This is a genomic window from Corallococcus sp. BB11-1 (genome assembly GCF_026626625.1).
Lineage (GTDB): Bacteria > Myxococcota > Myxococcia > Myxococcales > Myxococcaceae > Corallococcus > Corallococcus soli.
Window position 1 is genome coordinate 55228 of record NZ_JAPNJY010000036.1, and the last position, 57671, is coordinate 112898.

General features: G+C 71.9%; 25 protein-coding genes. 9 read left to right on the top strand and 16 right to left on the bottom strand.

The genetic code is table 11. From position 1 onward, the window contains the following. Positions 1 to 57 precede the first annotated feature (57 nt). Genes OV207_RS31940 through OV207_RS31955 form a run of 4 tightly spaced genes read right to left on the bottom strand, consistent with a single transcriptional unit; the run spans position 58 to position 3427 of the window. On the bottom strand, positions 58 to 204 hold the full coding sequence (locus OV207_RS31940) for a hypothetical protein (RefSeq protein WP_267558785.1): 147 nt from the start codon (positions 202 to 204) through the stop codon (positions 58 to 60). Positions 205 to 254: 50 nt separating this feature from the next. Then, positions 255 to 1616 carry a JmjC domain-containing protein gene (locus OV207_RS31945; protein WP_267558786.1) on the bottom strand — a complete coding sequence of 454 codons (1362 nt, stop codon included), beginning with the start codon at positions 1614 to 1616 and terminating at the stop codon, positions 255 to 257. Positions 1617 to 1619: 3 nt separating this feature from the next. Next, entirely contained in the window at positions 1620 to 2864 is a 1245-nt protein-coding gene (locus tag OV207_RS31950; protein WP_267558787.1) for a hypothetical protein, read from the bottom strand. An 11-nt stretch (positions 2865 to 2875) separates the two neighbouring features. Then, positions 2876 to 3427 carry a DUF6624 domain-containing protein gene (locus OV207_RS31955; RefSeq protein WP_267558788.1) on the bottom strand — a complete coding sequence of 184 codons (552 nt, stop codon included), beginning with the start codon at positions 3425 to 3427 and terminating at the stop codon, positions 2876 to 2878. Between the two features lie 134 nt (positions 3428 to 3561). Between OV207_RS31955 and OV207_RS31960 the strand changes: the two genes are divergently transcribed. Next, positions 3562 to 4200 carry a carbonic anhydrase gene (locus OV207_RS31960; RefSeq protein ID WP_267558789.1) on the top strand — a complete coding sequence of 213 codons (639 nt, stop codon included), beginning with the start codon at positions 3562 to 3564 and terminating at the stop codon, positions 4198 to 4200. Positions 4201 to 4282: 82 nt separating this feature from the next. Continuing rightward, the gene (locus tag OV207_RS31965) at positions 4283 to 5422 is read left to right on the top strand and encodes a serine hydrolase domain-containing protein (protein ID WP_267558790.1); all 1140 of its coding nucleotides are present in this window, start codon (positions 4283 to 4285) and stop codon (positions 5420 to 5422) included. A gap of 55 nt (positions 5423 to 5477) precedes the next feature. Here OV207_RS31965 and OV207_RS31970 read toward each other — a convergent pair whose 3' ends face one another. The 3 genes from OV207_RS31970 to OV207_RS31980 all read right to left on the bottom strand — a co-directional run bounded on the left by OV207_RS31970 (position 5478) and on the right by OV207_RS31980 (position 8366). Further along, positions 5478 to 6419 (bottom strand): TolB family protein, encoded by a 942-nt coding sequence (locus tag OV207_RS31970; protein ID WP_267558791.1) that lies wholly within the window; start codon positions 6417 to 6419, stop codon positions 5478 to 5480. Between the two features lie 112 nt (positions 6420 to 6531). Next, positions 6532 to 7317 (bottom strand): LytR/AlgR family response regulator transcription factor, encoded by a 786-nt coding sequence (locus tag OV207_RS31975; RefSeq protein ID WP_267558792.1) that lies wholly within the window; start codon positions 7315 to 7317, stop codon positions 6532 to 6534. After that, entirely contained in the window at positions 7314 to 8366 is a 1053-nt protein-coding gene (locus OV207_RS31980; protein ID WP_267558793.1) for a sensor histidine kinase, read from the bottom strand. Before OV207_RS31980 ends, OV207_RS31975 begins: the two co-directional genes overlap by 4 nt. 83 nt (positions 8367 to 8449) lie before the next feature. On the opposite strand from OV207_RS31980, the gene OV207_RS31985 reads away from it, so the two are divergent. Next, a complete protein-coding gene (locus tag OV207_RS31985) occupies positions 8450 to 9274 on the top strand; it encodes a GNAT family N-acetyltransferase (protein ID WP_267558794.1) in 825 nt (274 codons plus the stop codon). A gap of 2 nt (positions 9275 to 9276) precedes the next feature. Here OV207_RS31985 and OV207_RS31990 read toward each other — a convergent pair whose 3' ends face one another. Next, complete coding sequence (locus OV207_RS31990; protein ID WP_267558795.1) at positions 9277 to 41460, bottom strand: non-ribosomal peptide synthase/polyketide synthase; 32184 nt, start codon at positions 41458 to 41460, stop codon at positions 9277 to 9279. Between the two features lie 249 nt (positions 41461 to 41709). Here OV207_RS31990 and OV207_RS31995 point away from each other — a divergent pair, with 249 nt between their 5' ends. Further along, positions 41710 to 42189, top strand: a complete 480-nt coding sequence (locus tag OV207_RS31995) for a GNAT family N-acetyltransferase (protein ID WP_267558847.1) — start codon at positions 41710 to 41712, stop codon at positions 42187 to 42189. A 199-nt stretch (positions 42190 to 42388) separates the two neighbouring features. Next, entirely contained in the window at positions 42389 to 43378 is a 990-nt protein-coding gene (locus OV207_RS32000) for an alpha/beta fold hydrolase (RefSeq protein WP_267558796.1), read from the top strand. A gap of 323 nt (positions 43379 to 43701) precedes the next feature. On the opposite strand, the gene OV207_RS32005 is transcribed toward OV207_RS32000, so the two are convergent. Further along, positions 43702 to 44793, bottom strand: a complete 1092-nt coding sequence (locus OV207_RS32005) for an oxidoreductase (protein ID WP_267558797.1) — start codon at positions 44791 to 44793, stop codon at positions 43702 to 43704. Positions 44794 to 44952: 159 nt separating this feature from the next. Between OV207_RS32005 and OV207_RS32010 the strand changes: the two genes are divergently transcribed. Together OV207_RS32010 and OV207_RS32015 are read left to right on the top strand one after the other, a co-directional pair. After that, complete coding sequence (locus tag OV207_RS32010) at positions 44953 to 45558, top strand: hypothetical protein (RefSeq protein WP_267558798.1); 606 nt, start codon at positions 44953 to 44955, stop codon at positions 45556 to 45558. Between the two features lie 79 nt (positions 45559 to 45637). After that, positions 45638 to 46660 carry an isopenicillin N synthase family dioxygenase gene (locus tag OV207_RS32015; protein ID WP_267558799.1) on the top strand — a complete coding sequence of 341 codons (1023 nt, stop codon included), beginning with the start codon at positions 45638 to 45640 and terminating at the stop codon, positions 46658 to 46660. Between the two features lie 46 nt (positions 46661 to 46706). Here the strand turns inward: OV207_RS32015 and OV207_RS32020 are convergent, their stop codons facing one another. The 6 genes from OV207_RS32020 to OV207_RS32045 form a co-directional block, all read right to left on the bottom strand. Further along, positions 46707 to 47279 carry a DUF4879 domain-containing protein gene (locus OV207_RS32020; protein ID WP_267558800.1) on the bottom strand — a complete coding sequence of 191 codons (573 nt, stop codon included), beginning with the start codon at positions 47277 to 47279 and terminating at the stop codon, positions 46707 to 46709. A gap of 233 nt (positions 47280 to 47512) precedes the next feature. Further along, complete coding sequence (locus tag OV207_RS32025) at positions 47513 to 48766, bottom strand: hydroxymethylglutaryl-CoA synthase family protein (RefSeq protein ID WP_267558801.1); 1254 nt, start codon at positions 48764 to 48766, stop codon at positions 47513 to 47515. 40 nt (positions 48767 to 48806) lie between these two features. Then, positions 48807 to 49844 carry an alcohol dehydrogenase catalytic domain-containing protein gene (locus OV207_RS32030; RefSeq protein ID WP_193348487.1) on the bottom strand — a complete coding sequence of 346 codons (1038 nt, stop codon included), beginning with the start codon at positions 49842 to 49844 and terminating at the stop codon, positions 48807 to 48809. Positions 49845 to 49887: 43 nt separating this feature from the next. After that, entirely contained in the window at positions 49888 to 50637 is a 750-nt protein-coding gene (locus OV207_RS32035) for a CoA-transferase subunit beta (RefSeq protein ID WP_267558802.1), read from the bottom strand. Then, entirely contained in the window at positions 50634 to 51434 is an 801-nt protein-coding gene (locus OV207_RS32040) for a CoA transferase subunit A (protein WP_267558803.1), read from the bottom strand. Before OV207_RS32040 ends, OV207_RS32035 begins: the two co-directional genes overlap by 4 nt. Then, positions 51431 to 52120, bottom strand: coding sequence for a TetR/AcrR family transcriptional regulator (locus OV207_RS32045; protein ID WP_267558804.1), 690 nt, complete (start codon positions 52118 to 52120; stop codon positions 51431 to 51433). The genes OV207_RS32040 and OV207_RS32045 overlap by 4 nt, the downstream gene beginning before the upstream one ends. Positions 52121 to 52318: 198 nt before the next feature. On the opposite strand from OV207_RS32045, the gene OV207_RS32050 reads away from it, so the two are divergent. Together OV207_RS32050 and OV207_RS32055 are read left to right on the top strand one after the other, a co-directional pair. Beyond that, positions 52319 to 54451 (top strand): two-component system sensor histidine kinase NtrB, encoded by a 2133-nt coding sequence (locus tag OV207_RS32050; protein WP_267558805.1) that lies wholly within the window; start codon positions 52319 to 52321, stop codon positions 54449 to 54451. After that, positions 54429 to 55796, top strand: coding sequence for a sigma-54-dependent transcriptional regulator (locus OV207_RS32055; RefSeq protein ID WP_193348492.1), 1368 nt, complete (start codon positions 54429 to 54431; stop codon positions 55794 to 55796). The genes OV207_RS32050 and OV207_RS32055 overlap by 23 nt, the downstream gene beginning before the upstream one ends. 10 nt (positions 55797 to 55806) lie before the next feature. Here OV207_RS32055 and OV207_RS32060 read toward each other — a convergent pair whose 3' ends face one another. Next, positions 55807 to 57606, bottom strand: coding sequence for an SLC13 family permease (locus OV207_RS32060; RefSeq protein WP_267558806.1), 1800 nt, complete (start codon positions 57604 to 57606; stop codon positions 55807 to 55809). Between the last annotated feature and the right edge of the window lie 65 nt (positions 57607 to 57671).

Here is a 57671-nt window from a genome sequence, read left to right on the forward strand (position 1 = left end):
AGAAACGGGCGTGGATCGAGCAACCCGACCCACGCCCGCATCAGGAACGACGCCGTCTCAGATCGTGCAGTAGATGCGGATGCACGTACCGCGCGCCTTCGTGGAGGTGGGCACCGTGGCCTTCTCCATCTCACGCATCATCTGCACCAGCTTCTGCTTGGCCTGCTTGGACGACCGGGGGGCCTTCGCCTTCTTCTTGAGCATGACACTCCTCCGTCGATTGGGCTGACTGCGCGTACAGCGTGGGACGTGTTTCAAGATGCGTCAAGCGCTGGATGCGGCCTGGCATCCTGTCCCCGCGTCAGCGCGCGGCAGGCGTGAAGCTTTTCCAGCACGCTGCGCATCCCTTCACGCGTTGCGGCAATCACATCCACGTCCGGCGTCGTTCTACCGCCTGAACGAAATGGCCGGAGCAGGTCCCTGATGCTCGATTCCCGGCCAGATGCCAGCTCCTTGAACAGCTTCGCGACTGCCTGCCCGCCCCCCTTGCCTCGAAGCGCCTGTCCGTTGGCCGCGCAGATCCAGCGGGTCGTGTCCTCCTGTTCGAAGACGATGGGGAAGCGCGCGTCCGCGTGCACGCGGTCCCCGTCCCGCAGCCGCTTCGTGGGCGCCGGGTCCGGCACGGGCTGGAAGCCGCCGGAGGTGAGGCGCTTGAGCCACGTCTCCTGGATGTGCCGACGCGCGTCGCGGGGCCGGCTCACGCTGCGGAAGGCCTCGACCGATTCGGTGAGCGCGCGGGGCAGCACCGTGGGCAGGCGGCCCCCGGCCCTGAGCGCATCTCGCATCAACGGGGAGGCGTCCACCCTGGCGAGGCGCGTCTGTGTCCACTCGTGGTCGGCGAGGGACGTCTCGTCGATCATCCCTCGCAGCAGGTCGTCCACGGCGTAGACGGTGCGGTGCTCCGTGAGCGGGATTCCCACGTTGACGCTCGTGGCCACGCCCGCGCCCGCGCTCTCTCCGACGTGGTAGTAGGTCGAGGGCCAGTAGAGGATGTCCCCGGGCTCGACCTCCGCGACGAAGGAGTCCTTCAGGTAGGGCTGGTAGTCGAGCACCGTGGAGACGTCCTCCTTCCAGGGCCGCTTGCGCCAGAACCGCATCCGCTTGCGCCCCCTGAGCGCGAAGAGGAACGTGGTGAAGCGGTCCAGGTGGACGCCCACGGGGCTGTGTTCGTACGTTCCATGGAACAGCGTCGTGATGCCTCCCGTGATGGGCAGGCCGACGCGCTTCCACAGCTCCGCGAAGAAGGCTCGCTCACGGCTCCACAGCCCGTATCCAGAGCTGTGCAGGCTGGAGATGATCAGCGCATACCGCTTCGCGCCCACCTCGGCCGCGATGCGCGCGTCGTAGGCCTCCAGCGTGCCGTCCGACGCGCGGGGGAGCCAGGGCTTGAGGACGAGCTGCCGCGACCGGTCCACGGTGAAGGTGACATCCGGCCGCGAGTCCACGGCGTAGCTCCGCTCCAGGTATCGCCGGGTCGCGCCCGCGGAGGCGTCGAAGACATCCGTGAGCGTGAAGGGCGAGGCGCCGGTGCCCTTGAAGAGCACCGGCCGCTGGTTCCAGTAGCGCGCGACGAAGGTGTCCCAATCAAAGCGGCGGGTGGTTTCAAGCGCGGACATGGTTCAGCCCTCCTCCCCGGTCACGACCTGGAGCGCCCGCAGCCGCTGGAGCTTCTCCAGCACCGCGTCCAGCTCCTCCCGTTGCGCCCCTCGCCGTGCAAGCCGCCGAAGCTCCCCCACGGCGTGGGCTTCATCCGATGCCAGGGCCTTGAGGACCTCTTGCGCCACGGCGGTGCCCATCCCGGGGAAGACGTGGCCGTTGACCGCCCAGATCCACGGGCCCGGTCGCTCTCCCATCCGGACGATGTCCGCGGAGGGGACGCCCCGCACGAGGTCGGTGTCCCGCAGGGGCACGGCCTTGTCGGGCGGTGGAGCCGGTTCCAGACCGCATGCGCTCACCCGCCTTGCCCAGATGATGCGCAGCGCCTGGTGCACGTCGGGTGAGCGCAGCAGGGCTTCCAGGTCATCGGCGGTCCGCTCCAGGGGCGGGGCCGTGGTGCGCTTGCCCTTGCGCGGTCGGCGCCAGGGGTAGGGGAGGTAGGGCACGGCTTCATCGTGCGCGGAGCGTGCTTCCAGGAGCGCCACGAGCACCTCCTTGACCGCGTCCGTCGGCCGGCTCCCCTGGACGGGGACCCACAGCCGCAGGGCCATGCAGTCACCCCGCGCCTCATCCAACTGCCAGAGACGTGAGGGGGTGTAGAGCCACTCTCCCGCGCCGGCCTCCAGGGTCGTGGCGTCGGCGTGGTGGCGGTCGAAGTCGACGGTCTCTCCAGGAGCGTCACCCCAGAGCTTCTCCCAGAGGCGCACGCGCAGTCGTCCGTGGAGCACCAGCGTGAACAGGGCGTGATTCGGGCGCTTCGCGACGCCCCGGGGGGTCTGGGGAAAGTTCCCCAGCAGCAGCTCGCTGACGATGGGGAGGACCGGAAGGCCGACGCGCTCCAGCAACCCCCGGACGAAGCGGCGGACGGGATCCCAGAGGGTGAAGTCGAACATGAACGGTTGTTCGACGAAGAGCTGGAACGGTCTGCCACCCAGGCCCGCGGAGGCCCGGCGGACGTAGTCGCTGACGCCCGCGTCGTCTTCTCCGGGGAGCAGCGGTCCCGGCGCGCCGAGCTGCGCGGTCTCCACGAAGAGCCGCACGTCCGGCAGGGCCCGGAAGCGCGTCCCGAAGCGGAAGGGCGCGCAGACCGCCACGAGGCTCCGGAAGACCTGCTCCGGGAAGACGACGGGGACGTCCAGGGACAGGTGCGCCGGCGTCTTCTCCCAGTGGCGACGCACGAACGATTCCCAATCGGGTTCGCGGCTCATCACGGCTCCGGTCATGACGGCAGGTAGCGCCGCTGGAGGCGCCGAGCGTAGGTGCGCAGGGACGGCATCTCCATCTGTTTTCGCCGTGCGTCCACCGCGTCTGCCTTTTCGATGGGGTAGGGGACGAGCTCGCCCTTCACCTTGCGGAACTTCGTTCCATAGAGCTGCTTCTTTCCAGCGCGCATGCGCACCACGTCGGTGAGGTAGGCGACCTGCTGGAGGGGGACCTCACCCTGGGCCGCTGCGTCCTGGAGCCGGCGCAGGCATTGGCGATGGAAGGTGAGGGAGCACTCGGCGTGGAGGACGAGCCGGCACGCCGCGGCCGCCGCGGCGCGGCCCACCAGGGTGTGTCCGGGCCAGCCGTGTTCCTGGATGACGTCGCGCAGCCAGGCGATGCCCGCGGTGGTGAGGGCGGTGAGTTTTCGTTCCAGCGCGCGATCCTTGAACTCCGTCGTGGTCCACTCCGAGCGCAGAGCATGGTCGAGGCGGTCGAGCCGCAGCAGGTGGCCCCGCAGCTCGCGGTCCAGCGCGGTCTGCTTCACCGTTCGTTTGCGTGTCGCCATGGCTCGGAGGCTTTCTCCCTGGGTGGGGGGACAGCATCGCGCACTGGACGGTTGTGGTGAATCCTGACGGCACGGAAGGGGAGCGGCGCAGGGAACCCTCGACGCTCGTTCCGACCCGTGCCAGCGTCCGCCTCGTGACGCCCTACGACAAGATCTTCGAGAACAACAAGCGCTGGGCCGACGAGCAGCTGCGCTCGGACCCGGATTTCTTCACCAGGCTCTCGCAGTCGCAGCAGCCGGACTTCCTGTACATCGGATGCTCCGACAGCCGCGTCCCGGCGAACCAGATCATGGGACTGGCGCCCGGTGACGTGTTCGTGCACCGCAACGTCGCCAACTTGGTCAACAACGTCGACCTCAACGTGATGTCCGTCATCAACTACGCCGTCCGGCAGCTCGACGTGAAGCACATCATCGTCTGCGGGCACTACGGCTGTGGCGGTGTGCGGGCGGCGATGCAGCCCAAGGACCTGGGCATCCTCAACCCCTGGCTGCGCAACATCCGGGACGTGTACCGCTTCCACAAGCAGGAACTGGACGGCATCGCGGAGGAGTCACAGCGCTATGAGCGGCTGGTGGAGCTCAACGTCCTGGAGCAGAGCATCAACATCATCAAGACGGCCGCCGTGCAGAAGTCCTACCTGGCGCGGGGCTTCCCGTCCGTGCATGCCTGGGTGTTCGACATGCGCAACGGCATCATCAACGACCTGAAGCTGGACTTCGTGCAGACGCTGCACAACATCCAGGAGGTCTACGACCTGACGAAGGATTGAGCTCTGGCGATGCGGCTGGGTTCGCTTCCAGCCCTTCGCCGGCCTCCTCCTTCTGCATAATCACGGCATGAGGCCTGGACCCATGACCGCCCCCCTGCTCGCCGCCGCCGTCCTCTTCTCCGGCCTCGTCGGATGTGCCAGCACCCGAGCGCTTCCGTCGGGTGACGCAAGCACGGTGGATGCCCTCTTTCGCGACTACGACGGCCCGGGCCTCCCGGGCGCCAGCGTCGTCGTGATTCATGACGGGCAGGTCGTGCTCCGTCGGGCGTACGGTCTGGCCGAACTGGAGCAGCGAACGCCCGCCACGCCGGAGAGCAACTACCGGCTGGCTTCGCTCTCCAAGCAGTTCACGGCCACGGCCATCCTGCTGCTGGTCCAGGACGGCAGGCTCCGGCTCGATGACCGCGTGGTGGACGTGCTCCCCGGGTTCCCTCCCTCCCTGCGGGAGGTCCGCGTCCACCACCTGCTCCAGCACACGTCGGGCATCTGGGATTACGAAGACTTCGTCCCGCCCACGCAGACGGTGCAGGTGAAGGACCGGGACGTGCTGACGTTGCTCTCCCGCACGGACCGGACCTGGTTCGCACCGGGAACGGCGGTGCGCTACAGCAACTCCGGCTACGCGGTGCTCGCCCTCATCGTGGAGCAGGTGGGGGGCATGCCCTTCGCCCGCTTCCTGCACGAGCGCGTCTTCGTCCCCAGCGGCATGCGCTCCACCGTGGCGCACGAGGAAGGTGTCTCCTCCGTGCCCCGCCGCGCGTATGGCTACGCCGCCGGCCCGACCGGCTTCATCCCCCGGGACCAGAGCCCCACCAGCGCGGTCCTGGGTGATGGCGGCATCTATGCGTCCGTGGTGGACCTGGTGGCGTGGGACCAGGCGCTGGAGTCGCAGGCGCTGCTGCTCCCGGAGGCCCGGAGGCAGGCCTGGACTCCGCCGACGCTCCCGGACGGCACGCGCTCGCGCTACGGCTTCGGCTGGTTCGTCGACGAGGACGGCGGACGCCAGCGGCTGTCACACCACGGTGAGACGTGTGGCTTCACCAACGCCATCGTGAAATATCCGGAGCAGCGCCTCACGGTCATCGTCCTGACGAACCGCGCGGGCGGTGCTCCGTGGACGCTCGCCCAGCGCGTCGCGGACCTGTGGCTCGGCGGGCCCGCGAAGGAAGGGCCTGCCTCGGCCCGTGCGTGGCCGTTCGAGACCCTGCCCAACGCGCACTGACCGCGGGGGGCCTGGACGCCCTGTCCATGGACGCCAGGGCCCCGCGCGGGGTTCTTCAGCGCCAGAGGCAGAGCGTGTCGAGGTGGTAGAAGTCCGACGGCGTGAAGGGATCCCACGTCTGCCGCACGAAGTAGAGGTGGCGCAGGTCGTTGCTCAGCGTGGGGTGGAACTCATCCTTCGCCGTGTTCACCGCCGGCCCCAGGTTGAGGGCCTGGGTCCAGGTGCCCGCGACGTTGAAGCTCACGTAGAGGTCGCCCAGTCCGTAGCCTCCGGGGCGATTCAGCGACGCGAAGACCAGCACCCGCCCATCCGGGGACACCCACGGGTTGTACTCCCAGGTGTCGGGGCTGTTCAGCGCGGGGCCCAGGTTCTCCGGCGCCGCGTAGCTCCGGCCCTGACGCCGCGCGCGGTACAGCTCGAAGTCCGTTTCGAACGTGCCGCTCGCGAAGTAGAGCGTCCCGTCACGCGTCACGCTCACGTAGAGCTCCTGCTTCGGCGTGTTCACGCGCGCGCCCAGGTGTTCGGGCTCCCCCCAGCCTCCTCCCTGGACGCGGTGCGCCACCCAGAGGTCGGTGTCCTCGCGCTCCGGGCCGCCGTTCACGGGCCGGGTGGAGGAGAAGAAGAGCGACTGCCCATCCGGTGAGACGAACGGATCCGAGTCCTTGTACGTGCCCGAGAACGACACCACCTCCCCCGGGCCGTAGTTGCCATTGCGCAGCCGCGTCACGTAGATGGCCTGGTAGGGCGGCTGGTCGGATTCGACGTGGTAGTACGCCGTCCTCCCGTCCGGATCGAACACCAGCCGGTACTCCGAACGGTCCTCCAGGGAGATCTCCCCTGGCGCGAACAGGTTGCCCCCCGGCTCGCACCAGGGCCCGGAGGCGGAGGACGACTCCGGCTCGAGGGCCTGGGCTCCGGCGGTGCCGGACACCGTCACCACGGAGAGGGCGAGGAAGAGGCTCTTCGACCACGACTGGAGCTTCGCGAAACGCCGCATGTGCATCTCCTTTGCTGAAGCCACCGTCGCCCGTCGGCGGCGAAGGCGTCCAAGGAGATGTGACGAACGGTGGAGGGTCCGGGATGAACGGTGGAGTCGCCGCGCGCGGGCCCTACGTCGGCAATTCGAGCGCGCGCTGCACCTGGGCGCGATAGCTGCGCCCCGAGGTCAGCCGCGTGCCGTCCCGCAGGACGAACACGTACTCGCCCGGGGGGAGCGGCTCCACCTCCTCGATGCGGTCCAGCCGCACGATGAACGAGCGGTGCGCGCGCAGGAACTGCTTCGGGTCGAGCTTCGCCTCCAGGGCGCTCAGCGTCTCACGCGTGAGGTGGGACTGCTTGCCCACCTGCACGGAGACGTAGTTGCCCTCCGCCGTCAGGTAGTCGATGTCCTCCACCTGGAGGAAGCGCATGCGCCAGCCCACCCGGGCCACCAGCCGCGTCACGTAGCGCTCGGGTTCGTGGGGCGGACGGCGGGTGAGCGCTTCGAGCCGGGCGAGCAGCTCCGTGTCCAGCGGTGACGCCACGGCCCTGCGACGGTCGCGTGCCCTCGCGAGGCTCTGACGGAAGCGCTCCCGGTCGAACGGCTTGAGCAGGTAGTCGAGCGCGTTGGCCTCGAACGCCTGCACCGCGAAGTCGCGGTGGGCCGTCACGAAGATGACCGCGGGCGGGGACTCCGGCGGCAGCGCGCGCAGGACGCCGAACCCGTCCGGCCCCGGCATCTGCACGTCCAGCAGGACGAGGTCCGGCCGCTCGGCGTCAATCGCCGCGATGGCTTCGTTGCCGTTGCGGCACTCCCCCACGAGCTGCATGTCGCCGGCCTCGGCCAGCAGGTCCTTCAGCCGCTCGCGGGCGAGCCGCTCGTCGTCGACGATGAGCACGCGCAAGGGGGCGCTCACGGGGCCGGCTCCGTGTGGAAGGGCAGGGCGAGCGCCACCGTGGTGCCGCCGCCCACGGCGTCCCGCAGCTCCAGGCGGTGGGCGCCGCCGTAGAGCTGCACCAGGCGCTCGCGGGTGATGCTCAACCCCCGCCCGCCTCCCGTGCTCCGGGAGACGTCCGCCGGAGCCTCCTGGAGGCCCACCCCGTCGTCCCGCACCTCCAGGTGCAGCTCGGCGCCCGCGCGCCGCGCGACCAGCGTCACCGTGCCCGGTTCGGTGCCCGGCGCGATGCCGTGCTGGATGGCGTTCTCCACGAGCGGCTGGAGCACCAGGTGGGGGACGTGCGCGGCGAGGGCGTCCTCGGCGATGTCCTGCTTCACCGTGAGCCGGTCCGCGAAGCGCACCCCCTGGATGTCCAGGTAGGGCTGGAGGGCGCGCAGCTCGTCCTGGAGCGACACCTCCTCGGTGGCCGCGGCGTCGAGCGCGCCGCGCAGCAGGTCGCTCAGCCGCGCGATCATCCGCTCGCTGCCGTCCGGGTCGCGGTGCACCAGGGCGGAGATGGAGTGCAGGGTGTTGAAGAGGAAGTGGGGGTGGAGCTGCGCCTTGAGCGCGTGCAGCTGCGCGCGGGCGAGCTGCGTCTCCCGCAGCCGGAGCTGGTCCGCGTAGTAGAGGGCGTGCGCCACGCCGAGCACCGTCATGTAGATGAACGGATTGGAGAGCAGGGCGTGCATGAGCACGTTCTCGAAGGGGGGCCGTACGTCGTACCAGCCCACCCAGGGGTCCAGGCTGAAGATGATCGTCGCGCGGATGGACGCGATGACGAGCACGCCGCCCAGGTGGAGCGCGACGCGCGAGGCCCAGCGCCGCCGCTCCAGGGGGAAGCGCAGGCCGAGCTGGAGGATGGCGACGGAGAGGGGCACCCAGAGCAGGTGGGCGCTCAGCGACGTGAAGAGCGCGTGCGACCAGCTCACTCCCCGGACGGAGTGATCCTCGCTCGCGCCGGCCAGGCCCGCCAGCGTCCAGTACGCGAATGCGGCCGCCCACGCCTGCCATGTCCAGCGACGTCCCATGGGCCGGCACTATGCTTGATGCGGCGCCCTCCAACCATGGCCCCGCCGGGACGTGACGGGCCCGCCCGGTGTAAAGGGGGCGGATGAACGACGTGAACCTGGTGGAGATCGCGCGGCGTTTCGAGCGCAAGCAGGCCGAGACCGTGGTCGCGCTGGCGACGGAGTCCGCCCCCCTGGCCGATGGCTGGATGGTGTTCGGGGGCGTGGGCTCCTACGTGAACAAGTCCTGCGGCTACGGCCACGGGCGGGAGGTCACCGGCGCGGAGCTGGATGCGCTGGTGGAGTTCTTCTCCTCGCGTGGGGTGGAGCCCAAGGCGGAAATCAGCCCGTTCGTCCCGGTGACGCTGCTGCATGCGCTGGCGGAGCGGGGCTTCGTGCTGCGCGAGTTCGAAACGGTGCTGTACCGGCCGCTGCGCGACGTGGAGGCGCTGCGCAAGCTGGGCCAGGGCGCGCCCCCGGAGCTGGTCATCAAGCGCGTGGACCCGAGCGACGACGCGGCGGTGCGCACCTTCGCCGAGGTCTCCGGCAGCGGCTTCGTGCCGGAGGGGGAGAAGATGTCGGACCTCTTCCTGTCGCTGGGCATGAAGGGCGCGCGCACGCCGGGGACGGACGCGTTCGTGGCGTGGCTGGACGGCGTGCCCGTGGGCGCGGGGGGCTGCGAGTCGAGCGAGGGGCTCACGACGCTGTTCGGCACGTCGGTGCTGCCCGCGTACCGTCGCCGCGGGATTCAGCAGGCCCTCATCGCCGCCCGGCTGGCGCGGGGCGTGGAGCGGGGCAGCGACCTGGCCGCCATCATGTCCGCGCCCGGCATCCCCACCGAGCGCAACGCCATGCGGCTGGGCTTCCTCATGGCCTACTGCCGCGCCGTGCTGGTGAAGCACGGCGCGGGGCTGGCGCCCTCCCCGTAGGTTCAGGGCTCCGTGGCCGGTGCGAGGCTCCGGAGCCCTGCCTCCAGTCGCTCCGCGAGGCCCTGGACGTTCGGGGCCTTGAGCAACGTGTAGTGGTTGCCCGGCAGCGTCTGGCGCACCAGCTCGCCGTCGATGAGCGCCTCCCAGCCGTCATCCCTGGCGGGCCCTTCGCCCGCTTGCAGCAGCAGGACGCGGCCCGCGTACCGTCCAGGGCGGTAGTGCTTCAGCGCCCGCAGGTTCTGGGTGAACACCTGGAGGAGCGTGTGCCCCTGGGCGCCCTGCGCTTCCGGCGCGGCGAGCTGCCCCTGGTCGAGCTCGAAGAGGGCCGCAACCTCCTGGGGGTCCCCCACGTCGAACGGCACCCGGTCATCCTTCGCCGGGCTGGGGTCGATGAGCGCGAGCAGCGCGACCGTCTCACCTCGCGCCTGGAGCTGGCGGGCCATCTCGTAGGCCACCACGCCGCCCATGGACCAGCCGCCCAGCCGGTAGGGCCCCTGGGGCTGCACGGCGCGGAGGGCGTCCACGTAGAGCGCCGCCATCGCCTCCACCGTGTCCAGCGGGGGGCGCTCTCCCTCCAGCCCCTGTGACTGGAGTCCATGGAAGGGCTGATCCGGGCCCAGTTGCTTCGCCAGCTCCGCGTACGCCAGCACGTTGCCTCCCACCGGGTGGACGCAGAAGAAGGGCGGCTGGCCGCCCCCGGGCTGGATGGGCACGAGCGGGGAGAAGGTCGTGGGCGCCCTTCGCAGCAGCAGGGCCAGGGCCTCCACCGTGGGGGCCTGGAACAGCGCGGCCAGCGGCAGGTCGCGGTGGAGCCGCTCGCGGATGCGCGCCATCAGCTTCAAGGCGAGCAGGGAATGGCCCCCCAGGTCGAAGAACGGCTGGGTCACCCCGATGGGGCTCCGGCCCAGCAGCTCCTCCCAGAGCGCCACCAGCTCCCACTCCAGCGCGTCGCGCGGCGCGATGACGGTGGGCTCCGGCGAGGCTCCGCGACCGGCGTCCGGGGGCAGGGGCTTCTCCGGGACGACCTTGCGGCCCAGGGCTTCGGCGTCGAGCAGGGGCCGGCGATCCAGGGGCGCGTCGGGCGCGGTGAGGGCGTCTTCCAGCAGCCGGGTCCATTGCTCCATCAGGTGCTGGACCGTGGCGGCATCGAAGAGCTCCGCGCTGTAGGAGAGCGAGCCCTGGAAGCCTTCGGGGATGCGGACCAGGGCGAGGTCCAGGTCGAACTTCGCCAGCGGCGCGCTCACCTCCAGGGCCGTCAACGTCAGGTCAGGGAGGCCCACCTCCGACTCCGGGGTGTTGTGCAGCGAGAAGACGGCCTGGAACAGCGGCGTGCGTCCCAGGTCGCGCCTGGGTTGGAGGGCCTCCACCAGCCGCTCGAAGGGGACGTCCTGGTGTTCGTACGCGTCCAGCGTGGTGGTGCGCGCCTGGGCGACCAACTTGCGGAAGGACGTGTCCGCGCCGAAGCGGGCCCGGAGCACGAGCGTGTTGATGAAGAAGCCGATGAGGCCTTCGGTGTTCGCGTGGCGCCGGCCCGCGATGGGCGTGCCCACCAGCACGTCGTCCTGGCCGGCGTAGCGGGACAGCAGCGCCTGGAACGCGGCCATGAGCACCATGAAGGGCGTGGCGCCCTCGTGCTTCGCCATCGCCTCCACCGCGTCACTCAGGGCCGGGGACAGGGCCACGCGGAGGATGTCCCCCTGGGACGAGCGCTTCGCCGGACGGGGCCGGTCGGTGGGCAGTGCCAGCTCCAGCGGGGCTCCGGCGAGCTGCCGTCGCCACCAGTCGAGCTGACCCTCCAGCACCGCGCCCTCCAGCCACGTCCGCTGCCACACGGCGTAGTCCGCGTACTGCACGGGCAGCTCGGGCAGGGGGGAGGGGTGGCCCTGGCGGAAGGCTTCGTAGAGCGCCACCAGCTCGCGCACGAGCACCCCGAAGGACCAGCCGTCCGACACGGTGTGGTGCAGGCACAGGAGCAGCAGGTGGTCGCGCGCGCCCAGGGGCAGGAGCGTGAAGCGCGCCAGCGGCCCCCTGCCCAGGTCGAACGGTCGCAGCGCGTCGCGGGTCGCCCGCCGCCGGGCCTCGGCTTCGCGTGCGTCCTCGGGCAGGTGGCCCAGGTGCTCGATGCGCAGCACCCCGGGCCGGGCCGGGTGGACGCGCTGGCGCGGCTCTCCGTCCCGCGCTTCGTATGTGGTGCGCAGGACTTCGTGTCGCTGCACCAGCGCGTCGAAGGCCTGCTGGAGGGCGGACACCTCCAAGGTGCCGGACAGCCGCAGCGCGAAGGGCATGTTGTAGAGCGGGCTGCCCGGCTCCAACTGGTCGATGAACCACAGCCGCTGCTGCGCGAAGGACAGCGGTGGTGGCTCCTCCTGTCTCGCCCGGGTGAGGGGTGGCAGGGCGGTGGACCTCGCCGCTTCCGGCAGCCGCTTCGCGAGGGCCGCCACGGTGGGGGACTCGAAGAGGGTCCGCACGGCCAGCTCCACGCCGAAGCGCGCGCGCACCCGGGCCACCACCTGCGTGGCCAGGAGCGAGTGGCCGCCCAGCTCGAAGAAGTTGTCGTGGCGCCCCACGGCGGGCACGCGCAGCAGCTCGCCCCAAAGGGCCGCGAGGCGCTCCTCGGTGGGCTCGGTCGGGGCTTCGTAGGTGCTCGCCGGAAGGTGTGACGCATCCGGGGCGGGCAGGGCCTTGCGGTCCACCTTCCCGTTGGGCGTCAACGGCAGCGCGGACAGGGCCACGAACGCGGTGGGCACCATGGAGTCGGGCAGGTGCTTGCGCAGGTGTTCGCGCAAGGGGGCGGTGTCCACCTGGGGCGCGACGTAGGCCACGAGGCGCGCATCGCCTGGTGCGTCCTCGCGCACCAGGACCACCGCGTCCCGGACGTCCGGGTGCGTGCGCAGCGTGGCTTCGATTTCGCCGGGCTCGATGCGGTGGCCGCGCAGCTTCACCTGGAAGTCCAGGCGGCCCATGAACTCCAGCGTCCCATCCTCGCGCCAGCGCGCCTTGTCCCCCGTGCGGTACAGGCGCGCGCCGGGCTCGGGGCTGAAGGGGTCGGGGAGGAAGCGCTCCGCCGTCAGGTGCGGCCGGCCCAGGTAGCCCCGGGCGAGCCCCTCGCCAGCGATGCACAGCTCTCCGGGCAGGCCGAAGGGCGTCAGCTCCTGGCGCGCGTCGAGCACGTAGGCGCGCAGGTTATGCAGCGGCCGTCCGATGACGGGCCGGGCGTGGGACGTGCCCTGGATGTCCCAGACGGTGGCGTCCACGGTGCACTCCGTGGGGCCGTAGGCGTTGAAGGCCCGCGTGCGCCGGGCCGCGGCGAGCTGGGTCCAGAGCACCTCGTCCACCGCCTCGCCGCCCACGGTCAGCAACGACGGCGGACGGGCGCGCTCCAGCAACCCGGCCTCCAGCAGGGGCTTGAGCTGCGCGGGGGTGCAGTCCAGCGCGTCCACCCGCGTCGCCTCCAGCCACGCGAGCAGCTGCTCCGGATCCCTCCGCGCATCCTCGGGGACGATGCAGAGGCAGTGGCCGTCCAGGAGGTGGAGGAGCTGGGCGATGGAGGCGTCGAAGTGCAGCGGCGCGTTGAGCGTGACGCGCTGGCCGGGCGTCAGGCCGGCGTAGACGGACCGCTTCAGCGCGGCACGCAGGTGGAGCACCGAGCGGTGCCGCACCATCACGCCCTTGGGCATGCCCGTGGAGCCGGACGTGTAGATGACGTACGCCAGATTTCCAGCGAGCGCCAACGGAGGCGGGGCCTGTCGGGACCGCGCGGACAGCCGCTCCTGTTCGTCGTCGAGCCGCACCACCTGGGGCACGTCCGGGCTCCACGCCTCCGCGAGGTCCCGCGAGGTCACCAGCACGGAGGCGCCGCAGTCGCGCAGGAGCAGGGACCTGCGCGCGGCGGGGGCCGCGGAATCCAGGGGCACGAAGGCGCCCCCGGCCTTGAGCACCGCGAGCAGCGCGACGATGGCGTCCACCGAGCGCTCCAGGCACAGCCCCACCGTCGCCTCCGGTCCCACGCCCCGGGCCCGCAGCTCCCAGGCGAGCTGGTTGGCGCGAACGTCGAGCTGTTCGAAGGAGAGCGTCGTCTCCTCGAACGCCACGGCGTCCGCGTGCGGGGTGCGCGCCGCCTGTTGTTCGAAGTGTCCGTGCAGCGTGCCTTCGCGCTCGAAGTCCGTGACGTCGCCACGGCCGATGGCCAGCAGGTGCGCCCGGTCCTCCGGTGTGACGAGCGACAGCTCCCGCAGCGGCGCATCCGGCCGGGCGAGCGCGGCCTCCAGCAGCACGCGCAGGTGGGTGACGAGCCGCGTGGGCGTCGGGCGCTCGAACAGGTCCGTGGCGTACTCCAGCGTCCCTTGGAAGCCGTCCTCCTGTCGGTGCAGGTCCAGGCTCAGGTCGAACTGGGACATGACGCGGTCGCCAATGCGCGCCGGACGGAAGGTGAGGCCGGGCACCGACAGCTCCGCCACCGGGGCGTTCTGGAGCGCGAACATCACCTGGAAGAGCGGCATGCGGCCCAGGTCGCGCGTCTGTTGCAGCGACTCCACCAGCCGCTCGAAGGGGATGTCCTGGTGCTCATAGGCGCCCAGCGTGGTGGCGCGCACCTGGGCCAGCAGCTCCCGGAACGTCGTCCGGGGACCGAAGCTTCCGCGCAGCACCAGGGTGTTGACGAAGAAGCCGATGAGGCCTTCGGTCTCCGCGTTGCGGCGGTTCGCGATGGGCGAGCCCACCAGCACGTCGTCCTGCCCGGCGTGGCGGTGCAGCACCGTCTGGAAGGCCGCCAGCAGCACCATGAAGGGCGTGACGTTCTCCCGTGACGCCAGGGCCTCCACCTGTTCGGCCAGGTGCTGGGGCAGGTGCACTGGCACGCGGTCGCCGCGCTGGGTGGAGACGGCGGGGCGGGGCTTGTCGGTGGGCAGCTCCAGGACGCGGGGCGCTCCGGCCAGCTGCTGCTTCCACCAGTCGAGCTGGGCTCGCAGCGCTTCTCCCTGGAGCCAGCCGCGCTGCCAGAGGGCGAAGTCCGCGTACTGCACGGGCAGCTCCGGGAGCGCGGGCGCCCGGCCTTCGTGCAGGGCTTCGTAGAGGGCGGTCAGCTCCCGGGCCAGCACGCCCAGGGACCAGCCGTCGGACACGATGTGGTGCAGGTGGAGCACCAGCACGTGCTCCTGCGCGTCCAGCTTCAGCAGCAGGGCGCGAATCACCGGCCCGTGCTCCAGGTCGAACGGGCGCTGGGACTCGGCTGTCGCCAGGCGCTCCGCCTCCCGCTGCCGCTCCTCGGCGGACTCCCACCTCGTCAGGTCCACGCGCTCCAGGGGCACGGGGGCCGCGTCGCGGATGTGCTGCACGGGCTGGACGCCGTCCACGCGGAAGGTGGTGCGCAGCGCTTCGTGCCGCGCCACCAGCGCATCCAGGCTTCCTCGCAGCGCGGCCTCGTCCAGCGCTCCGAGGAGCGTCAGGGCGAAGGGCATGTTGTAGAGGCTGCTGCCCGGCTCCAGTTGATCGATGAACCACAGCCGCTGCTGCGCGAACGACAGCGGCAGGGCGGCGGGCCTCGGCGCGCGCGTGAGGGGCGGCACCCCGGACGTGCCCGCGAAGGTGGAGAGGCGGGCCGCGAGCGTGGCCACGGTGGGCGCGTTGAACAGCTCGCCCAGGGGCAGCTCCACCCCCAGCACCCGGCGGATCCGCGACACCACCTGCGTGGCCAGGAGCGAGTGGCCGCCCAGCTCGAAGAAGTCGTCGTGGATGCCCACGGCCCCGGGCTCCAGGTGCAGCACCTCCGCCCAGATGGCGGCGAGCTGCGTCTCCACCGCATCGCGGGGCCCTTCGCGCGTCGTGCCTTCGGGCCGGGACGCTTCGGGCGCGGGCAGGGCCTTGCGGTCCACCTTGCCGTTCGGGGACAGCGGCAGGGCCGGCAGCTCCACCCACGCGGACGGCACCAGGGGATCGGAGAGCTGCTGACGTGCGAACGCCCGCACGCGGTCCATGTCCAGGCCGGCCTCCACGGGCACCAGGTAGGCCACGAGCCGCTTCTCTCCGGCCACGTCCTCGCGCGCCACCACCACGGCCTCCCGGACGTCGGGGGACTGGCGCAGCACGGCCTCCACCTCACCGGGTTCGATGCGGAAGCCGCGGATCTTCAACTGGAAGTCGGTGCGGCCCAGGAACTCCAGCGTCCCGTCCTCGCGCCAGCGGGTCTTGTCGCCGGTGCGGTAGAGGCGCGCGCCGGGCGTGGTGCTGAACGGATGCGGGACGAAGCGCTCGGCGGTGAGGTCGGGCCGCCGGAGGTAGCCCCACGCGAGGCCGTCGCCTCCGACGTACAGCTCCCCGGGGACCCCGGGCGGCAGGGGTTCGAGCCCCGCGTCCAGCACCCACGCGGTGGAGTGGGACAGGGGCCGGCCAATGGGCACCGCTGCGTCCACGGTGTCCCCGGCGCGCAGCGTGTGCGTGGCGGAGAAGGTGGTGTTCTCCGTGGGGCCGTAGCCGTTGACGAACACGGCGTCCGGCGCCATCCGCGCCAGGTGTTCGCGGACGCGCTGCACGGGCAGCACGTCGCCGCCGGCCAGCACCTGCCTCACGCGCGCAAGGGAGGCGCCTTCGTGCAGGACCATCTGTTCGAACAGCGCGGCGGTGAGCCACAGGGTGGTGATGCCCTCGGTCGTCAGCAGCGTGCCCAGCTCCGACAGCGACAGCGCTCCCGGGGGTGCCATCACGAGTCTGGCGCCATTGAGGAGCGGGCCCCAGACCTCCAGCGTGGATGCGTCGAACGCGACCGGGGCCACCTGGAGGAACACCTCGCCTGGCCCGGCTTCGATGAAGCGGGTGCCCCGGACGAGCCGCACGATGCCCCGGTGCGGCACGGTGACGCCCTTGGGGCGGCCGGTGCTCCCGGACGTGAACATCACGTAGGCCAGCGCTTCGGCGGGCACCCGCACGTCCAGCGGCGTGACGGGCTGCTTCGCGAGCAGGTCCGCCTCCGCGTCCAGGAGCACGAGCAGCCCGGCCTCCGACGGCAGCTCATCCGCCAGCGCCTCCTGCGTGACGAGCACGCCGACGCCCGCCTCCTGGAGGATCCACGAGGTGCGCGCGGCGGGGGCCTTCGCCTCCACCGGCACGTAGGCCGCGCCGGCCTTGAGGATGCCGAGCATGCCGGTGATGAGCTCCGGCGAGCGCTCCACGCACAGGCCCACCCGGTCTCCCGGGCGCACGCCCATGCGCCGCAGGTGGTGCGCCAGTTGGTTCGACTGCTGCTCCAGCGCGGCGTAGGTGAGTTCGCGCGCTGTTCCCGCTGTCGCGCCCGCCGGAATGGCGCCGGGGCCCCCGGGGGCCCTCACCGCGATGGCGTCGGGCGTGCGCGTGGCCTGCTCCGTGAACAGCATGGGCACGGACGCGTCGCGCGGGTACTGCGCGGCGGTGTCGTTCCAGGTCACCAGCACGCGCTGGCGCTCCTCGGCGGTGAGCCACGGCAGGCGTGAGAGCGGGGTCGTGGGAGAGGCCACCGCGGCGTCGAGCAGCACGCGCAGGTGCCGGGCCATGCCGGCCACGGTCTCCGGCGTGAACAGGGCGGTGTTGAAGTTGATGCCGCCCGCGAAGCCCTCTGGCGCGCGGTGCAGCAACCACTCCAGGTCGAAGCGGATCGCCCCCGGGTCGGCGTTCATCGGCTGGAGCGACAGGCCGGGCAGCTCCAGCTTCGGCAGCGGCGCGTTCTGCAGCGTGAAGGTAACCTGGAAGAAGGGCGTGCGGGCCGGGTCGCGCGTGGGGTGCAGCGCTTCGACGAGCTTCTCGAAGGGGAGGTCCTGGTGCTCGTAGGCACCCAGGGTGGTGTCCCGCACCTGGGTGAGCAGCGCGCGGAACGTGTCCCGGGGGCGCAGCCGGGTGCGCAGGACGACGGTGTTCGCGAAGTAGCCGATGAGGGCTTCGGCTTCGGCGTGGCGGCGCCCCGCGATGGGGGAGCCCACGAGCACGTCGTCCTGGCCGGCGTAGCGCCCCAGCAGCACCTGGAAGGCCGCGAGCAGCACCATGAACGGCGTCACGCCCTCCCGGCGCGCCAGGGCCTCCAGCGCTTCGCTGGACGTGCGGGGCAGGGTGAGGGGCAGGAGCGCGCCCTGGAAGGACTGCCGGGCCGGGCGCGGGTGGTCCGTGGGCAGCTCCAGGTGGGACGGCGCGCCTTCGAGCTGCTGGCGCCAGTAGCCGAGCTGGTGCTCCAGCACCTCGCCTCGCAGCCAGTCACGCTGCCACAGCGCGTGGTCGGCGTACTGCACGGGCAACTCGGGCAGGGAGGACGCAAGGCCGCGGGAGAGGGTGGTGTAGAGCGTGCCCATCTCGCGCACGAGGACGCCGGTGGACCAGCCATCCGAGATGATGTGGTGCTGGTTGAGCACGAGGACGTGCTCGGTGGGCGACAGCTTCAGCAGGAGCGCGCGGATGAGCGGGCCCTGCTCCAGGTCGAACGGGCTGCGCGTCTCCTCCCGTGCGAGCTTCGCCGCTTCGGCGTGGCGCTGCTCCGGGTCGGTGATGCCCGTGAGGTCCACCTGTCGTACCGGCAGGGAGAGGACGGGGTGGATGACCTGCTCCGGGTCACCTTCGTGCGCGCGGAACGTGGTGCGCAGGGCTTCATGCCGGCGCATCAGCTCGTCGAAGCTCCGCTGGAGCGCGGCGAGGTCCACCGTGCCCTCCAGCTTGAGCGCGAGCGGGACGTGATAGGCCGCGTCCGCGACGCCGAGCTGATGGATGAACCACAGCCGCTGCTGGGCGAAGGACAACGGCAACACGGCGGGCCGCTCCCTGCGCGTCAGCGGCGTGAGCGCTCCCGGGGCCGGCACCGCGTGGGTCTGGGCCTGCTGCCAGCCCGTGGTGTTCGCGTACCGCACCAGCCGGTGGTGCCAGCCGGGCTCCTGCTGGCCCATGAACCAGACCGGTTGCCGTGCGACGGCTGCCTGCACGGGCACGGCCCCTGTCTCCAAGGCCGGGGGCGGGACGGGCCGTGACACGACCTCCGCTTCCGTGGCGGAGGTCGCCTTGCCGGAGAGGCGACGCGAGAGGGCCTCCACCGTCGGCGCCTCGAAGAGCGTGCGCAGCGGCAGCTCCACGCCCAGGCGTGCGCGGACCCGCGCCGCCACCTGCGTCGCGAGCAGGGAGTGGCCGCCCAGCTCGAAGAAGCTGTCCTGGACGCTGACGCGTTCGACGCCGAGCACCTGCGCGAAGATCTCCGCCAGCGTGCGCTCGGTGTCATCGCGCGGGGCGACGGGCTCTCCTCGCACGGGGGCCTGGGCCTCCGGAGCCGGCAGGGCCTTGCGGTCCACCTTGCCGCTGGACGTGAGGGGCAGGGCCTCCAGGACGACCAGCGCGGAGGGCACCATGTACTCGGGCAGCCGCGTGTGCAGGTGCGCACGCAGGGCGGCGGTGTCGGGGGCCTCGCCTTCGGCGGTGACGTACGCGACGAGGCGCGGATCCCCCGCGTGCTCCTGCCGCACGATGGCCACGGCCTCGCGCACCCCCGGCCAGGACTGGAGCGCGGCTTCGACGTCTCCCAGCTCGATGCGGAAGCCCCGCAGCTTCACCTGGAAGTCGGCGCGGCCCAGGTACTCCAGCGTGCCGTCGGTGCGCCACCGGGCGATGTCGCCGGTGCGGTACAGCCGCGCGCCGGGCGTGTCACCGTGGGCGTCGGGGATGAAGCGCTCGGCGGTGAGGCCAGGCCGGCGCCAGTAGCCCCGGCCCACCTGCACGCCTCCGATGAACAGCTCGCCCGGGATGCCCACCGGCACCGGCTGGTTCCTCCGGTCCAGCACGTACATCCGCATGTTCGCCACGGGACGACCGATGGGGACGACGCGCAGGGCCGGGTCGCGCGGGCACTCCCAGGACGTCACGTCCACCGCGGCCTCGGTGGGGCCGTAGAGGTTGTGCACCGTGGCGTGCGGCACACGGGCCTGCGCCTTGTGCACCAGCTCCGCGGGCAGGGCTTCGCCGCTGCAAAGGATCCGGCGCAGCCGCGTCAGGTGCTCCAGGCCAGGCTCCTCCACGAAGGCCCGCAGCATGGACGGCACGAAGTGCGCCGTCGTCACGCCCTCCCGGGCCATCAACGCGTGGAGGTAGTCCGGCTCCTGATGGCCTCCGGGCCGGGCCAGCACCAGCCGCGCCCCCGTCATCAAGGGCCAGAAGAACTCCCACACGGACACGTCGAAGCTGAAGGGCGTCTTCTGCAACACCGTGTCGCCGGGCGTCAGGCCGTAGCGCGCCTGCATCCAGCGCAGGCGGTTGACGATCCCCGCGTGCGCGTTCATCGCGCCCTTGGGGCGGCCCGTGCTGCCGGACGTGAAGATGACGTAGGCCAGCGCATCCTCGCCTGCCAGCGGCGGAGGCCGGCTGACGGACTGCTCCGCGATGGCGGTCCACTGCGTGTCCAGCGCGAGCAGGTGCGAGGCGTGGGAAGCCATTGCCTCACGGAAGCGCTCCTGGATGAGGAGGACGGGCGCGGCGGTGTCCTCCAGCATCCCGGCGAGCCGCTCGCCCGGGGTCGCCGGATCCAGCGGCACGTAGGCGGCGCCGGCCTTCAGGACGCCGAGCAGGGCGATGACCAGCTCCAGCGACCGCTCCAGGCAGACGCCCACCAGGGTCTCCGGCCCGACGCCCCTGGCGCGCAGGTGGTGCGCGAGCTGGTTGGCGCGCGCTTCGAGCTGACCGTAGGTGAGCCGCTGCGCCTCGAACTGGAGCGCGATGGCGTCCGGGGTGCGTTCGGCCTGGGACTCGAAGAGCTGGTGGAGGCTCGCGCCAGGGGGGAAGTCCACGCGCGTGTCGTTCCACCCGCGCAGCACCTGTTCGCGTGCCTCCGGGGAGAGCAGCGTCAGGCCCGCGACCGGCGCGTCCGGCTCCGCGGTGACGGCCCTCGCCAGCGTCATGAGGTGCTCCGCCATCCGGGTCAGCGTCGCTTCGTCGAAGAGGGCGGTGGCGTACTCCAGGCGGCAGCGCAGCCCGTCGCGCTGCTCCCAGACCTCCAGCGTCAGGTCGAACTTGGACGTCGTCACCGGCACGTCCACGCCACCGATGCGCAGGCCCTGGCCTTCCGTCGCCTGGGCCTCCGGTACGTTGATGACGTTGAGGATCGCCTGGAAGACCGGCGTGCGGCTCAGGTCGCGCGGCGCCTGGAGCACGTCCACCAGTTGCTCGAACGGCATGTCCTGCCGCGCGTAGCCCCCCAGGGCCTGCTGCTTCACGCGGGAGAGCAGCTCCCGGAAGCTCGGCGCGCCGTCGAGCTTCGCGCGGAAGGCGAGCGTGTTGACGAAGCAGCCCAGCAGGCCCTCCACCTCGGGGCGCGTGCGGCCTGCGATGGGGGTGCCCACCGCGAAGTCGTCCTGGCCGGAGTGGCGGGAGAGCAGCGCCTGGTAGAGCGCCATCAACACCATGAACGACGTGGCGCCTTCACGACGGCCCACGGCGAGCAGGGGCTCCGACACCTCGCGCGGCAGGTGGAAGCGGTGGGCCGCGCCCGCGTAGGACTGCACGGCGGGCCGGGGCCGGTCGGTGGGCAGCTCCAACGGCGGCGCCCCCTGGAGCAGGTCCTTCCACCACCGCGCCTGCTCCTCCAGCACTGGCCCTGTCAGCCATTCACGCTGCCAGACGGCGTAGTCGGCGTACTGCACCGGCAGGGGCGGGAGGACGGACGGCACGCCCGCGCTGGCGCAGGCGTAGAGGACGGGCAGCTCGCGGCTGAGGACCAGGGCACACCAGGCGTCGGAGACGACGTGGTGCAGGAGCAGGTGGAGGACGTGCGCGTCCGGCCCCATCCGCAGCAGGAGCGCGCGGGCGACGGGGCCCGTGTCCAGGCGGAAGGGCGTCGCGGTGTACGCCTGGCAGCGGCGCAGCATGGCGGCCTCGCGTGCCTCGGCCGTGTCCCCGGGGACGTCCTCGCGGTCCATCGGCAGCGTGCCGGTGGGGTGGATGTGCTGCACGGGCTGGGTGCTGGTGAGGCCGTAGGTGGTGCGAAGGACTTCGTGTCGCTCCACCAGGGCATCCAGCGCCGTCTGGAGCGCCCCCGCGTCCAGCGGGCCCGTGAGCCGGAAGATGATCGCGTTGTTGTAGGCGGTGCTCTCCGGTTCCAGCTCCTGGAGGTACCACAGGCGCTGCTGCGCGAAGGACAGCGGCAGGGGCCCGCTGCGCGGTGCGCGGGGAATCGCGCGGTCGGCTCCGGTGTCCGCCGTCGTGTCCACGGCCACGGCCCGGGACTCGGGGGCGCGGGTGTCGGAGGTGGGGCGCGGGGTGGGGAGCTTGAAGGCCGGAAGGGCCACGGGCTCGACGTGCCCGTCCGAGCGCAGGCGCACGGGACGCCCGGTGCGGTAGAGGCGCACGGATGGGTTCAGCGGGTGCGGGGCCTGGCGCCGTGCCGCGTCCGCGGGGGCCTTCCAGAAGGACGCGGGGAGGCCCGCGCCGGACAGGGCCAGCTCGCCCACGACGCCCGTGGGCACGGGCTCGCCCGCCGCGTCGAGCACCCAGGCCTGGAGCTCCGCCGGCAGCGTCTCACCGGGAGCCCTGGGCAGCAGGCCCCCTTCGCGGGCCTCACCCGCGAGCAGCACGGCGCTGCCCGAGCTGCGCTGGAGCGCCGAGGCCAGCTCCGTCGAGGCGCCCTCCAACACCCACGCGGACACCGGGGCCAGGGCTTCGCGCGCCTCCGGCATGTCGGCCAGGGTGCGGGCCAGCCGCGCGGTGGTGTTCACCAGCACCGCGCCGGACTGCCGGGCCAGGGCGAGCAGCTCCCCGACGCCCGTCTCCCGTTCACCCCGCACGCGCGTCTGGCGCGAGGACTCGTCCGCCACCAGGAGCTCGCGCAGCGTGGCCAGCCGCCGCAGGCCCTGCAGGACGACGGGCGTCTCCAGCCCGAAGTCGATGAGGCACGTCACCTCGTCCACGTCCGAGGCGCGCACGTCGCGCAGCCGCTTGAGGCCACTGTCCACCGTGCCGATGAGGCCGGTGCCCTTCGCGTGGTGCTCGAAGGTGTGCTCCAGCAGCGCGTCGATGTCCTCCTTCGAGATCTTGTTGAGTTCGCCCTGGTGTCCCTGGGCCGCCAGCAGCGACGCGGTGATGTCCGCGGAGCCGCGGAAGTAGCCGAGCAGCGGCTTGCGCACCTGCCGGAGGACCTCCGCTTCGTCGTCCCCCAGGAACGTGTGCAGCATGCAGGTGATGTGGCCGCGTCCAGGGTGGCCGTTGCGGCGCCACGCCTCGCGGTAGAGCGCCACCTTGGGCTTCAGCTCCTCCAGCGAGTGGGCGAAGAGGCCGGTGAGCACGCCCGCGCCCAGCTCTCCCGCGAGGCGGAAGGTCTCCGGGTTGGCGGTGGCCGTGAGCCACACGGGCAGCTCCGGCTGCACGGGCTTCGGGCGCAGGCCCACCTCCACGGTGACGCCGTTGCCGCCCGGACGCCGCTGGCGCTCTCCGCGCCACAGGGCCCGCAGCGTCTCCAGGTGGCGCAGGAGGATGTTGCGCCGGTCGGCGTAGTTCTGGGGCGCGAAGGTGAAGTCCTGGACGTGCCAGCCGGTGGCCACCGACACGTCCACGCGGCCCTGGGACAGGTTGTCCACCACGGCCCACTGCTCCGCGACGAGCAGCGGATCATGCAGGGGCAACACGACGCTGCCGGAGCGCAGGCGCAGGTTCTTCGTGACGGCGGCCAGCGCGGCGGAGACCACCGCGGGCTGCGGGTAGAGGCCGCCGAAGGAGTGGAAGTGCCGCTCCGGCGTCCACACGGCGGAGAAGCCGTTCGCGTCCGCGAACTTCGCGCCCTCCATCAGCAGCTCGTACTTGGGCCCGGACAGCGAGTCCTCGTCGTTGGCGAAGTAGGAGAGGCTGAGCTGTAGCGGCGAGGCCCCTTCGCTCCCGTGCGAGAGGCGCGACGCGATGGCCTCCGAGGGGAAGAGGACGCGCAGCCCGCGCGACAGGGCCCAGAGGGCTTCAAGCTCGGGCTTCTCGGGAGCGGGCTCGGAGGCAGCGAGCCAGGTGGTGCCCGGGGCCGGGCGGAGGCGTGCATCCAGGCCGGCGAAGAAGCCCGTCAGCGACGCATGGCTCAGCGCCCACGCCGGCTGGCCCGCGCCCAGGGGCAGCAACCACGCGAGCGAGTCCGGCGCAGGCGGAGGGGACTCACCATGCGGCGCCACTGGCGCGTCGCCGTCCAGCGCCGCTTCCATCTGGAGGACCCGCGTGGGGTCCAGTCGTGAGGACGTGACGAGCCCCCGCCAGGTGACGAGGTGGGGCGCGGGCTGGCCGTCCACGGCGTACACCGGCAGGGAGTCCAGGTCCGTGGGCCCGAGCGCCACCGGGGCGCCACCGGCTTCGAGCACGCCCCACAGCGCGGCCAGCTTCTCTGGCGACGCGCGCAGGCACAGCGCCACGGGTTCGCCCGGAGACAGGCCCCGCTCCCGCAGTCGCGTGGCGAGCCGCAGCGCATGGGAGGCCAGCGCGGTCCACGTCCAGGACGTCTCCCCCTGGCTCACGGCGATGGCGTCCGGCTGGAGCCGCGCCTGTTCGCGCAGGAGGGCGGGGAGGGACGGCGCGGGAGGGGTGGCCCGGGGCTCGGGCCAGGCACGACGTTCGTGCTCCGTGGCCAGGGGCAGGCGGGAGAGGGGGTCCTCGGGCCGCGCCAGCGCCGCGCCGAGCAGCACCTGGAGGTGCTCCAGCATGCGCCGCGCGGTGGACGCGTCGAACAGCTCCGTCGCGTACTCCAGCGCGCCGTGCACGCGTCCGGGCTCCTCGGTGAGGATGAGCGTCAGGTCGGACAGCGTGGCGCCCCATTGCACGGGCGTGCCCGGCACTTCGATGAACGTGCCCCGGGTTCCCACGGCCGCCAGCGCATCGCCGCCCATCGACAGGTTCGAGTGGTAGACGAAGACCGTGTCGGCCATGCGGTCCCGGCCAATGTCCTTGCCGGGGACGAGCTGTTCGACGAGCAGCTCGAAGGGGACGTCCGGCCGTGACTGCACGTCCGTGACTTCGCGCCGCACGCGGTTGAGCAGCTCGCGGAAGGTCGGGTCGTCCCCGACGTGGGTGCGGAAGGCGGCCGAGTGCGCCACGTAGCCGATGAGCGGCAGCAGCTCCGGCCTCGTGCGATTGCCGATGGGCGTGCCGACGACGAGGTCCGTCTGGCCGGTGTAGCGGTGCAGCAGCGCGTTCCACGCGGCGAGCACCGTCATGTACGGGGTGAAGCCCTCGCGCTTGCTGAAGGCGAGCAGCGCTTCGGCGAGGGTGGTGGGGAAGTCCAGCACCATGCGCTCGGAGGTGAGCGGACAGTTCGCGGGCCGGGGCCGGTCGGTGGGGAGGCCCAACTGGCGCGGCATCCCGGCCAGCCGCTGGCGCCACCACTGCTCCTGTTCGGGGAAGCGCGCCTGCGCGAGCGATTCACGCTGCCACGCGCCGAAGTCCGCGTACTGCACCGGCAGGGGGGCCAGCGGCGAGGGCCTGCCCTGGAGGAAGGCGGCGTAGAGCTGCCCGACCTCCTGGAGGAAGAGGGACGTGGACAGCGTGTCGCAGACGATGTGGTGGATGGCGCAGACCAGCAGGTGCAGGTCCGGGCGCAGGCGCACGAGCGTGGTGCGAAGGACGGGGCCATGCACCAGGTCGAAGGGCTTCGCGGCGTCCTCGCGAGCAAGCTGGAGGGCGGCCTCCTCGCGCTGCTCGGGCGTGCCGTGCACCTCCACGACGGGGAGGGCGATGCGCACGGAGGGGTGGAAGCGCTGCACGGGCTTGCCGTCCACCGCGTCGTAGGTGGTGCGCAGGGCTTCGTGCCGCTGGACGACCTCCTGGACGGCGCGCTCCAGGATGGCGGCGTCGGCGGGACCCTCCAGGCGCAGGACGAAGGGGATCGCGTAGGCGGACAGGCCGGGCAGGTACTGCTCCAGGCGCCAGACGCGCTCCTGGACGAAGGAGAGGGGCAGGGGGCCGGTGCGCGGGCGGGGCACGAGTGGCAGCTCGTGCGTGGGCTCCGCGACGGGCGCGTGACGGAGCAGGGGCTCGATGCGCGAGGTGAGGCCCGCGACGGTGGGCGCTTCGAAGAGCGCGGTCAGGGGCACCTGGACGTGGAAGGTGTCGCGGAGCTGGTTGAGGAGCTGCGCGGCCATGAGCGAGTTGCCGCCCAACTCCAGGAAGTTGTCGTCGCGGCCAACGAAGTCCAGGCCCAGCCGCTCGCGCCAGAGCGTGGCGATCCGGATCTCGACGTCACCGCGAGGCGCGTCCTCGCGACCCATGGGCACGGGGCCGGCGACAGGCGCGGGCAGGTGAGGCGACAGCCGCTCCTTGGTGGTGCTAGGCAGCGCGGCGGGCGCATGGCCCGTATGCGTGTGAGGCAATGCGGACGGCGAAGCAGCGTGCTCCGTCAGGGCGTGAGGCGATGCGGACGGCGCGGCAGCGCGTCCCGTTGCAGCCTGGGGCGATGTGGACAGGTGCGTGGCCGCGGGCAATCCACCCGCAGGCGGTGCGCCCACGGTCGGATGCCCCGGAGACTCCACCGCCGACGGTGCTCCGTCCTGCGTGCGAGGCTCTACCCAGCAGCGCTTGCGCAAGAAGGCATAGGTGGGCAGGTGCACGCGGCGGCGCTGCTCGTGCGCATAGAACGCGCCCCAGTCCACCTCCAGCCCCGCCATCCACAGCTCCCCCACGCACTGGAGGAGACCGGACTGCTCCGTCGTCGCGCCGCCCCGTCGCAGCGAAGCGAGCGCCTTCACCCGCTCCTTGTCCTCGCCAAGGCAGGCGCGCATCAGCGGGGTGAGGTCCTGACCGGGCCCCACCTCCAGCAGCACGCTGCACCCCTCCTCCAGCAGCGCGCCCACCGCGTCGGTGAAGCGCACCGGCTGACGCATCTGCGTGGCCCAGTACCCGGGAGACGTCAGCTCGCCGGGCCGCACCAGCGCGCCCGTGAGGCTGGAGACGTAGCGCACGGAGGGCTCATGGCGCTGGAGCGTGGCCACCACGTCCGCCAGCTCCCTCATGAGGGGCTCCACGTCGGAGGAGTGAAAGGCATGGGGCGAAGGCATGCGCACCGCGCCGGCCTTGCGCTGCTGCAAGAGGGACTGGAAGCGCTCCACCTCGTCCACGGGACCGGAGACGACGCAGCGGTCCGGAGCATTGAGCGCCGCGAGCGTCAGTCGCCCGGACAGCAGCGGCTGGACGTCGGACGCCGGCAGCGCCACGCCGAGCATCGCGCCCGGAGGCAGCCGGTGCATCAGCTCCCCCCGTGCCACGGCCAGCCGCAGGGCATCCGGCAGGGAGAGGACGCCCGCGACACACGCGGCGGCGTATTCGCCGAAGCTGTGGCCCAGCACCGCGTGGGGGATGATGCCCCAGTCCTGCCACAACCGGGCCAGCGCCACCTGCACCGTGAAGAGCGCGGGCAGGGCCACGCGGGTGTCCGCGAGCAGCGGGGCCCCGTCCGTCTCCGCATCCGGATGCAGCAGGGCCTCCACCCGCGCGCGCAGGGGCGCGTCCAACAGCGCGAGGCACGCGTCCATGTGGACGCGGAACGCAGGCACGGATCCGGACAGCTCCCGCCCCATGCCCAGCTGCTGGCTGCCCTGTCCGGAGAAGACGAAGGCCACCCGCTTGCGGCGGGCTCCCTCCACGTCCTTCAGTCGCACTGGCGTGGCCGGCTTGCGAAGCTGCCTCGCCAGGTCCGCCGCGTCGCGCGCCACCACCGTGCGCCGGTACTCGAAGGCCCGTCGTCCAACGGCCTGCGTGTACGCCACGTCCGCGAGCGCCGACTCCGCGCCCGACACGGAGAGCGGGTCCGCCAACGCCTCCACGGCTCCCGGAGCGCGGGCGGACAGCACGTGCAGCGCGAGCTGCTTCGCCACCGTCTCCAACGTTTCGGGCGAGCGCGCCGTCAGCACCTGCTGGGCCAGCTTCAATGCCGCCGCTTCCATCGCCTCCGGCGACCGGGCCGCGAGCACGAACGTGGCGAGCCGCTGCGCCGCCGCCTCCAGGGCCTCGGGTGAGCGCGCCGACAGCACGAAGACCTGGTGCGAGCGCGACGTGGGGCCGCTGGACGCCGCTGGCGCTTCCTCCAGCACCGCATGCGCGTTGGTGCCGCCCACGCCGAAGGAGCTGACCGCGGCGCGCCTGGGCGTCCCACCCCGGGGCCAGGGCCGCAGGTGGGTGTTGACGAAGAACGGTCCCGCGTCGAAGTCGATTTGCGGGTTCGGCTGTTCAAAGTGGAGGCTGGGGGGAATCTCTCCTTCCCGCAGCGACAGCGCGACCTTGATGAGGCCCGCGAGCCCCGCCACGGTGTCCAGGTGGCCCACGTTCGTCTTCAGCGACGCGAGCGGAATGGTGCCCCGGTGCTCCGGCCCCAGGCCGTAGGCGCGCTGGAGCGCCGCGACCTCGATGGGGTCCCCGAGCGGCGTCGCCGTCCCGTGGGCTTCCACGTACCCGATGTCCCGGGGTGCCACGCCGGAGCGGTTCAGCGCCTGCGTGATGACGGCCGCCTGCCCCTGCACGCTCGGCGCGGTGAAGCCGGACTTGTTGCGCCCGTCGTTGTTGACGGCGGTGGCGCGGATGACGGCGTGGATGGCGTCGCCGTCGCGCACGGCATCCTCCAACCGCTTGAGCACCACCGCGGCCACGCCGCTGCCGGAGACGGTGCCCTGGCCCTTCGCATCGAAGGCGCGGCAGTGACCGTCCGGGGAGTAGATCATCCCCTCCTGGTGCACGTAGCCGGTGCGCTGCGGAACGGACAGCCGCGTCGCGCCCGCGAGCGCCACGTCCGACAGGCCCGTCAGCAGGTTCTGACAGGCGACGTGCACGGCCACGAGCCCCGTGGAGCACGCGGTGTACACGAGCATGCTCTCGCCAGTGAGCCCCAGCTTGTACGACACCTTCGTCGGCAGGCTCTGGTACGTCGCGGTGCCGAACAGCTCGAAGAAGGCCGCCGAGTCCAACGGCAGGTGCTGCTGGACCTCGCTCGCGTAGCCGGACTCGTTCGCCCCCGCGAACAGGGAGATGACGCCCGGGAAGCGAGCCGGGTCGACGCCCGCGTCCTCCAGCGCGGCCCACGCGCACTGGAGGAACAACCGCTGCTGCGGGTCGGTCCACTGCGCCTCGCGCAGCGACATGTCGAAGAAGGCGGGATCGAACTCGTCGATGTCCGCGAGCACGCCCTGCGCGGGCACGAAGCCCGGGTGCTGCCACAGCTCCACCCCCGGTGGCAGGCCGGGCTGGTGCTCCAGCTCCTCGGGCTGGAAGCGGGAGATGGACTCCACGCCCTCGCGCAGGTTCTTCCAGAACTCCTCCACCGACGCCGCCCCGGGGAAGCGCCCGGACATGCCGATGATGGCGATGGCTCCCGACGGCAGCGTGGGCGCTGGGGCCTTCTCCGGCGTTCGTGCTGACGCATCCGGGGAGGTTCCTGTCACGGGCGTTGCTGCGCTCAAGGAAGCTCCAGACGCGGACGTCGTCTCCATGGGTGCCGCACCGGCCTTCGCGCCCTCCCGTTCCAGGCGTTCGGCGAGCGCATGGACGGTGGGGTGTTCAAACAGCCAGACCACGGGCACGTCGCGCTGGAGTGCTTCGCGCAGCCGGTTGGCGACGCGCACGACGGTGAGCGACGTGCCGCCCAGGTCCTCGAAGAAGTGGTCGTGGACGCCGATGCGCTGGGCCCCCAGCTCCCGGGCCCAGACGGACGTCAGCCGGTCCTCCAGCGGGTTTCCGGGCTCCACGAAGCGACCCTTGCGCGCGGTGGAGGCGGCGTCGGGCTCAGGCAGGGCGTGCCGATCCACCTTGCCGTTGGGCGTGAGCGGCAGCGCGGCGACCGTGACGAACGCGGTCGGCACCATGTACTCGGGCAGCCGTTGGCGCAGGTGTTCGCGCAGGGCCTGGACGTCCAGCACCCCGGCGACCGCGGGCACCACGTAGGCCACGAGCCGCTTGTCGCCCGGCACGTCCTCGCGCACGAGCACGGCGGCATCGGCGATGGCGGGGCGCCAGCCCTTGAGCGCGGCCTCGACCTCGGACAGCTCGACGCGGAAGCCGCGCACCTTCACCTGGCCGTCGATGCGGCCCAGGAAGTCCAGGCTCCCGTCCGGGCGCCAGCGCACCAGGTCCCCGCTGCGGTACACGCGCTCACCGGGCGTGGTGCTGAACGGATCCGGCAGGAAGCGCTCCGCCGTGAGGTCCGGGCGGGAGAGGTAGCCCCGCGCGAGCCCGTCACCACCGATGAGCAGCTCGCCGGGCACGCCCACGGGCACGGGCCGGAGCGCCCCGTCCACCACGTACACCCGCGTGTTCGACACGGGAGGACCGATGGGGAGCAGGTCCCCGCGCGCGTCCTCGGGCCGCTCCATGCGCAGGCAGCAGGTGAAGACGGTGGCTTCGGTGGGGCCGTAGCCGTTGACCACGGGCAGGCCCAGCGTCTCCAGCACGCGGCGCGTGTGCGAGGGCGACAGGACATCCCCGCCCACGAAGAGCTGCCGCAGTCCGCGCAGCACCTCCAGCTTCACGTCCACCACCTGCGCGAACAGGCCCGCGGACAGGTACAGCGACGTGACGCCGTGACGGCGCAGGACCTGGCCCAGCAGCTCCAGGTCGGTGGGCGGCTGGGGCGGGAAGACGACGAGCCGCCCTCCGGACAGGAGCGGCCCCCAGATCTCCAGCGTGGACGCGTCGAAGGACAGCGGCGCGAGGAGCAGGAAGGCCTCCTCCGGCGTGAAGCGGGCCCAGGTGGCGCCGTGCAGCAGGCGCAGCACGCCCCGGTGCTCCACGGCGACGCCCTTGGGACGGCCGGTGCTCCCGGAGGTGAAGTCCACGTAGGCGAGGCTTCGCGAGGAGACGTCCACGTCCGGTGCGGTGGTGGGCCGACCCTCCAGGGTCTCTTCCTCCACGAAGACGCACGGCACCGCCTCCGACACCGACAGCGAGGAGCGCAGCGCGCGCGTGGTGACGAGCAGCCGGGGCGGGGCGTCCTCCAGCATGAGGGACAGCCGCCGCGCCGGATACGCGGCATCCAGCGGGACGTAGGCGCCCCCCGCCTTGAGGATGGCCAGCAGCGTGACGATGAGCTCGACGGAGCGCTCCAGGCACACGGCCACGAGCGCATCCGGGCCCACGCCGTGCGAGCGCAGCAGGTGTCCCAGCGCATTCGCGCGCGCATCGAGCTGGGCGTACGTCAGGCGCGCGTCGCCGAACTCCAGCGCGGTGGCCTCCGGACGCAGCGCGACCTGCCGCGCGAAGCACGCGGCGAGGTTCGACTCGCGCGGGAAGTCCCCGGCGGTGGCGTTCCACGTCGTGAGCACCTGCTGGCGCTCTCCGGGCGTGATCCACTCCAGGTGGGCCATCGGCACGTCCGGGGCGGCGACGACCGCGTCCAGCAACGTGCGCAGGTGTCCCAGCAGCCGCTCCACCGTGGAGCGCTCGAAGAGGTCGGTGCTGTATTCGAGGACGCCGCGGAGGCCGTCCGGCGCCTCGTGCAGCAAGAGGCCCAGGTCGAAGCGCGCCGTGGCGTTGTCCACCGGCACCGGGCGCAGCGTGAGCCCGGGCGCCTTCAGCTCCCCGGTGGGGGCGTTCTGGAGCGCGAAGACGGCCTGCACCAGGGGGTTGCGGCTCAAGTCGCGAGCCACCTGGAGCTCCTCCACCAGCTTCTCGAACGGCAGGCCCTGGTGCTCGAACGCGGAGAGCGTCGAGGCCCGGACCTGGGTGAGCAGCGTCCGGAACGTGTCCCCCGGACGCACGCGCCCGCGCAGCACCAGCGTGTTCACGAAGAAGCCGACCAGCCCCTCCAGCTCCTCCCGGTCGCGGCCCGCGATGGGCGAGCCCACCAGCAGCTCCTCCTGCCGTGAGTAGCGCGACAGCAACACCTGCCACACGGCGAGCAGCGCCATGTAGGGCGTCACGCCTTCCTGCCGGCCCATCGCCAGCAGCCGCTCCACCGACTCCGAAGGCAGGTGCACGGCAAGGAGCGCCCCGCTCGTGGACTGGAGCGCGGGGCGGGCCTTGTCGGTGGGCAGCTCCAACACCCTGGGTGCTCCGGCGAGGTGCTGCTTCCACCACGCCACCTGCTGTCGCAGCACCTCGCCCTGGAGCCAGGAGCGCTGCCACACGGCGAAGTCGGCGTACTGCACCGGCAGCGCGGGAAGCTCCGGCGTCCGGCCCGAGCAGAAGGCCTCGTAGCCCGTCGCCACCTCCCGCACCAACACGCCCAGCGACCAGCCGTCGGAGACGATGTGGTGCATGCACAGGAGCAACAGGTGCGCCTCCGTCTCCACGCGCAGCAGGCGCGTGCGCAGGAGCGGCCCCCGGCCCAGGTCGAACGGACGCGAGGCCTCTTCCACGCAGAGCCGCTGGGCCTCCTCCTCACGCGCCCCGACATCCACGGGCGACAGGTCGGTGACGGGCAGCTCCCACCGGGCGGCCGGGTGCACCGTCTGGACGGGCTGCCCGTCCTTCATCGCGAAGGTGGAGCGGAGGGCCTCATGGCGGGCGACGACGTGCTCCAGGGCCCGCCTCAGGGCCTCGGCGTCCAACGCGCCTTCCAGGCGCAGCGCCGAGGTGACGTTGTAGTGACTGCCTCCCGGGCGCAGCTGCTCCACCACCCACAGCCGCTGCTGCGCGAAGGACAGCGGCAGGTCCCGCTCCCGTGACGTGGGAACGAGAGCGGGGAGGCTCGGGCTGGTGGCGCGTGAGAGCAGCGCCGCCTCCACCGTGTCCGTGAGCCGCGCGACGGTGGGCGCGTCGAAGAGCGCGCGCAGGGGCAGCTCCACCCCGAACGAGGACCGCAGCCGGGAGATGAGCTGCGTGGCCAGCAGCGAGTGACCTCCGATGACGAAGAAGTCGTCGTGCAAGCCGACCCGCTCCAGCCGGAGCAGCTCCTGGAACAACGTGGCGATGCGCTTCTGGAAGAACGACAGGTGCTCCGGCGCATGGGAGCCGGAGACAACCGCGCGCGCGTCCGGCGGGGGCAGCGCCTTGCGGTCCACCTTGCCCACGGGCGTGAGCGGCAGTGAGTCCAGCGACACGAACGCGGAGGGCACCAGGGGCGCGGGCAGTCGTTCGGCGACGAAGGCGCGCAGCACCGCCGCCTCCACCGGGGCGCCGGGCACGTACCAGGCCACCAGCCGCGGATCTTCCGAGCCGTCGTCCACCAGCCCCGCCACCGCGGCCTTCACCGACGGGTGCTGGCGGAGGAGGGCCTCCACCTCGCTCAACTCGATGCGGAAGCCGCGCAGCTTCACCTGCGTGTCGATGCGGCCCAGGAAGTCCAGCGTGCCGTCCGGCCGCCAGCGGGCCCTGTCGCCGGTGCGGTAGAGCCGGGCCCCGGGCACGTCGCCAAAGGGCGAGGGCACGAAGCGCTCGGCGGTCAGCGCGGGGCGTCCCAGGTAGCCGCGTGCGAGGCCGTCACCGCCCAGGTACAGCTCTCCCGGGACGCCCACCGGGACGGGCTGGCCCCGGGCATCCAGCACGTACGCCTGGACCCGCGTCATCGGCCGGCCGATGGACACGGACGTGGCGTGCGCTGGCAGGTCCACGATGTCGTGCGTGGTGACGCCGACGGTCGCCTCCGTGGGGCCATACAGGTTCACCAGTCGCCCCGGAGGCCCGGCGCGCAGCACGGCGCGCGCGGCATCCGCGTTCGCGGCCTCGCCAGCGAAGAGCACCACGCGCATCGTGGCGAAGGCGTCCGGGACCTCGCGGGCCACCGTGTGGAACAGGGCCGTGGCGAACAGGGCCGTGGTGGCGCCCACCTCGCGCAGGGTCCGCGCCAGCTCCGTGGGCGCCAGCGTCACCTCGCGCGGCAGGATGACCAGCCGCGCGCCGTTGAGCAGCGCGCCCCACACCTCGAAGGTGGCGAGGTCGAACGACGGCGTGCCGGCCTGCACCATGCAGTCGTCCGGCGTCAGCCGCGCGAAGTCCGTATCCCGCACCAGGTGCGCGATGGAGTGATGCGTGATGCCCACGCCCTTGGGCACGCCGGTGGAGCCCGACGTGTAGAGCACGTACGCCAGCTGCTCCGGAGCCACGACGACGCCCTCGGGCCCGGTGCGCGACTGGCGGTCGAGCACCGCCGCGTCGGCGTCCAGGCACACCGTGGGCAGGGCATGCGCGGGGAGCGCACCCAGGAGCGCCTGCTGCGCCACCACCGCGGACACGCCGGAGTCCTCGAACATGAACGCGAGCCGGGGACGCGGGTACGCCGGATCCATGGGCACGTAGCAACCACCGGCCTTGAGGATGCCGAGCATCCCCACCACCAGCTCCAGGCCCCGCTCCACGCACAGCGCGACGCGGGCCTCCGGCCTCAATCCCGACGCCAGCAGGTGACGCGCGAGCTGGTTGGCGCGGGCCTCCAGCGCCGCGTACGTGAGCGACTGTCCGCCGGACTGCACCACCACGGCGTCGGGAGCGCGCTGGACCTGGGCCGCGAACAGCGCCGGGACGGACCGGGGCGCGAGCGGACGGTGCGTCGCGTTCCAGTCCACCAGCACGCGCTGTCGTTCGGCGCCCTGCAGCAGGGAGTGCCACGACACCGGGACGTCCGGCCGGGCGGTGAGCGCCCCGAGCAACACCTGGAAGTGCGTCACCATGCGGGCGACGGTGGTGGGCTCGAAGAGGTCGGTGGCGAAGTTGAGGTCGCCGTTGAAGGCGCCGTCCTGCTCCTGGAGGCTGAAGTCCAGGTCGAACTTCGCGGTGGTGATCTGCCCGCCGCGCAGCTCCAGCCGCAGACCGGGAAGGTCCAGCGTGCCCGGCGGGGCGTTCTGGAGCGTGAAGGCCACCTGGAACACCGGCGACCGGCTGGGGTCCCGGCCGGCTTGCAGGCCCTCCACCAGCTTTTCGAACGGGAGGTCCTGGTGCGCGTACGCCGCGAGCGTCGTCGCCTTCACCTGGGCCAGCAGCGTCCGGAACGAAGCGCCCGGGTCGATGCGGGCCCGCAACACCAGCGTGTTCACGAAGAAGCCGATGAGGCCCTCCGTCTCCGCCCGGTTGCGGTTGGCGATGGCGGAGCCCACGAGGACGTCGTCCTGGCCCGCGTACCGGGACAGCAGCAACTGGAGGCCCGCGAGCAGCACCATGAAGGGCGTGGCGCCTTCGCGGGATGCCAGCGCCTTCACGGACGCGGACAGCGCCGGTGACAGCGCCACGGGAAGGGACGCGCCCTGGAACGACGGGGTGAGGGGCCGGGGCTTGTCGGTGGAAAGGTCCAGTGACGTGGGCGCCTCCGCGAGCTGTCCCTGCCACCAGTCCAGCTCCGCCTGGAGCACGTCCCCCTGCAACCACTGGCGCTGCCAGAGCGCGAAGTCGGCGTACTGGACGGGCAGGGCGGGAAGGCCGTCCGGCTGACCGGATGCGAAGGCGCGGTACAGCGAGCCCAGCTCCCGAGCGAAGACGCCAATGGACCATCCATCGGACACGATGTGGTGCAGCGTGAGCAGCAGCCAGTGGCGCCGTGGCTCCAGCCGCAGCAACACGGCGCGCACGAGCGGACCCTGGCCCAGGTCGAAGGGCCTCGCGGCCTCCACCGCCGCCTGCCGCCCGGCCTCGGCTTCGCGCCGGTCCTCCGCGACGGACGCCAGGTCGATGGTGCGCAGCGAGAGCGTCCCGCCCTCGTGGATCCGCTGGAGCGGTGAGCCCCCTTCGGATGCGAACGTGGTGCGCAGCGCTTCGTGACGTCGCACCAGGGCCTGGAGTGCCTGCTCCAGCGCGGCGGCGTCCAGCGTGCCATCGAGCACCAGGATGCCGGGCACGTTGTAGAACGCGCTGCCGGGCTGGAGCTGATCCAGGAACCACAGGCGCTGCTGCGCGAAGGACAGCGGCACGGGCCCTGTGCGCGGCATGGGCACGAGCGGCGGAAGCCCCGGACGTGAGGCCTCCTGCCCACGCAGCGCCGCGACGCGCACGGCGAGCCGCCCCACCGTGGGCGCGGCGAAGAGGTCCCCCAGCGGCAGCTCCACCCCGAGCGTCGAGCGCAGTCGCGACACCACCTGCGTGGCGAGCAGCGAGTGTCCACCCAGGTCGAAGAAGTCATCGTGGACGCCCACGCGCTCCACGTGCAGCACTTCACCAAAGAGGCCGGCGAGCTGCTCCTCCAGCGCATCGCGCGGAGCGACGAAAGCGTCGGTGGACACCGGGACTTCGGGGGCGGGCAGGGCCGAACGGTCCAGCTTGCCGTGGGCATTGAGGGGCAGGGCCGCCAGCACCACGCAGGCGCTCGGGATCAGGTGGTCGGGCAGCTGCTGCTGGAGGGCGGAGCGCAGGGCCTGTCCCTCCAGGGCTTCCCCGACGACGTAGGCCACGAGCCGCTTGTCCCCGACGACGTCCTCGCGCACCACGGCCACGGCTTCGCGCACACCCGGCAGCGCGCGCAGGGCCGCTTCGACTTCGCCCGGCTCGATGCGGAAGCCGCGCAGCTTCACCTGGAAGTCGGTGCGCCCCAGGAACTCCAGCGTGCCGTCCGGTCGCCAGCGGGCCCTGTCGCCGGTGCGGTAGAGGCGCGCTCCGGGCGTGGCGCTGAAGGGATGCGGGAGGAAGCGCTCGGCGGTGAGCGCGGGCTGGCGCAGGTAGCCCCACGCCAGACCTTCGCCGCCGACGTACAGCTCCCCCGGCATCCCGGGAGGCACCGGACTGTAAGCCGAGTCCAGCACGTACACGGTGGAGTGGGGCAGCGGCCGACCGATGGGGACCGTGGTCCCCACCGCGTCCCTCGCGTGCATCGCGTGGGTAGCGGAGAAGGTGGTGTTCTCGGTGGGCCCGTAGCCGTTGACGAGCACCGCGTCCGCGCCCATCCGCGCCAGGTGCTCCCGCACGCGGGACGGGGGCAGCACGTCGCCGCCCGCCAGCAACTGGGGTACGGCGGCGAGGGCCTCCGGGTGGTGCACCGACATCTGTTCAAACAGCGCGGCGGTCAGCCACAGCGTGGTGATGCGGTGGTGGCCCACGGTGTCGGCGATGCGCGCGAGGGACAGCTCCCCAGGAGGCGCGAGCACCAGCCGAGCGCCGTTGAGCAGCGCGCCCCAGATTTCGAGCGTGGAGGCATCGAAGGCGGCCGGCGCGAGCTGGAGGACGACCTCCGTGGGACCGAAGCGCAGGAAGTCGTTGTCCATCACCAGCCGCAGCACCGCGCGGTGCGGAACGCAGACGCCCTTCGGCAGGCCGGTGGAGCCGGAGGTGAAGAGGACGTAGGCGAGGCTGTCTCCCGTCACTTGCGAGGAGGGCGCCGTCTCCGGCTGCGAAGTCAGCAGCGACGCCTCCGCGTCCAGCAACACCAGCGGCGTCAGCAGGGCGGGCAGCTCGTCCGCGAGCGACTCCAGGGTGATGATCAGCGCCGCCCCGGACTGCTCCAGCAGCAGGGACCACCGCTCGGGCGGGGCGCTCAGCTCGACGGGCACGTAGGCGGCGCCGGCCTTGAGCACCGCCAGCAACGAGATGATGAGCTCCGGCGAGCGGGGGAGGAGCACCGCGACGCGGCTGCCTTCGCCAATGCCCGAAGCGCGCAGGTGGTGCGCGAGCTGGTTCGCGCGCGCGTCGAGCCGCGCGTAGGTGAGGTCTCCCGCGTCGGAGACCAGCGCCAGGGCCTCTGGCGCCCGCGCGACCTGTTCTGCGAAGCGCGCGGGCAGGGACTGTCGCGAGAAGTCCCGGACGGACGAGGCTCCGCTCCAATCCTCCAGCACCCTCCGCCGGTCCTCACCCGTCAGCAGCGACAGCCCTCGCATCGGCGCGTCGAGCTGTCCGGGGAGCGCTTCGAGCAGCGTGGCGTAGTCGCGCAGCAACCCCCGGAGGAAGTCCGCGTCGAAGAGGTCGGTGTTGTAGTGGAGGCTGCCGGTGAAGCCGTCCTGCGACTCCTCCAGGATGAGGCTGAAGTCGTACTTCGACGACGTGAGGGTGGGGGGCACTTCGCGCAGCGTGAGCCCCGGTGCCCGCCACTCCGCCGTGGGCGCGTTCTGGAGCGTGAGGGTGACCTGGAAGAAGGGCGTGTGGCGGGTGTCGCGCGCGGGCTGGAGTTCCTCCACCAGCTTCTCGAAGGGGAGGTCCTGGTGTTCGAAGGCGCCTAGCGTGGTGGCCCTCACCTGGGCCAGCAGCGTGCGGAACGAAGCGCCCGGGTCGATGCGGGCCCGCAGCACCAGCGTGTTCACGAAGAAGCCGATGAGGCCCTCCGTCTCCGCCCGCGTGCGTCCCGCGACCGGCGCGCCCACGCTGACGTCGTCCTGGCCCGCGTACCGGGACAGCAGGAGCTGATACGCGGCCAGCAGCACCATGAAGGGCGTGGCGCCTTCACGCTTCGCCACGTCCTTCACCGCGTCCGCCAGCGTTCGTGGCAGCCGCACCGCGAGCTGTTCGCCAGAGAAGGTCTGCACGGCCGGACGCGGTCGGTCGGTGGGGAGCGTCAGCAGCGGCGGAGCGCCGGCCAGCTGCTCCCGCCACCAGGAGAGCTGGGGCGCGAGCACGTCCCCCTGCATCCGCTGCCGCTGCCACGCCGCGAAGTCGGCGTACTGGATGGGCAGGGCTGGCAGCGCGGGCGCCTGGCCGGACGCGAACGCGGTGTAGAGGGCGACCAGCTCCCGCACGAGGATTCCCGTGGACCACCCGTCGGACGCGATGTGGTGGGTGAGGACGAGCAGGACGTGCCGCTTCTCCTCCAGCCGCACCAGCACCGCGCGGAAGAGGGGTCCCCGGGCCAGGTCGAAGGGCCGCCGCGCGTGCTCCGCGATGACCTCCCGCAGCCGGGCCTCGCGCGTCTCGGGGGGCAGCACACCCAGATCGACCTCGTCGAAGGGGCACGCTGTCTCGGAGGCGATGCGCTGGATCGGCCCCTGAGGCCCGGCGGCGAACGTGGTGCGCAGCACCTCATGGCGCTGGACCAGGGCATCCAGGGCCTGTTGGAGGGCCCGCGGCTGGAGCGCTCCTTCGAGCAGCACGGCGCCGGGCAGGTTGTAGGCGACGGAGCCGGGCTGAAGCTGCTCCAGGAACCACAGGCGCTGCTGCGCGAAGGACAGCGGCAGGGCTTCGTCGCGGGATGCGGGCCGCAGGGGCGGAGCCTGGGGCCCGGTGGCGCGTCCCCGGGCCTCATCGACCACACCGGCGAGGGCCGCGAGCGTGGGGGCCTTGAAGACGGCGCGCAGCGGCAGCTCGAAATGGAAGGCCGCGCGGAGCCGCGAGAGGAGCCGCGTGGCCAGCAGGGAGTGCCCTCCCAGGGCGAAGAAGTCGTCGTGCGCTCCCACGCGTTCGACGCGAAGCAGCTCCGTCCAGAGCGACGCCAGCCGCTCCTCGGTGGGCGTGCGCGGGGCGACATACGCAGGCGCCACGGCAGTGGTGGTGTCAGGGGCCGGCAGGGCCTTGCGGTCGACCTTGCCGCTGGCGGTGAGGGGCAGGGCCTCCAGCGGGACGAACGTCGCGGGCACCATGTACTCGGGGAGCCTGTCCTCCAGGAACGCCCGGAGGGCTTCGGTCCCGGCCGGGGATGCGTCCGCCCGATGGACGAGGTACGCCACCAGCCGCGTGTCGCTGGCGGTGGTGCCCGCGCGCGCGACCACCACCGCCTGCCGCACGTCGGGGTGTTGCTCCAGGGCGGCTTCAATCTCTCCCAGCTCGATGCGCAGTCCGCGCACCTTCACCTGGAAGTCGGTGCGGCCCAGGTACTCGATGGCGCCATCGGGCAACCAGCGGGCCACGTCCCCGGTGCGGTACAGCCGCGCTCCAGGCGTGTCGTCGTAGGCGTCCGGGATGAAGCGCTCCGCGGTCAGCTCCGGCCGGCCCAGATACCCGCGCCCCACCTGCACGCCACCGATGAACAGCTCGCCCGGCACGCCCTGGGGCACCGGCCGCAGCGCCGCGTCCAGCAGCCGGATCCGCGTGTTCGCCACCGGGCGGCCGATGGGCACCGAGCGCCCCAGCGCGCCGCGCACGCACTCATGCGCGGTGACCTCCACCGCGGCCTCGGTGGGGCCGTAGAGGTTGTGCAGCCGGATGGTGGGCAGCCGCTCCAGACACCGCTCGGCCAGCTCCAGCGGGAGGGCTTCTCCGCTGCACACCACCCGGCGCAGCGACGCGCAGCGCTCCAGGCCGGGCTCCTCCAGGAACACCTGGAGCATGGACGGCACGAAGTGCGTGGTGGTGATGCGCTCCCGGGCGATGAGGTCCGCCAGATACCCCGGCTCCTGATGGCCCCCGGGCCGCGCCACCACCAGCCGCGCCCCCGTAATCAGCGGCCAGAAGAACTCCCAGACGGACACGTCGAAGCTGAAGGGCGTCTTCTGCAACACCGCGTCGTCGGGCGACAGCGGATGCGCGCCCTGCATCCACAGCAGTCGGTTGACGATGCCGGGATGCGCGTTCATCGCGCCCTTCGGACGCCCCGTGCTGCCCGACGTGAAGATGACGTAGGCCAGGGCCTCCTCGAAGGACACCGGCGGCGGCGTCACGGTGGGCTGGCGCTCCACCTCTTCCCATTGCGTGTCCAGGCGGACCACCGGCCCGTCGTGGACGGGCAATCGCGCGACCAGCCGCTCCTGCACCAGGAACACGGCGGGCCGCGCGTCCTCGGCCATCCACGCCAGGCGCTGCTCCGGGAACGATGGGTCGAACGGCACATAGGCGCCCCCGGCCTTCAGCGTGGCGAGCAACGCCACCACCAGCTCCAGCGAACGCTCCAGGAGCAGCCCGACGCGGACCTCCGGCCCGACACCGCGCTCCCGCAGGTGCCATGCGAGCTGGTTGGCGCGCGCATCGAGCTGCGCGTACGTCAGGGACGAGCCCTCGAAGGTGACGGCCACGGCGTCGGGCGTGCGCGCCACCTGGGCCTCCACCCACTGGTGCAGCAGCACCCCGCGCGGACGCGCCTCGGAGGGCCCGCTCCACGCATGCAGCACCCGCTGGCGCTCCGCCGCGTCCAGCAGGGACAGCTCCGACAGGCGCGCGTCGGGCCGGGAGACGGCGTCCTCCAGCAAGGTGCGCAGGTGGCCCAACAGCCGCGCCACCGTGGCCTCGTCGAAGAGCGCGGTGCGGTACTCGGCGGTGAGGCCCAACCCCTCCGGCTGTTCGAGCGCGAAGAGGGTGAGCTCGAACTGCGCGAAGCCCTGGGCGACGGACCGGGCCTCCAGCGAGAGCCCGGGCAGCCGGAGGGGAGGGCGGGGCGTGTTCTGCAACACGAACATCACCTGGAAGAACGGCGAGACGTCCAGGTGACGCGGAGGCTGGAGCACCTCCACCAGCTTCTCGAAGGGCACGTCCTGATGGGCGAAGGCCCCCAACGCGGAGGACTTCACGCGCGTGACGAACTCGCGGAAGGAGGGGGCGCCCTCCTGCGACGTGCGAAGCGCCAGCGTGTTGACGAACAGGCCGATGAGCGACTCCAGCTCCGCGCGCGAACGTCCGGCGATGGGCGTGCCGACCGTGAGGTCCTCCTGCCCGGAGTAGCGCCGCAGCAGCACCTTGAAGCCCGCGAGCAGGACGGTGAACAGCGTGGTGCCCTCCTGTCCCGCGAGCGCCGTGAGCCGCTGGAGGAGCCGCGGGGGCAGCACCGCCGACACGGTCGCGCCCCGGGGATCCACCTGCGCGCCGCGGGGGCGGTCGGTGGGCAACGACAGGACGGCCCGGGCATCCAGGTGCGTCCGCCACCAGTCGAGCTGGGACCGCAAGGCGTCGTCCCCCAGCGACTCGCGCTGCCACGCGGAGAAGCCCGCGTACTGCAATGGAAGCGCGGGCAGCGTCACGGGGACGCCCGACGTCAGCGCCGCGTAGGCCGCCCCCAGCTCCTGCACCAGCACGCCCAGGGACCAGGCGTCGGCGACGGTGTGGTGCAGCTTGAGCATCAGCAGGTGCTCGGTGTCGGAGAGGGCGAAGAGCAGGGCCTCCAGCAAGGGGCCCTGCTCCAGGTCGAAGGGCGCCCGGGCCTCTTCATCCAGGCGCCGCCACGCCGCGTCCTCGTCCGCCACGCGCACGACGGGCAGCGGCACGACGAGCGTGGGAGCGATGCGCTGCCAGGGGCGCCCATCCTGTTCGACGAAGGTGGTGCGCAGCACGTCGTGGCGACGCACGACCTCCTGGAGGCTGCCCTCCAGCGCCGCCACGTCGAGTCGCCCCGACAGGCGCACGGAGTACACCAGCCCGAGCCCCGCCTGTCCTGGCGCCAGCCGCTCCTGGACCCACATGCGCTCCTGCCCGAACGACGCCGGGACGCGGCGCGTGTCGCGGAGCTTCTCGCGCAACAGCTCCGCCAGCCGCGCGCGCTTCTGCTCAGGGGTGGGGGCCATGGGGTACGACTCCTTGGGGGGCATCGCGGGGCGCCAGGAAACAGTGATGCGTCATGTTTCAGGGCTGCGAGGCCGCGGATACTAGAAGCGCCTGCGACACACCGGCAGCGATTTACTTCCCGGCCTGGTCGTCAACCCGCCTCGGATCCGCGGCGCCGTGGACGCCCAGGGAATTCAGTCTCACGCACGGTGTTGCGCACGCGCCTCCAGCGGTCTTTCACCGTGTTTGTGGAACACTGCGTGCCTCCGATGCCCGAGCCGTCCACCCCCACGCTTCGTGATGCGACGTCCGATGACGCCGCCCTGCTGACGGTCCTGTTGCGCCAGGCGTTCGAGGAGTACCGGGGGCGGTTGGATCCGCCCTCCAGCGCGCACGACAAGACGGAAGCCGTGGTGACGCGGGAGCTGCGCGACGGTGGGGCCTTCGTGGTGGAGCTGGACGGAGCCGCGCGAGGCTGCGTGTTCTTCCATCCGAAGGAGGACCACGTCTATCTGGACCGGCTCGCGGTGCTGCCGGCCTTCCGGGGCCGGGCGCTGTCGCTCCAGCTCATGCAGGCGGTGGAGGCCCGGGCGCGCGAGCTGGGGCACGCGCGCGTGCGCCTGTCGGTCCGGCTCGCGCTGACGTCGCACCACGCGTGGTACGGGCGTCAGGGCTACGCCTTCCATGCCCACGGCACGCACGCGGGCTACACGTCACCCACGTTCCTGGTGCTGGAGAAGGTGCTCTGAAGCAGCTACCTGCTGCACGCTGCGCTCGCCGCCATCGAGACTCCCGGCACCGTCACGCTCCCGTCCAGCTCCGACTGACACCACCGCGCCCATCGAAGCCGGGCGGGGGCTCATCCACGCCCCGTCCAGATGGGGCGCGGCGAGCTGTTACCCATGGGCCTCCCTGGTGGTCTCCGCATTCCTGTAGTTGAGTCAGTCCATGCGAAAACTCCTCCTCCTCTGCTTGCCGCTGTTCGCCTGTGTGACGACGAAGTCCGTCCCGGTCCCGGCTTCTGCCGACTCCAGCGCGTTGCATCAGGTGAAGCGGGTGAAGGTGGCCGAGGGGGTCGAGCTCGAACTGCTCGACTTCGGAGGCCAGGGACCCGCGCTCGTCTTCCTGGCGGGCCTGGGCAACACGGGCCACGTGTTCGACACCTTCGCGCCGGAGTTCACCGCGGCCCATCACGTCTACGCCGTCACCCGCCGGGGGTTTGGCTCGTCGAACTGGCCCGAGCAGGGCTACGACACCGCCACCCTGGGCGAGGACGTCGTCCGGGTGCTGGAGGGGCTGGGAATCGCGAAGGCGTCATTCGTGGGCCACTCCGCCGCCGGGCCAGAGCTCACCTGGGTGGCAACCCATCACCCGGAGCGCGTGGAGAAGGTGGTCTACCTGGACGTGAAGACCAACGGTGACCTGCTGGCGGAGCTCCTTACGGTCCTGCCCATGCCTCCTCCGAGCGAGCCCGCTCCCGAGGACGTGGCCTCACGCGCCGCGCTCGCCGCCGCGGTCGCGAGTGACGTCGGAGGAGCGTTCCCCGCGCACGAGATCGACGAGACGAACGAGTTCGATCCGAAGACCGGGCACTACCTGCGCGACCGCAAGTGGCCGCACGCGGAGGAGCAGGTGATGAAGGGTTTCTCGAAGGTGGACTTCGCGGCCGTGACGGCGGCCGTGCTCTTCCTCTACGTGGATCAGCCTCGGTTCGGGCGGCCGGAGGACCTCCCAGGCTTCTCCCAAATGGACCTTCCCGTGCAGGAGAAGTTGAGGAACCTGAGGGCCAGGGCGCTCCAGCGGGACGCCGAAATGCTGAGCGTGATGAGCATGCCGAACTGGAAGGGCATCAAGCTCGAGCACGCGCGGCACTACGTCTGGATCACCAACCATGACGAGGTGCTGCGCGAGATGAAGACCTTCCTCGAGACATTTTGAAAGGGCGGCGAAGGCGCGCTGGATGAGCGCATCTCCTGTTTCCACACTTCGAGCAAGCGAACACGTCCAGCGCTTTCCGTCCTGCGTAGCAGCCTGGCGAGAGTCCAATCGTGGTGTGCGCTCCTTCTTCGGCTCGTCCCTCGTCGCGGCAAAGGACGGGCTCTCTTCCTCCGGCTCCGGCCTCGCCCCTGCTTGGGGGAAATGGCTCGCCTGCGCGGTGATGACCCGGGATGCTACCTGCTGCGCGCCGCCCTTGCCGCCATCGAGAATCCCGGTACCGTCACGCTCCCGGCCAGCTCCGACTGACGCCACCGCGCCGTGCTTCAATGCCCGGCGGGCTCATCCTCGCCCCGCCCAGACGGGGCGCGGCGAGCTGTTACGGCGATGCGGCGGCCTTCGGCGTCACTCTGGAGGGCCGCCTGGATGACGCGCACGGTCTGGCTCGCGCTCAGCGCCGTCACGGGCACCGGGGCACCGTGCAGGATGGCGGCGGCGAGCTGCCGGTAGAAGTGGCCGTAGTCGCCGGGCGCGGTGGTGACGGTGTCTCCCGACGTGAGCAGCCGGCCATGGTTCGCGGAGGGCTCGCTGCCGAAGTCCGGGTGGCCGGGGCGCAGGCCCGCTTCAAGCTGCCCTTCCTGCGGATCCAGACCGTGCTTCACGTAGGCGTCCTGGTCCCCCTGCAACACGAAGCGGGGCCACGGCGCGTGCACCACCGACCCCGAATGCAGCAGCACGCGCAGCGTGCCGTAGCGCAGCACCAGGTGGAACCAGTCGGTGCCCTGCGCGCCGGGCCGCTGCCGGCCGAGGTCCGCGCCCACCGACTCCGGCATGCCGAAGAGCTGCACGGCCTGGTCGACGACGTGCGCGCCCAGGTCCCACAGGGTGCCGCCGCCGGGCACGTCCTGTTCCTTCCAGCGCGCCTTCACCTGGGGACGGAAACGGTCGAAGTGGCTCTCCAGGCTGTAGAGCGTCCCCAGCCGGCCCTGGTTCAGCAGCTGGCGCACGGTGAGGAAGTCGCCGTCCCAGCGGCGGTTGTGGAACACGGTGAGGCACAGGCCGCGCTCCCGCGCGAGCGCGTCCAGCCGGAGCGCTTCGTCCGCGTCCAGCGTGAAGGGCTTCTCCACCACGACGTGCTTGCCCGCGCGCAGGGCCTGCTCGGCGAGCGACGCATGGCTGTCATTGGGCGTGCAGACGACGAGGACGTGGAGGTCGGGGTCCGCCAGCAGCGATTCCACCGTGCCCGTCCGCACGCCCGGCCAGTCACGCGCCACGACGTCCGCGCGACGCGACGCCACCGCGGCCAGCGTGAAGGCCGGCTCCGCGGCCACGAGCGGCCCATGGAAGCGCGAGCCGGACAGGCCATAGCCAAGAAGACCGACGCGCAACACGGAACCCGGAGCGGGAGCAGAGGCCATGCGTGGCACGTTAGCGGGAAAGGGGACCGGCGCGGACGTCCCGTTGTGCGGCTGCGCTGTCTTCCAGTCGACAGTCCTGGGTCAAACACAGAAACACAGCCGTAAACAGGAAAAAACCGCATCTAGAGTCATGTCTTCACTTTGAGGGGGCATTGACACATGAAGACCCAAAAGCATGCATGCATCCGTGGAATGGTCGCCGGACTGCTCGTCACCGCGTTGCTCGGCTGTGGCGACGAGGGCGCTTCTCCTCCCGAAACAGAGACCGCGACCCGGGACACCGCGGAGACCTGCAAGATGATTGATGCAACCGAGCCGGAGGTCGCACGACTTCTTGAGGGCGCGAAGCTGACGCCCCTGGGCCCGGCCACGGTGCGGCATGTGGATGGGCAAAGAGTCTCGACCCTGCGCTTCCAGGCGGAGCCTACGACCCTGTCGCAATCCAGCTCCGGCGAACCGGTGGCCGCGATGGCCGGGGGAACCGGGACGATCACCTGTACCGGGGGATGCACCGGCAAGGGGCGCTGCGGCTCTCCCAATGGCTGCGATGCCGTCTACGGGGGCTGTACAGCCGTCGAGTGCGCGAATGACTGTGTTGGGAGCTGCATGAAGACAACGGTGTATACGCCGTCCGACGCGGGCGTCTCGGACGCCGGCACCGCTGACGCGGGCGCTTCGGACGCGGGCGCTTCGGACTCGGGCGTGGCCGACGCGGGCGCCTCGGACGCGGGGACCGCCGACGCGGGGACCGCCGCGCTGAGGTAGGCGGAGGCCTCCCGCCCCCCAGGCCCCTCCCGGCGCGTTAGAGTCCGCGTCGTCGTCCGCCCCCGGAGGAGGAAGCCCCATGGACACCGTGCCCGTCATCGACGTCCGAGCCCTCGTCGACGCCACGTCGAGCCTCGCGGCGCGCCGTGAAGTCGCCGCGAGGATGGGCGTCGCGTGTCGGCACAACGGGTTCTTCTACGTCGCCGGGCACGGGGTGGACGTGGGGCTCCAGGCGCGGCTGGAGTCCCTGGCGCGGGAGTTCTTCGCGCGGTCGGAGACGGAGAAGCAGGCCGTGCGCATGGCATTGGGGGGCCGGGCCTGGCGCGGCTTCTTCCCGGTGGGAGGTGAGCTCACGTCGGGCCGGCCTGACCGCAAGGAGGGCCTGTACTTCGGCACGGAGCTGTCACCGGAGGATCCGCGAGTCCTCGCCGGCACACCGCTGCACGGCCCGAACCTGTTCCCCCGGGAGCCGGCGGGCCTGGGCGGCGCGGTGCTCGAGTACATGGCGGCGCTGACGTCGCTGGGGCACGCGCTGATGTCTGGCATCGCGCTCAGCCTGGAGTTGGAGGAGGACTTCTTCGCCACGCGGTACATGGCGGACCCCACGGTGCTGTTCCGCATCTTCAACTACCCGCCGGGCCCGGAGGTGGACGGGGAGGGGCTGCCGGTGTGGGGCGTGGGCGAGCACACCGACTACGGCGTGCTCACCATCCTGAAGCAGGACGACGCGGGCGGGCTCCAGGTGAAGTCGCGCCAGGACGGGAAGGTGCGCTGGGTGGACGCGCCGCCGGTGGAGGACGCATTCGTGTGCAACATCGGAGACATGCTCGACCGGATGACCCGGGGCGTGTATCGCTCCACGCCGCACCGGGTGCTCAACCGCGCGGGCCGAGACCGTCTGTCATTGCCGTTCTTCTTCGATCCCGGCTGGACGGCGGAGATCCACGCCATCGAGTCCCCGGTGCTGCGCGAGGGCCGTGGGGACGACCACGCGGAGCGGTGGGACCGTCAGAGCGTGCATGCGTTCCGGGGCACGTATGGGGACTACCTGCTGGGCAAGGTCGGCAAGGTATTCCCGGACCTGCGCGCGGAGGTGTTGTAGGTCCGCGCGCATCGCCCGCCGGTTCAGGGAACCGGAGTCGTCAGTCTCAGAGGATCGACATGGTGTCGGACATGGTGTTGAAGGGCGAGTTGATCGACGTGCTCTGGTAGTAGAACGTCCCGCTCTGGTTTCCAGAGACGTCGTAGTAGCGCATGAAGCCTACGATGGTCTGGCCGGGCGAACAGGGCATGACGAGGTTGCCAAAGCCGTCATCACAGATGCTGTCGTTGGCGTAGTTCATGGAGCCCGACACCACGGAGCCGGCCATCGTGACATAGCGAGACGTGCCGTAGCCAAGCTCGAGCACCGCCACGAGCAACACGTCGCCCCCGTGGTCATAGGCCGTGGTGACCTGCGAGGCCGAGACATTCTCCCAGCCCACGTTGCTGGACCCCACCGCGTACACCTGCACGTAGCTCAGCGCGGGAGCGGGACCGAGCGTCGTCACGCCCCCCGTGGACATGGGCAGCTTGCCCATCTGGAGGGAGCTGACGTCCAGCGTCTGGCCGCGAAGGGTGCTGTCAACGAAACGGCGGGCCGTCTCGGACGGGGCCACCTCGGCCGCGGAGGCGGTCATCGACACAGCAAGAAGAGCACCAGCGAGGAGCTTGCGAATCATGGGAATTCTCCGGTTCATCTTGGTTTTGGACACGCACCGGGCGTGTGTCACGCAACATAGGTGCGCTCTGGGGTGTCCCAAACTTTGTTGACAGGATGATTCACTCCTGGTCCTGGCTGACCTCCTCCGGGTGCGGGGCAACCCAGGGCGGTTGGAAGGGATTGGAACGCAAGACGGGCGATACACGCTGTCCGCGCGTATCGCCCGTGAATGACGACCCGACCCGCTCCGGACTACGCGCCCGCGTACTTGCGGCGGTGCTCGTGAATCTCCGCCAGCCGGAAGGTGCCCGGCTCCGGCGCGATGGCCTCCGGCGCGTCGTACGGCAGGTTCATCAGCCGCTCGTACTCCTCCACCGACACGCGCTCGCGCCTGGCCAGCACCGTGTCCAGGTCCGCGCGCGCCATCCGCTCCGCCGCCTTCTCACCCACCACGCCAGAGTAGAACTCCGCGCAGCAGCCGCTGCCGTAGGACAGCAGGCCGATGCGCTGGTTCGCCAGCGCCGCGCCCTCCGCGTGCAGCTGCCCCGCGAGCGCCAGGTAGAGCGACGCGGTGTAGACGTTGCCCACGCGCGCGTTCAACCCCAGCGACTTCGCCACCTGCGCGTCGTAGCTGGCCTGCGACTTCGCCGCCTCGTCGCGCGCCTCGGGCGTGGCCGGGCTGGAGTCCGCCGCGTCCTCCAGGTCGCACAGCCGCACCTGGGCGTGCGCCTTGCGCGCCATCTTGCAGAAGGGCACGTGGTACAGGATGCGCGAGAGCTGCTCGCTGGGCAGCTTCGAATCCCAGCGCACCAGCCCCTGCTCCATCGCGCGCTGGCGCCAGCCCCGGTAGGCCCCGGCCATCGCGTCCAGGTAGCAGGTGATGGAGTAGTGCCCGTCCACCAGCGCCTCCCGGCGACCCACCGGCCGCCAGAAGTCATACACGTCCGACGTGCACACGCCGTTGAGCCCCACGTCCAGCGCCAGCAGGTCCGGCGTCTCCGACACCAGCAGCGCCACCGCGCCGCCGCCCTGCGTGGGTTCGCCCGCGGTCTTCAGGCCGTAGCGCGCGATGTCCGTGCACACCACCAGCGCCGTGCGGCCCGCGCCCGCGCCGGAGGCGATCCACTCCACCGCCGCCATCAGGCCCGCGGTGCCGCCGTAGCAGGCGTGCTGCGAGTCGAACGTGCGCATGGCGCGCGGCAGCTTCAGCAGGCCGTGCACGTGCGACGCGATGGGCTTCGAGTGGTCCACGCCCGTCTCGGTGCCCACCACCAGCATGCCGATCCTGGAGGTGTCCACGGACTGCTGCTGGATGAGCCGCGCCGCCGCCGTGGCCGCCAGCGACACGGAGTCCTCGCCCGGGTCGTTGACCGCCATCTCCTTCGCGCCCAGGCCCGCGGTGAACTTCGCCGGATCCACGCCGCGCGCCCGCGCCAGGTCCTCGATGTCCACGTACCGCCGGGGCACCGCCACGGCCAGCGCTTCGATTCCAACCCGCTTCTTCATGGGGAGCTCCTCAAGTCCAAAGCCTGCGAATCCGAATGACTCACGCCTCGGGCGGCACCAGCACCAGCCGGCCCGCCACCTCGCGGTTCTCCAGCCGGAAGTGCGCGCGGCCCGCCTCCGCCAGCGCCACCTCCTCCGACACGAAGGGGCGGATCTTCCCGGCCGCCGTCAGCCGCAGCGATTCGTCCAGCTCCTCGCGCGTCGTCGCGTACGCCCCCAGGATCTCCAACTCCTTCACGATGACGAGCCCCGGGTTCAGGTTCACCACCCCCGACTCCAGGTTGCCCACCACCACCACGCGGCCGCCCGGCGCCATCGACTTGAGCGTCTGGTCGAACGTGGCGCTGCCGACGATCTCCACCGCCACGTCCACGCCGTTGCCGGACGTGCGCCTGCGCGCCTCCGAGCCGAAGTCCAGCCCGCGCGACACGATGACCTCGTCCGCGCCCGCCTCCTTCAGCGCCGCCACCTTCGCCTCGCCGGAGGTGATGGCGATGACGCGCGCCCCGTCCTCCTTCGCCAGCTGCACGGCCGCCAGGCCCACGCCGCCGCTGGCGCCGGTGATGAGCACCGTCTCACCGGCCCGCACCCGGGCCCGCGTGCGCAGGGTGTGGACGGCGGTGCCCAGCGTGCAGCACACCGTCGCGGCCACGGCCCAGGGGAGGCTGGACGGCACGCGGCCCAGGCCGCGCACGGGCGCCACCATGAACTGCGCGTAGCCGCCCTGGAGCTCCTCACCGAAGAAGCGGTTGTCCGTCTTGCACAGGCTGTTGCGGCCGGCGAGGCACAGCGCGCACTCGCCGCAGGACATGCGCTGCAGGGTGGCGGCGCGATCCCCCACCTTCCAGCCTGGCGTGTCCGGGCCCACCTCCACCACCTCGCCCGCGGCCTCGTGGCCCAGGATGGCGGGGACGTGCGTGCGGGGCAGGTTGCCCCGGCGGTTGATGACGTCGTGGTAGCAGACGCCGCACGCGTGGACGCGCAGCAGCACCTCGCCCTTGCCCGGCCGGGGCACCGGCACGGTCTCCAGACGCAGGTTCTCGGCACTCCCGAACTGGCGAAGAACGACAGCCTCCATGCGGTGCCTCTTTCCGTGTTGCGACAAAAGGGGGTGAAGGACTTCAGCTCCCGACGAGCGCGTCGCGGAGGTTGCGGGGATCCACCGCGCGGATGGCCGCCACCGTGCGCGCGTCGGGAAGGGACGTGACGGGCAGGGCGTCCGGCACCGCGAACTCGAAGCCGGTGCGCTCGGCGATGCCGTCCACCGTCGCCCACGGGTGCCGCGACAACAGCCGGGCCCCCCGAGGGCCGCCCAGCTCGAACGTGCCCAGGTCGGAGATGAGCCGCACCGGCCGGCTGGGGTCGCGGGTGGTCGCCACCTGGACCTGCGGCACGAGGTTGCGGCGCGACTGACGCGGCACCAGCAGCACCGGGTTCTTCACCCACTGGCGCAGCGTGGCCGCGCCGGCGACGCCGGGGAACTTGGCGCGGGGCTTCTCCAGGCTGCCCGACGCCGTCATGTTGGTGCGGCCCGCCGGGTCCACCTCCACCGCGCCGAAGAACACCGTGTCCACCCGGCCGCGCCGCGCGTGGTCGAACAGGTCCGCGATGCTCACCTCCGCGGAGCGGCCGTCCAGGTAGCGCAGGTCCTCCGACGACGGGTACAGCTCCGGCAGGTCCGGATCCAACGAACCCACGCACGCCAGGTACGTCAGCCCCGGCGCATGCGTGGCGCGCGCCACGGCGATGGCCAGGATGACCAGCGGGGACGCCACGCCGGTGGCCACCACCGCGCCGTCCTCAATCTCCCGCGCGAGCAGCGACACCACCGCCTCCGCGGGCGTCGCGTCCAGCCTCGTCGTCGCCGTCATGCCGCGCTCCGCGTCGTGCGCAGGGACATCAGGAAGTCGCGCGCCTGTCCCGCCTCGGCCGCGGCCAGGTAGGCGGACAGCATCGCGTCGTCGTGCGGGTACTTGCCCAGGCAGCCCGTGGGCAGCGCGCCGCCGGGGGCGAGCACCACGCGCTCCACCTGGAAGCCGGGGACGGTGACGCGCGACAGCCTGGGCACGCGCTCCTCCACCGTGGCGATCACGCGCTTCGCCGCGCCCGCGACGAGCAGGTCCGTGGTGGGGTCCTCGATGTAGAGGTTGCCCTTGTCGTCCGCCGCCTGCGCGTGGACGAGCGCCACGTCCGGGTAGTACGCGGGCTCCACCGGCACGCGCCGTCCCGTGAATGGATCCTCCACCGTGCGCGGCGCGTCCACCTCCGCCAGCGCCGACACGTCCGCGTCCGGCGCCGGGATGAACGGCAGCCCCATGGACGCCGCGCGCAGCCGCTGCACCACGCGGTAGCCGTCGTGCTCGCGCCAGTCGATGTCGCCCGCCTCGATGGCCCGCTTCAGGCAGGGCAGGGGGCGCACCCGGTTCTCCAGCACCAGCGCGCCGAAGGGGAACTCCACCCGCTTGAGGCACCCGCCCGCCACCAGGAACTCCGCCGGCAGCGGGTTGGGCAGGGAGAGCAGCTGGAGGTCGCGCTTCTCCTGCGCCACCAGCTCCAGCACCAGCGCCATGGGCGCCCGGCCCAGCATGAAGCCCCCGGCCGCCAGCGACGCGCCGTGGGGGATGGAGGCCACGGCCTCCGTCAGCGAGCACCACCGGGCGCGGTTCACTGGGGCTCCTCCCCGGAGGCGGCGCGCGGCACCACGCGCAGCGGGGCGGAGGCATTCGCGTCCACCGTGGCGTCGGGCGCGGCGGCGGCGCGCGCGGACGCGCCGGGGAGGATCATCGCCACCATGCCGTCGGCGATCTGCTCCTCGGTGAGGCGACCGTCCGGCTTGAACCACTTGTAGACCCAGAGGACCATGCCCAGGAACGAGAAGGCCGCCACCGTGGGGTCCACGCCGGGCAGCAGGCCCTGGGCGATGGCGTCCGCGAACGCGTCCTCCAGGAAGCGCACGTAGCGCTTCTTGCGCCGGTCGATGAACTCGCGCGGCTCACCGGTGAGCGTGGCGTGCTCGTGGAGGATGATGATGACCTCCTTGCTGCGCCCGCTCGTCACCAGGTGGATGTTGTGGCGCATGCACTGGCGCAGGCGCTCGACGGGGTCCACCACGTCCTGCACGGGCGCGAGGACCTGCTCCTCGAACACGTCCATGCCGTAGTTCATGATGGCGAAGAGCAGCTGCTCCTTGTTTTGGATGTGGTGGTAGAGCCCCGCCTTCGTCATGCGGCACGCGGCGGCGATCTCCTGCATCGACGTGCCCTCGTAACCCCGCTCGCAGATGAGCCGGGCCGCCGTCTCCAGGATGGTCCGGTACCGCTCGCCCTCGTCCGGTCTGCGCCCCGTGGGTGTCACGCGTGCTCTCCTTGCCGGCACCAACGCCTTCGCCGGGATGGACCACCTACCGACCGGTAGGTCACCAATGCCTACCGACCGGTAGGTAGCACTGGCCAACGCGCCCCGTCAACGGGCAAGTACCGGAGGGCAGGTGGGACAAAAGGGCCTGTAAACAAGGACTTGGGACGACGTGTCAGGTTAGGTTGCGGGCCGTCCATGCGGTCCACGCTCCTGCCCATCCTGCTGTTGTGCGCCGCGCTGGCCAGCGTGGGGGTGGGGGTCTGGACGCTGGTGAAGCGCAGTCGCACCACCCTGGTGGAGCAGTTCGCGGGGGACCGGCAGAAGCAACTGGACGAGGCCGTGGGGGGCGTCACCGACTCGCTGGAGGAGGTGGGCAAGAACCTGCGGTTCGCGGGCGAGCTGATGTCCCAGCCGGGGAGCCTGGCGGAGCACCGGCGCGAGCTGCGCGCGCTACTGGAGGCGGTGGGGCAGTACAAGGCCATCGCTGCGTACGACGGCGACGGCGTGGAGCGGCTCCTGCTGTTGGATCGGCGCTCGGACTCGCAGGTGTCGCGCGAGGGGCTGGTGCCGGAGATGGGGGAGACGGCGCGGCGCGCGCTGCTGCGGCCTCCTGGCGACCTCACCACGTCCCCCATCCTGGACGCGGCCAACGGCGGCTGGCTGCGCATCCTCGCCACGGCGCTGCCGGCCAAGGACGGCAGGCCCGAGGGCGCGGTGGCGGTGCTGGTGGACACCGAGTCCTTCTTCGCGCCGCTGCGCATCGTCACGTCGGACCTGGAGGCGCGGCTGCTGCTCGTGGGCATGCACGGGCAGCCCACGCCCGCGAGCGACGCGGTGCTCGCGGAGTGGTTCGGCCGCGCGGCCCAGAAGGACGCGGGCGTGCCCGGCTTCGCGTTCCTCGTCTCGCGGCTGAAGGCCGGCGCGCGCGGCATGCTGCCGCTGTCCGAACAGGAGGCGGAGCGGCTGGGGATGGGGCGCGCGGAGGTGGTGGCCGTCTACACGCCCATCCGCATGCGCGGCGGCAACCACTGGGCGGTGGCCACGCTGGTGTCCACGGAGGCGCTGCGCTCGCACGAGCAGTCATTGGTGGTGCGGCTGCTGGGCGCGGGCGGGCTGGTGGCGTTCTTCCTGGTGACCTTCGCGGTGTACGTGGTGCTGGCCCGGCGCCGGGCGGTGGCGCTGCGCGAGAGCCGGCGGCACGCGGCCCAGTTGGCCGCGCTCCATGACCAGACGCGGAAGATGCTGGACCACATCCCCACGGGCGTCCTGGCGCTGACGGCGGACGGGCGCATCAGCGGCGTCAACCAGGCGCTGCGCTCGCGCGTGCCCGGCAACGTCACCGGGGCCCCGCTGGCGTCCGCGTTCCCCGGGGCGCCGGAGCCGGTGCTGACGCGGCTGTCCGCGCTGGTGGCGTCCGCGCGCCAGGAGGACCGGCCCCTGAGCCTGCTGGGCGAACCGCTGGCGCTCTTTGGCGAGGAGGGCACGTACAACCTGCACGCGGTGCCGCTGTCGGCGGGGGACCCGGAGGAAGAGGTCCGGGCGCTGCTGGTGGTGGAGGATTTGAGCGACGTGCGCGCGCTGGAGACGAAGCTGCTGCGCGCGGAGAAGCTGGCCACGGTGGGCGTGCTCGCCGCGGGCATCGCGCATGAGATTGGCACGCCGCTGGGCGTGGTGCGCGGGCGGGCGGAGTACGTGCTGGGGAAGCTGGGCCCCTCGCATCCGCAGGGTCCAGGCGTGGGCGTCATCATCGAACAGATTGATCGGGTGAGCCGCACGCTGCGCCAACTGCTGGACTTCTCGCGCCTGCAGCCCGCCATGGTGCGGCCGGTGGCGCTGGGGCCGGTCGTGCACAGCGTGCATGAGCTGCTGCGCGTGGAGGCGGAGCGGCGCCAGGTGGCGCTGACGCTGGACGTGCCGGAGTCGGTGCCGGCGCTGGCGGCGGACGCGGATCAGCTCCAGCAGGTGCTGCTCAACCTGGCGCTCAACGCGTGTGATGCGTGCAGCGAGGGCGGGCGGGTGGAGGTGTCCGCCTCCGCGCTGGTGGGCGAGGAGGAGGGGGCCTGGGGGCTGGTGGCGCTCACCGTGCGCGATGATGGGTGCGGCATTCCGAAGGAGCGCCTCAACCAGGTGTTCGACCCCTTCTTCACCACGAAGAAGCGGGGCCAGGGCACGGGGTTGGGTTTGACGATGGTGGCCCACGTGGTGCGGAACCACGGGGGCCGGGTGGAGCTGGAGAGCACGCCGGGGCAGGGAACGCGCGTCACCGTGCTGTGGCCGGTGGCCCGCGCCGCGCCCGAGGAGCGACATGTCGAACGACAAGCCGGCTGACGCGCGCATCCTGGTCGTCGACGACCACGTGGAGATGGGGCGCATGCTCCAGGAGCCGCTGGCCGATGCGGGCTGGACGGTGGACCTGGCCACGGGGGGCGAGGAGGCGCTGACGCTCATCCGCTCGCGCGTGTACGACGTGGTGCTGAGCGACCTGCGCATGGAGAAGGTGGACGGCCTGGACGTGCTGGACGCCGCGCGCGCGGTGGACCCGGAGCTGCCGGTGCTGTTGATGACGGCCTTCGGTGGGGTGGAGAGCGCGGTGGAGGCGATGCGCCGGGGCGCCTACCACTACTTCACCAAGCCCTTCCGCCTGGACGAGGTGCGCTTGTACCTGGGCCGCGCGCTGGAGGACCGGCGGCTGAGGGCGGAGCACCGGGCGCTGAAGCAGGCGTCGCAGGAGCGCTCCGGCATGGGCGCGCTCGTGGGCCGGAGCGTCCCCATGCGCGGGATGTACGAACTCATCGACCGGGTGGCGCACGCGGCGGCGCCGGTGTTGCTGCGCGGGGAGAGCGGCAGCGGCAAGGAGCTGGTGGCCCGCGCGCTCCACTTCGAGGGCCCGCGCGCGCCCGGCCCCTTCGTGGCCGTCAACTGCACCGCGCTGCCGGGGCCGCTGCTGGAGAGCGAGCTGTTCGGCCACGTGAAGGGCGCCTTCACCGGGGCCACGTCGGTGCGGCGCGGCCTGTTCGTGGAGGCGCACGGGGGCACGCTGTTCCTGGATGAGATTGGCGACATGCCCACGGAGCTCCAGGCGCGGCTGTTGCGCGTGCTGGAGGACGGCGAGGTGCGCGCGGTGGGCTCCGACGCGCACCGCACGGTGGACGTGCGCGTGGTGGCGGCGACGCACCAGGACCTGGAGGCGCGCGTGCGGGAGGGGCGCTTCCGCGCGGACCTGTTCTACCGGCTCAACGTCGTCACGCTGCGGGTGCCTTCGCTGAAGGAGCGGCGGGAGGACATCCCCCAGTTGGTGGAGCACTTCACCGCGCGCTCCCGGGCGCGCAACCCGCGCTCACGCGTGACGGCGCTGTCCCCGGAGGTGGTGGCCGCGCTGGGCGCCATGCCCTGGCCGGGCAACGTGCGCGAGCTGGAGAACCTGGTGGAGCGGCTGGTGGTGCTGGTGCCCCGGGAGACGGTGGAGCTGGACGACCTGCGGCCCCACGCGCCGGTGCCGGAGCCGGAGGCGCACCCGCTCGCCCTGGCGCAGGAGGGGGTGTGGCCCCTGCGCAAGCTGGAGGGCGAATACATCCACTGGATGGTGCAGCACTGCGGCGGCAACAAGACGCGCGCCGCGGAGCTGCTGGGCATCGACGTGTCCACCATCCACCGCCGCGAGCGGGAGCGATAACCCCGGCGCCTCAGCTCCGCGTGAATGGCCACACGAGCGGCACCGCGAACGTCAGCAGCATGAGCATCAGCACCGTGAGGGGCGTGCCCACCCGGAGGAAGTCGACGAAGCGGTAGCGCCCGGGCCCGTACACGAGCGCGGCGGACGGCTCCAGGGGCGTGAGGAACGAACACGACGCGGCCAGACACGTCCCCAGCGCGAACGCCCGGGGGTCGAGCCCCATGTCCATCGCGGAGTGGATGGCCACGGGCAGCATGACCAGCGCGGCGGCCTGATTGCTCATGGGGATGGAGAGCAGGATGGTGGCGATCATGATCACGCTGAGCACCCCGCGCGGCCCCACGACGCCCGCGATGGGCAGCACCGCGCGCGCCATGAACTCGCCCGCGCCGCTCTTCTCCACCGCCAGCCCCAGGGCCAGCAGCGCGCCAATCATGATGATGACCCGCCAGTCCACGCGGAAGACCGTGCGTGTGTCGACGCAGCCTGTCGCCACCATGGCCAGCAGCCCCGCCAGCCCCGCGATGGCGGGGGAGGTGATGCGCAGCCCCGCGACCGCGACCGTGGTCGCGAAGATGAGCACCGCGAGCAGGGCGCGCCGGTAGCGCGGGCGCTGGTACTCGACGCTGCCGAGCACCGTCAGCTCCTCGTCCCGCGCGAGCTCCCGGACCCGCCGCTCCGGTCCACCCACCAGCAGCATGTCCCCCACCGACAGGGGGATGTTCTTCAGGTCGTCCCCGGCGGCCAGGTTCCCCATCAGGTTCAGGTGCTGCTGGGAGCCCTGCAGCGTGGGGTGACGGTGGATGCCCATCGCCACGAGCCCGTAGCGCTGCGCGAAGCGGATGTCCCGCAGGGACCTGCCCGCCAGGGCCGACGTGGGCGGCACGGACACCTCCGTGAGGGTGTGCGCCTGACGGGAGTCCTCGGGGATCCGCAGGTCCGCACTGAGCCCGATGCTGCGCAGGTCCTTCACCCGCAGGATGTCCGCCAGGGTGCCGGCGATGATGACGTGCGCCTGGGCCTCGAGCAGCTCGCTGGGGTCGGGAGGGCGCATGGCCCCGTCGCGCATGATGCCCCGCACGGGGACCCCCAGCCCCTCCGTGAGCTGGCGCAGCTCCTTCCCCGCGAGCCGGGAGCCGGGCGTGAGCACCGCCTCCGTCACGTATTCCCGCTGGGGCAGCGCTCCCGTGCCCAGATCACCTTCGCGCGTGGGCAGCAGCCACCGCATGAGGAGCAGCGTCGCGCCAATCCCGATGACGGCGAGGGGGAGCCCCACCGGCGTGAGCTCGGTGAAGCCGATGCGCCCCAGCCCCCACTGCTCCATCGCCGAGCTGACGACGAGGTTGGTGGACGTGCCGAACAGGAAGATGGTGCCCCCCAGCATGGAGCTGAACGCCATGGGCATCAGCAGCTTGCGCGAGGCCACCTTCGCCTGCGCGGACGCGGCCGTCGCGACGGGGAGGAACGCCGCCGTCACCGCCGTGTTCGAGGCGACGGAGGAGAAGGCGCAGACGGCCACCAGCAGCATGACGATGAAGACCTGCGGGCTGAACCGCGCGAAGAAGAGCAGCCGCCGTCCCACGATCTGCATCACGCCCGTCGCGCTGAGCCCCTGCGTCAACGCGAGGAGCGCGAAGATGAAGACGACCGTCTCGTTCGAGAACCCGGAGAGGGCCTCGCCAGGCGTCAGCAGCCCGCTCAGCACCAACAGCACGACGATGGCGAGCGAGCTCACCTCCGTGGGGATGCGGTCGATGGAGAGCAGGATGATGGCGATCACCACCACGCCCAGCGCGATTGTCACCATCATGAAGGGAAGGTGGGGGGAGGGCGGGGTGGGAGCAATGCTTCGGGCCCCGCCCCCGGGAGGCGTCA

Bases quoted from the DNA above. Each gene is read 5' to 3' on its own strand.
- OV207_RS31970 (WP_267558791.1), bottom strand. From the start codon at position 6,419: ATGCGGCGTTTCGCGAAGCTCCAGTCGTGGTCGAAGAGCCTCTTCCTC.
- OV207_RS31980 (WP_267558793.1), bottom strand. From the start codon at position 8,366: ATGGGACGTCGCTGGACATGGCAGGCGTGGGCGGCCGCATTCGCGTAC.
- OV207_RS31940 (WP_267558785.1), bottom strand. From the start codon at position 204: ATGCTCAAGAAGAAGGCGAAGGCCCCCCGGTCGTCCAAGCAGGCCAAG.
- OV207_RS32015 (WP_267558799.1), top strand. From the start codon at position 45,638: ATGGACACCGTGCCCGTCATCGACGTCCGAGCCCTCGTCGACGCCACG.
- OV207_RS31990 (WP_267558795.1), bottom strand. From the start codon at position 41,460: ATGGCCCCCACCCCTGAGCAGAAGCGCGCGCGGCTGGCGGAGCTGTTG.
- OV207_RS32025 (WP_267558801.1), bottom strand. From the start codon at position 48,766: ATGAAGAAGCGGGTTGGAATCGAAGCGCTGGCCGTGGCGGTGCCCCGG.
- OV207_RS31995 (WP_267558847.1), top strand. From the start codon at position 41,710: ATGCCCGAGCCGTCCACCCCCACGCTTCGTGATGCGACGTCCGATGAC.
- OV207_RS31955 (WP_267558788.1), bottom strand. From the start codon at position 3,427: ATGGCGACACGCAAACGAACGGTGAAGCAGACCGCGCTGGACCGCGAG.
- OV207_RS32060 (WP_267558806.1), bottom strand. From the start codon at position 57,606: ATGATGGTGACAATCGCGCTGGGCGTGGTGGTGATCGCCATCATCCTG.
- OV207_RS32000 (WP_267558796.1), top strand. From the start codon at position 42,389: ATGCGAAAACTCCTCCTCCTCTGCTTGCCGCTGTTCGCCTGTGTGACG.
- OV207_RS32050 (WP_267558805.1), top strand. From the start codon at position 52,319: ATGCGGTCCACGCTCCTGCCCATCCTGCTGTTGTGCGCCGCGCTGGCC.
- OV207_RS32055 (WP_193348492.1), top strand. From the start codon at position 54,429: ATGTCGAACGACAAGCCGGCTGACGCGCGCATCCTGGTCGTCGACGAC.
- OV207_RS32020 (WP_267558800.1), bottom strand. From the start codon at position 47,279: ATGATTCGCAAGCTCCTCGCTGGTGCTCTTCTTGCTGTGTCGATGACC.
- OV207_RS32005 (WP_267558797.1), bottom strand. From the start codon at position 44,793: ATGGCCTCTGCTCCCGCTCCGGGTTCCGTGTTGCGCGTCGGTCTTCTT.
- OV207_RS32035 (WP_267558802.1), bottom strand. From the start codon at position 50,637: ATGACGGCGACGACGAGGCTGGACGCGACGCCCGCGGAGGCGGTGGTG.
- OV207_RS32010 (WP_267558798.1), top strand. From the start codon at position 44,953: ATGAAGACCCAAAAGCATGCATGCATCCGTGGAATGGTCGCCGGACTG.
- OV207_RS31985 (WP_267558794.1), top strand. From the start codon at position 8,450: ATGAACGACGTGAACCTGGTGGAGATCGCGCGGCGTTTCGAGCGCAAG.
- OV207_RS31950 (WP_267558787.1), bottom strand. From the start codon at position 2,864: ATGAGCCGCGAACCCGATTGGGAATCGTTCGTGCGTCGCCACTGGGAG.
- OV207_RS31945 (WP_267558786.1), bottom strand. From the start codon at position 1,616: ATGTCCGCGCTTGAAACCACCCGCCGCTTTGATTGGGACACCTTCGTC.
- OV207_RS32030 (WP_193348487.1), bottom strand. From the start codon at position 49,844: ATGGAGGCTGTCGTTCTTCGCCAGTTCGGGAGTGCCGAGAACCTGCGT.
- OV207_RS31965 (WP_267558790.1), top strand. From the start codon at position 4,283: ATGACCGCCCCCCTGCTCGCCGCCGCCGTCCTCTTCTCCGGCCTCGTC.